68 protein-coding genes (1 of these 68 running past the window's edge) are annotated in these 57,230 nt (G+C 42.1%); 58 read left to right on the top strand and 10 right to left on the bottom strand.

Going from position 1 to position 57,230, the window contains the following annotated elements; translation table 11 throughout:
* From QVE09_RS28325 to QVE09_RS28305, 5 genes are all read left to right on the top strand, one after another.
* Positions 1–767 carry the 3' portion of a hypothetical protein gene (locus tag QVE09_RS28325; protein WP_315939508.1) on the top strand. Its footprint begins 106 nt before the window's first position, so only the last 767 of its 873 coding nucleotides appear in the window; its start codon lies off the left edge, out of view; the stop codon is at positions 765–767.
* Positions 768–1,003: 236 nt separating this feature from the next.
* Complete coding sequence (locus QVE09_RS28320; protein WP_315939507.1) at positions 1,004–2,080, top strand: hypothetical protein; 1,077 nt, start codon at positions 1,004–1,006, stop codon at positions 2,078–2,080.
* A gap of 340 nt (positions 2,081–2,420) precedes the next feature.
* Positions 2,421–3,980, top strand: a complete 1,560-nt coding sequence (locus QVE09_RS28315) for a hypothetical protein (RefSeq protein ID WP_315939506.1) — start codon at positions 2,421–2,423, stop codon at positions 3,978–3,980.
* A gap of 543 nt (positions 3,981–4,523) precedes the next feature.
* Entirely contained in the window at positions 4,524–5,465 is a 942-nt protein-coding gene (locus QVE09_RS28310) for a hypothetical protein (RefSeq protein WP_315939505.1), read from the top strand.
* A gap of 166 nt (positions 5,466–5,631) precedes the next feature.
* Positions 5,632–6,756, top strand: a complete 1,125-nt coding sequence (locus QVE09_RS28305) for an AbiJ-related protein (RefSeq protein WP_315939504.1) — start codon at positions 5,632–5,634, stop codon at positions 6,754–6,756.
* Between the two features lie 140 nt (positions 6,757–6,896).
* Here QVE09_RS28305 and QVE09_RS28300 read toward each other — a convergent pair whose 3' ends face one another.
* Positions 6,897–7,142, bottom strand: coding sequence for a helix-turn-helix domain-containing protein (locus QVE09_RS28300; protein WP_315939503.1), 246 nt, complete (start codon positions 7,140–7,142; stop codon positions 6,897–6,899).
* A gap of 164 nt (positions 7,143–7,306) precedes the next feature.
* Between QVE09_RS28300 and QVE09_RS28295 the strand changes: the two genes are divergently transcribed.
* Together QVE09_RS28295 and QVE09_RS28290 are read left to right on the top strand one after the other, a co-directional pair.
* Entirely contained in the window at positions 7,307–7,492 is a 186-nt protein-coding gene (locus QVE09_RS28295; RefSeq protein WP_315939502.1) for an aspartyl-phosphate phosphatase Spo0E family protein, read from the top strand.
* A gap of 33 nt (positions 7,493–7,525) precedes the next feature.
* Entirely contained in the window at positions 7,526–7,828 is a 303-nt protein-coding gene (locus QVE09_RS28290) for a hypothetical protein (protein WP_315939501.1), read from the top strand.
* Between the two features lie 124 nt (positions 7,829–7,952).
* Here the strand turns inward: QVE09_RS28290 and QVE09_RS28285 are convergent, their stop codons facing one another.
* From QVE09_RS28285 to QVE09_RS28275, 3 genes are all read right to left on the bottom strand, one after another.
* Positions 7,953–9,632, bottom strand: a complete 1,680-nt coding sequence (locus QVE09_RS28285; protein ID WP_210107484.1) for a type 2 periplasmic-binding domain-containing protein — start codon at positions 9,630–9,632, stop codon at positions 7,953–7,955.
* A gap of 318 nt (positions 9,633–9,950) precedes the next feature.
* Entirely contained in the window at positions 9,951–11,561 is a 1,611-nt protein-coding gene (locus tag QVE09_RS28280) for a response regulator transcription factor (RefSeq protein WP_315939500.1), read from the bottom strand.
* 270 nt (positions 11,562–11,831) lie between these two features.
* Entirely contained in the window at positions 11,832–13,637 is a 1,806-nt protein-coding gene (locus QVE09_RS28275) for a sensor histidine kinase (protein ID WP_315939499.1), read from the bottom strand.
* Positions 13,638–13,912: 275 nt separating this feature from the next.
* On the opposite strand from QVE09_RS28275, the gene QVE09_RS28270 reads away from it, so the two are divergent.
* The 6 genes from QVE09_RS28270 (at position 13,913) to QVE09_RS28245 (ending at position 19,695) form a co-directional block, all read left to right on the top strand.
* Entirely contained in the window at positions 13,913–14,770 is an 858-nt protein-coding gene (locus QVE09_RS28270; protein WP_315939548.1) for an ABC transporter permease, read from the top strand.
* 16 nt (positions 14,771–14,786) lie between these two features.
* Positions 14,787–15,659, top strand: coding sequence for a carbohydrate ABC transporter permease (locus tag QVE09_RS28265; protein WP_253432288.1), 873 nt, complete (start codon positions 14,787–14,789; stop codon positions 15,657–15,659).
* Between the two features lie 194 nt (positions 15,660–15,853).
* The gene (locus QVE09_RS28260; RefSeq protein WP_315939498.1) at positions 15,854–16,510 is read left to right on the top strand and encodes a hypothetical protein; all 657 of its coding nucleotides are present in this window, start codon (positions 15,854–15,856) and stop codon (positions 16,508–16,510) included.
* 43 nt (positions 16,511–16,553) lie between these two features.
* Entirely contained in the window at positions 16,554–17,021 is a 468-nt protein-coding gene (locus tag QVE09_RS28255; RefSeq protein WP_076252701.1) for a GNAT family N-acetyltransferase, read from the top strand.
* Between the two features lie 119 nt (positions 17,022–17,140).
* Positions 17,141–18,757: a xylulokinase gene (locus tag QVE09_RS28250; protein ID WP_315939547.1), complete on the top strand. Its 1,617-nt coding sequence runs from the start codon at positions 17,141–17,143 to the stop codon at positions 18,755–18,757.
* A gap of 296 nt (positions 18,758–19,053) precedes the next feature.
* On the top strand, positions 19,054–19,695 hold the full coding sequence (locus tag QVE09_RS28245; protein ID WP_315939497.1) for a FusB/FusC family EF-G-binding protein: 642 nt from the start codon (positions 19,054–19,056) through the stop codon (positions 19,693–19,695).
* 128 nt (positions 19,696–19,823) lie between these two features.
* Here QVE09_RS28245 and QVE09_RS28240 read toward each other — a convergent pair whose 3' ends face one another.
* Positions 19,824–20,411, bottom strand: a complete 588-nt coding sequence (locus QVE09_RS28240; protein ID WP_315939496.1) for an NAD(P)H oxidoreductase — start codon at positions 20,409–20,411, stop codon at positions 19,824–19,826.
* A gap of 245 nt (positions 20,412–20,656) precedes the next feature.
* Here QVE09_RS28240 and QVE09_RS28235 point away from each other — a divergent pair, with 245 nt between their 5' ends.
* The 5 genes from QVE09_RS28235 (at position 20,657) to QVE09_RS28215 (ending at position 22,987) form a co-directional block, all read left to right on the top strand.
* On the top strand, positions 20,657–21,055 hold the full coding sequence (locus QVE09_RS28235) for a winged helix-turn-helix transcriptional regulator (protein WP_315939495.1): 399 nt from the start codon (positions 20,657–20,659) through the stop codon (positions 21,053–21,055).
* The gene (locus QVE09_RS28230) at positions 21,052–21,357 is read left to right on the top strand and encodes an NUDIX domain-containing protein (RefSeq protein WP_315939494.1); all 306 of its coding nucleotides are present in this window, start codon (positions 21,052–21,054) and stop codon (positions 21,355–21,357) included. Before QVE09_RS28235 ends, QVE09_RS28230 begins: the two co-directional genes overlap by 4 nt.
* 5 nt (positions 21,358–21,362) lie before the next feature.
* Positions 21,363–21,545, top strand: coding sequence for a hypothetical protein (locus tag QVE09_RS28225; protein ID WP_315939493.1), 183 nt, complete (start codon positions 21,363–21,365; stop codon positions 21,543–21,545).
* A gap of 60 nt (positions 21,546–21,605) precedes the next feature.
* Complete coding sequence (locus tag QVE09_RS28220; protein ID WP_315939492.1) at positions 21,606–21,995, top strand: hypothetical protein; 390 nt, start codon at positions 21,606–21,608, stop codon at positions 21,993–21,995.
* 128 nt (positions 21,996–22,123) lie between these two features.
* Positions 22,124–22,987, top strand: coding sequence for a DUF4085 family protein (locus QVE09_RS28215; protein ID WP_315939491.1), 864 nt, complete (start codon positions 22,124–22,126; stop codon positions 22,985–22,987).
* A gap of 146 nt (positions 22,988–23,133) precedes the next feature.
* Here the strand turns inward: QVE09_RS28215 and QVE09_RS28210 are convergent, their stop codons facing one another.
* The gene (locus QVE09_RS28210) at positions 23,134–24,756 is read right to left on the bottom strand and encodes a helix-turn-helix domain-containing protein (RefSeq protein WP_315939490.1); all 1,623 of its coding nucleotides are present in this window, start codon (positions 24,754–24,756) and stop codon (positions 23,134–23,136) included.
* Positions 24,757–24,864: 108 nt separating this feature from the next.
* On the bottom strand, positions 24,865–25,875 hold the full coding sequence (locus QVE09_RS28205) for an ABC transporter substrate-binding protein (protein WP_315939489.1): 1,011 nt from the start codon (positions 25,873–25,875) through the stop codon (positions 24,865–24,867).
* 250 nt (positions 25,876–26,125) lie between these two features.
* Between QVE09_RS28205 and QVE09_RS28200 the strand changes: the two genes are divergently transcribed.
* The 7 genes from QVE09_RS28200 (at position 26,126) to QVE09_RS28170 (ending at position 30,869) form a co-directional block, all read left to right on the top strand.
* Entirely contained in the window at positions 26,126–26,341 is a 216-nt protein-coding gene (locus QVE09_RS28200) for a hypothetical protein (RefSeq protein ID WP_315939488.1), read from the top strand.
* 43 nt (positions 26,342–26,384) lie between these two features.
* Complete coding sequence (locus QVE09_RS28195; protein ID WP_315939487.1) at positions 26,385–26,933, top strand: HAD-IIIA family hydrolase; 549 nt, start codon at positions 26,385–26,387, stop codon at positions 26,931–26,933.
* 10 nt (positions 26,934–26,943) lie between these two features.
* Positions 26,944–27,807 carry a phosphotransferase gene (locus QVE09_RS28190; protein ID WP_315939486.1) on the top strand — a complete coding sequence of 288 codons (864 nt, stop codon included), beginning with the start codon at positions 26,944–26,946 and terminating at the stop codon, positions 27,805–27,807.
* Between the two features lie 69 nt (positions 27,808–27,876).
* Entirely contained in the window at positions 27,877–28,443 is a 567-nt protein-coding gene (locus tag QVE09_RS28185) for a MepB family protein (protein WP_315939485.1), read from the top strand.
* A gap of 15 nt (positions 28,444–28,458) precedes the next feature.
* A complete protein-coding gene (locus QVE09_RS28180) occupies positions 28,459–28,842 on the top strand; it encodes a hypothetical protein (protein ID WP_315939484.1) in 384 nt (127 codons plus the stop codon).
* A gap of 150 nt (positions 28,843–28,992) precedes the next feature.
* Entirely contained in the window at positions 28,993–29,847 is an 855-nt protein-coding gene (locus tag QVE09_RS28175; RefSeq protein WP_315939483.1) for an MBL fold metallo-hydrolase, read from the top strand.
* A gap of 164 nt (positions 29,848–30,011) precedes the next feature.
* Entirely contained in the window at positions 30,012–30,869 is an 858-nt protein-coding gene (locus QVE09_RS28170; RefSeq protein WP_315939482.1) for a hypothetical protein, read from the top strand.
* Between the two features lie 131 nt (positions 30,870–31,000).
* Here the strand turns inward: QVE09_RS28170 and QVE09_RS28165 are convergent, their stop codons facing one another.
* Complete coding sequence (locus tag QVE09_RS28165) at positions 31,001–31,984, bottom strand: cation diffusion facilitator family transporter (RefSeq protein WP_315939481.1); 984 nt, start codon at positions 31,982–31,984, stop codon at positions 31,001–31,003.
* Positions 31,985–32,274: 290 nt separating this feature from the next.
* Between QVE09_RS28165 and QVE09_RS28160 the strand changes: the two genes are divergently transcribed.
* From QVE09_RS28160 to QVE09_RS28125, 8 genes are all read left to right on the top strand, one after another.
* Positions 32,275–32,952: a response regulator transcription factor gene (locus tag QVE09_RS28160; RefSeq protein WP_076252748.1), complete on the top strand. Its 678-nt coding sequence runs from the start codon at positions 32,275–32,277 to the stop codon at positions 32,950–32,952.
* Positions 32,949–34,325, top strand: coding sequence for a sensor histidine kinase (locus QVE09_RS28155; RefSeq protein WP_315939480.1), 1,377 nt, complete (start codon positions 32,949–32,951; stop codon positions 34,323–34,325). The genes QVE09_RS28160 and QVE09_RS28155 overlap by 4 nt, the downstream gene beginning before the upstream one ends.
* A 67-nt stretch (positions 34,326–34,392) precedes the next feature.
* Entirely contained in the window at positions 34,393–35,523 is a 1,131-nt protein-coding gene (locus QVE09_RS28150; RefSeq protein WP_315939479.1) for an ABC transporter permease, read from the top strand.
* Entirely contained in the window at positions 35,520–36,197 is a 678-nt protein-coding gene (locus QVE09_RS28145) for an ABC transporter ATP-binding protein (RefSeq protein WP_315939478.1), read from the top strand. The genes QVE09_RS28150 and QVE09_RS28145 overlap by 4 nt, the downstream gene beginning before the upstream one ends.
* Before the next feature lie 163 nt (positions 36,198–36,360).
* Positions 36,361–36,924, top strand: coding sequence for an NUDIX hydrolase (locus QVE09_RS28140; protein ID WP_315939477.1), 564 nt, complete (start codon positions 36,361–36,363; stop codon positions 36,922–36,924).
* Between the two features lie 33 nt (positions 36,925–36,957).
* The gene (locus QVE09_RS28135; protein WP_315939476.1) at positions 36,958–37,290 is read left to right on the top strand and encodes a DUF4304 domain-containing protein; all 333 of its coding nucleotides are present in this window, start codon (positions 36,958–36,960) and stop codon (positions 37,288–37,290) included.
* A gap of 131 nt (positions 37,291–37,421) precedes the next feature.
* Positions 37,422–38,429, top strand: coding sequence for a phosphotransferase (locus tag QVE09_RS28130; RefSeq protein WP_315939475.1), 1,008 nt, complete (start codon positions 37,422–37,424; stop codon positions 38,427–38,429).
* 19 nt (positions 38,430–38,448) lie between these two features.
* Positions 38,449–38,742, top strand: coding sequence for an RNA polymerase alpha subunit C-terminal domain-containing protein (locus QVE09_RS28125; protein ID WP_315939474.1), 294 nt, complete (start codon positions 38,449–38,451; stop codon positions 38,740–38,742).
* A gap of 19 nt (positions 38,743–38,761) precedes the next feature.
* Here QVE09_RS28125 and QVE09_RS28120 read toward each other — a convergent pair whose 3' ends face one another.
* Positions 38,762–39,181: a hypothetical protein gene (locus QVE09_RS28120; RefSeq protein WP_315939473.1), complete on the bottom strand. Its 420-nt coding sequence runs from the start codon at positions 39,179–39,181 to the stop codon at positions 38,762–38,764.
* Between the two features lie 18 nt (positions 39,182–39,199).
* A complete protein-coding gene (locus tag QVE09_RS28115; RefSeq protein WP_315939472.1) occupies positions 39,200–39,706 on the bottom strand; it encodes a hypothetical protein in 507 nt (168 codons plus the stop codon).
* Between the two features lie 359 nt (positions 39,707–40,065).
* Here QVE09_RS28115 and QVE09_RS28110 point away from each other — a divergent pair, with 359 nt between their 5' ends.
* From QVE09_RS28110 to QVE09_RS27990, 25 genes are all read left to right on the top strand, one after another.
* Complete coding sequence (locus QVE09_RS28110) at positions 40,066–40,572, top strand: DUF2569 domain-containing protein (protein WP_315939471.1); 507 nt, start codon at positions 40,066–40,068, stop codon at positions 40,570–40,572.
* A 119-nt stretch (positions 40,573–40,691) separates the two neighbouring features.
* Positions 40,692–41,306: a histidine phosphatase family protein gene (locus tag QVE09_RS28105; RefSeq protein WP_315939470.1), complete on the top strand. Its 615-nt coding sequence runs from the start codon at positions 40,692–40,694 to the stop codon at positions 41,304–41,306.
* A gap of 140 nt (positions 41,307–41,446) precedes the next feature.
* Complete coding sequence (locus tag QVE09_RS28100; protein ID WP_315939469.1) at positions 41,447–42,103, top strand: pyridoxine/pyridoxamine 5'-phosphate oxidase; 657 nt, start codon at positions 41,447–41,449, stop codon at positions 42,101–42,103.
* Between the two features lie 81 nt (positions 42,104–42,184).
* Positions 42,185–42,760: a GNAT family N-acetyltransferase gene (locus tag QVE09_RS28095; protein ID WP_315939468.1), complete on the top strand. Its 576-nt coding sequence runs from the start codon at positions 42,185–42,187 to the stop codon at positions 42,758–42,760.
* A gap of 29 nt (positions 42,761–42,789) precedes the next feature.
* Complete coding sequence (locus QVE09_RS28090) at positions 42,790–43,422, top strand: hypothetical protein (protein WP_315939467.1); 633 nt, start codon at positions 42,790–42,792, stop codon at positions 43,420–43,422.
* A gap of 169 nt (positions 43,423–43,591) precedes the next feature.
* Positions 43,592–44,548, top strand: a complete 957-nt coding sequence (locus QVE09_RS28085; protein ID WP_315939466.1) for a radical SAM protein — start codon at positions 43,592–43,594, stop codon at positions 44,546–44,548.
* Between the two features lie 209 nt (positions 44,549–44,757).
* Positions 44,758–45,771, top strand: a complete 1,014-nt coding sequence (locus QVE09_RS28080; protein ID WP_315939465.1) for a phosphodiester glycosidase family protein — start codon at positions 44,758–44,760, stop codon at positions 45,769–45,771.
* Complete coding sequence (locus QVE09_RS28075) at positions 45,768–46,781, top strand: GtrA family protein (protein WP_315939464.1); 1,014 nt, start codon at positions 45,768–45,770, stop codon at positions 46,779–46,781. Before QVE09_RS28080 ends, QVE09_RS28075 begins: the two co-directional genes overlap by 4 nt.
* A gap of 123 nt (positions 46,782–46,904) precedes the next feature.
* Positions 46,905–47,615, top strand: coding sequence for an AAA family ATPase (locus QVE09_RS28070; protein ID WP_315939463.1), 711 nt, complete (start codon positions 46,905–46,907; stop codon positions 47,613–47,615).
* Positions 47,616–47,683: 68 nt separating this feature from the next.
* On the top strand, positions 47,684–48,178 hold the full coding sequence (locus tag QVE09_RS28065; protein ID WP_315939462.1) for a cysteine hydrolase family protein: 495 nt from the start codon (positions 47,684–47,686) through the stop codon (positions 48,176–48,178).
* A 493-nt stretch (positions 48,179–48,671) separates the two neighbouring features.
* Positions 48,672–49,193: a GNAT family N-acetyltransferase gene (locus QVE09_RS28060; protein ID WP_315939461.1), complete on the top strand. Its 522-nt coding sequence runs from the start codon at positions 48,672–48,674 to the stop codon at positions 49,191–49,193.
* A 417-nt stretch (positions 49,194–49,610) separates the two neighbouring features.
* Complete coding sequence (locus QVE09_RS28055; RefSeq protein ID WP_315939460.1) at positions 49,611–50,090, top strand: hypothetical protein; 480 nt, start codon at positions 49,611–49,613, stop codon at positions 50,088–50,090.
* A gap of 69 nt (positions 50,091–50,159) precedes the next feature.
* Positions 50,160–50,624: an NUDIX domain-containing protein gene (locus tag QVE09_RS28050; protein WP_315939459.1), complete on the top strand. Its 465-nt coding sequence runs from the start codon at positions 50,160–50,162 to the stop codon at positions 50,622–50,624.
* 42 nt (positions 50,625–50,666) lie between these two features.
* Positions 50,667–50,819 (top strand): hypothetical protein, encoded by a 153-nt coding sequence (locus tag QVE09_RS28045; protein WP_315939458.1) that lies wholly within the window; start codon positions 50,667–50,669, stop codon positions 50,817–50,819.
* Positions 50,820–51,195: 376 nt separating this feature from the next.
* Positions 51,196–51,741 (top strand): hypothetical protein, encoded by a 546-nt coding sequence (locus QVE09_RS28040; protein WP_315939457.1) that lies wholly within the window; start codon positions 51,196–51,198, stop codon positions 51,739–51,741.
* A complete protein-coding gene (locus QVE09_RS28035) occupies positions 51,698–52,180 on the top strand; it encodes a GNAT family N-acetyltransferase (protein WP_315939456.1) in 483 nt (160 codons plus the stop codon). The genes QVE09_RS28040 and QVE09_RS28035 overlap by 44 nt, the downstream gene beginning before the upstream one ends.
* A gap of 202 nt (positions 52,181–52,382) precedes the next feature.
* Positions 52,383–52,886 (top strand): DUF4188 domain-containing protein, encoded by a 504-nt coding sequence (locus QVE09_RS28030; protein WP_315939455.1) that lies wholly within the window; start codon positions 52,383–52,385, stop codon positions 52,884–52,886.
* Between the two features lie 25 nt (positions 52,887–52,911).
* Positions 52,912–53,412 (top strand): hypothetical protein, encoded by a 501-nt coding sequence (locus tag QVE09_RS28025; RefSeq protein WP_315939454.1) that lies wholly within the window; start codon positions 52,912–52,914, stop codon positions 53,410–53,412.
* 176 nt (positions 53,413–53,588) lie between these two features.
* Positions 53,589–53,987, top strand: coding sequence for a hypothetical protein (locus QVE09_RS28020; protein ID WP_315939453.1), 399 nt, complete (start codon positions 53,589–53,591; stop codon positions 53,985–53,987).
* 36 nt (positions 53,988–54,023) lie between these two features.
* On the top strand, positions 54,024–54,416 hold the full coding sequence (locus QVE09_RS28015; protein WP_315939452.1) for a hypothetical protein: 393 nt from the start codon (positions 54,024–54,026) through the stop codon (positions 54,414–54,416).
* Positions 54,417–54,421: 5 nt separating this feature from the next.
* Complete coding sequence (locus QVE09_RS28010) at positions 54,422–54,769, top strand: hypothetical protein (RefSeq protein WP_315939451.1); 348 nt, start codon at positions 54,422–54,424, stop codon at positions 54,767–54,769.
* 238 nt (positions 54,770–55,007) lie between these two features.
* Complete coding sequence (locus tag QVE09_RS28005; RefSeq protein ID WP_315939450.1) at positions 55,008–55,517, top strand: hypothetical protein; 510 nt, start codon at positions 55,008–55,010, stop codon at positions 55,515–55,517.
* Positions 55,518–55,583: 66 nt separating this feature from the next.
* Positions 55,584–56,423 carry a P-loop NTPase family protein gene (locus tag QVE09_RS28000; RefSeq protein ID WP_315939449.1) on the top strand — a complete coding sequence of 280 codons (840 nt, stop codon included), beginning with the start codon at positions 55,584–55,586 and terminating at the stop codon, positions 56,421–56,423.
* A 43-nt stretch (positions 56,424–56,466) separates the two neighbouring features.
* Positions 56,467–56,718, top strand: a complete 252-nt coding sequence (locus QVE09_RS27995) for a DUF7660 family protein (RefSeq protein ID WP_315939448.1) — start codon at positions 56,467–56,469, stop codon at positions 56,716–56,718.
* Positions 56,719–56,757: 39 nt separating this feature from the next.
* Positions 56,758–57,230 (top strand): YcxB family protein (locus QVE09_RS27990; protein WP_315939447.1); only part of this gene is annotated, 473 nt, incomplete at its 3' end.

Here is a 57,230-nt window from a genome sequence, read left to right as displayed (position 1 = left end):
GAGTTGAGGTAAGGGTTTGGAATGTGAAAACTGATAATGAAGGTTCTTGGTGGGTCGTTGAAGGTGATACAGTTCCAATGAACTTATATCCTCAAGATGCTTATTATTTTGGTACAGATGAAGCTTACTCTTTTCACATGGGGATAATGCAGCGTATGAAGGCATCTACTTATAAACCAGAAGACTATGTAAGTGCAATGACTATGGACAGTGATATAGCTCCACAATTATTCAGGAAGCTAAAGAAAATTGCTACATTAATTGATACAGCAGTAGAAGTTGAGGATTTTCAAGCAATCGGAGTTCAATGTAGAGAAGTATTGATTGAATTAGGTAATTTAATTTATTTCCCTGAAATGGCCGGAGAGAACGAACAGCCTCAAGCCTCAAATTTCAAGAAAAAAGCCGAACTTTTTGTCCAATACTATTTGGCTGGTTCAGATAATAGTGATTATCGAAGCATTATAAAAAAACTAACTGAATCGACTTGGGATTATTCAAATAAAATCACACATTCGCAGAATGCTACATTTTATGAAGCATCATCGTGCGTATCTTTGTGTACATCATTAGTAGGAGTGTACGAGAATGTTAGACAAAAAGCTACTGATCTACTGGCACAATACAAGTGTAAAAACTGTACAAGCAAGAAATTAGAAATTAATGATCACGAAGCAACTGAGAAAGGCATTGTTACAAAACTCTTTTTAGAATGTGAAGAATGTGGAGAAGTTACTGAAATAATATTTGAAAATACTGAAGAGTAAAAACATTAAAGCTATTGATTTGATTATGTAGCAAATTCGTGGGAAATGACTCCGTCGTATAACACAATATTCACGCTGCGGGTATACGCCCTTGGTCCGTCAGTCGCCGGACACTCGACATGCGTCGAGTCGTGAATACAGGAACGTTATCGGAACAGACTTGCAGACAATCAAAATAATATAATTAATTATTCAAAAGAAGTTGTTTATTTTAAATGGAGAGAGGAGATAAATAAGTGGATTCTAAAATTGCATTTGGAGTAGGGTGCTTTCATTTTGGCTTAAAAGCTGGGACTAATACAACTATGGGAGAATATTTTAACGAGCTTCAAAAAATGCTTGAATCAATATCGAATATAAGTGAAATAGATATTGAATTTTATGAAGAAGATTATGATCTCTCTGAAGATGTTTTCATTTCTCCTAATAATAGGGGCATATCAAATGGTGGAACTCTTGAACCATACATAGAAGATTTAAAAATTTCATTTGATATTTTCATACCTAAAAGAATTCAAGAAGATTTAGGTCACTCTCATAGCTTTTTTAAAACAGAAAGGTTCAGAGTTTTAATTAATTACACTTACTATTTTCCTGTGTCAATCATACAATTATTAGAGCCTTTGAATAATGATGTTTTACCATCTTCTGCCGTGATTCTTGTCCGGGAATTTTTAAGAAAAGAATTTTCTAAAGTGAAATCGTTTATTGATTTTCAAGTACTTGGACCCAGCCCTTTCCACGCAGATTTCTTTATAGAGAAAGGTGAACAAATTCAGAGGCCGTTTTCAATTTCAATTGCTCAAGCAAAAGGATATGACCAAGTGGTTATTTCGTATAATGACCATATCAACGCGGCAGAAGCTTTAGAAGAAATACTCTTTGAAACCCTCAGTGAATTCGGTTTTTTTTACCAACTAAACCATTCTAATTCCGTGACGCATAGAAAATGGATGGTGATTGAAAGCAATCTTGATACATTAGTAGAGATAAAGAAGAATAGGAAGCACTTCAAAAACTTCTTTGAAACTAACAAGATTATTAATGAATTATTTATTAACATTAGCTATTTTGAAAAAGATCAAATTATATATAAATCCTATATTCAAAAAAGCAAAAGGAGCATTACTCATTTTATTTTTTATATAGATAGAGAAATCGATGAGCGAATAAACTATCCTACTAAGCAAGTGACAGAATTCATCAAACTTTATGAAAACCAAAAATTGAATGTATACGTTATGTCAGCTACAGTAATAGCTGCGGTTTCCGGAGGATTGATAGGTGCTTTGATAACTACATTTTTTAACTAATGTTATGTAATGAAGAAATAAATTTTTGGAAATATAATTAAGAGAATAAATTTGTAGGGAAGGCAAGACCATCTGATAACATAATATTCACGCTGCGGCTCCTTCGGAGCCTTGGTCTCTAAGATGGATTTCGAAGAAGTACTTCGGCAGACAACCCTTTTGGGGTTCATGAATACAGGAACGTTAGGTGAAATAGGTATATGATTCTACTTCTTTAAAAGTTACTCAGAAATTAAAAATATAAAAAGTGCGCGAACTCAAGTTTTATTTTGACTCTTATCTGACTTAAATAGATTTATGGACAGATACTAAAATACTTTTTAGAAAGAAGTTGATATTGATGGATAGACAACAAGCATACTATGAAGGTTCTAGGCTTTATTCTCAAGCCCGTGATGGATATAAATATCTTTATGAGAACTTAGATCCTACGCAGATTCTAAATGATTTGCATAAAAAAGAAATAAGCGATTTTGAGAACAGTAATGAAATAAAACTAATTTTAGATAAGCTAAAGAAAGATACATCAACGTTAGCTGAAACGATTTCAGTGTATCATTCTTTGCCTATTTTAATTGAAACGGTAACACAATGTTACTATTCAGGTCCCAATAAGCTCAAAACAATGGGAATGGGGATAAAAATGGCTATTTCTCTTATATGGAAAAACGAAATTAATAATAATGTTTTCTCGGAATCTAAATCCTTAAAAGATATAAAAAAATTAGTTTCAAATTGTTTTCAAATTGAAAGGCTGGAGACCCTACTTCACGTTTACATGCTATATGAAGATACTAAAAGAGATGCGGAAGTAACAGATAGTAATATATATAAATTTATGGGAAATTTTAAAAAAAAATCTATAATGAAGTTTAGAACGGTAGGCTTTTCGGTAGAAGTTTTTTTGGAGAATTATTCAGAAGCTTTGTTTTCTGTAATGAGAGTTATCAATGGTGCTGAACCCAAAGATATTTCTCTGTTTTCAAATACTATTTTTTGTGAAATTCCTTCTAATAATATTAATTTTTGGAGTGGTTTATGGGCTAGATTGATGCTATTAGTTGTTAGTTCACAAGTGAGAGAACGAATTGGACTAGACAATATGGGAGTATGTATTTTTGGAGAAGTACCGATAAACACAAGTTTTTCAGCTAGAAAGAAAAAAATTATTGATAAAGAAATAGAAAATTGCTTCTGGACTAAATCTTGGTATGAAAAAAGTTCAGGTAGAGATTTATCAGGCTTAATAGTGGACCGTCCAGTTTTGAGAATATCAGATAAATTATTTATATCTTCATCAACTGCTATTGTTGATTCAATAAGTTGGTACATAGAAACAACGATAATGAACGAACAATATCCATATTCTCCAGGGAAAAAAATAATTGATAAAAATGGAAAGAAAATAGATTTATTTAAAAAATTCATTTCAGGAGCTTTTGAAAATGAAATTTCTGATATGCTAGATAAATTCGGATTTTTATCCGGCAATGTTAGTGACAAAGGATTATGGAAAACTCCGAAAGGAGATATTAAATTATATAACGATCATGCATCGTTGCCGGGAGAAATAGATGTGCTAGCTTACCATAAGGAGAAAAAACTTTTACTAGTAATAGAATGCAAAGTGTTGTCGTTTATTATGGATTATAATAGATTGAAAAATATGTTAAGTAAGACGGGAGCTTCTGATAGTGAGAAATTCCACCGTAAATTGAGCAAAAAAATAACTTGGGTGGAATCAACAAATTATTTTAAGTATGAAATACATAAGGAAGGTATTGTCGGCGTAATTTGTCTGGATCATGATTTCCCGTTATTAGGAGATGGAGAATTTATTGTTCTACATAAGGGAGTACTAGCTAAATTTCTAGAAGATTTTTTTTCTGATGATTATTAGAAATAAAAACGCAAGCTGGAATCAAGTAATTAGAAGACGATTAAAATTGAATGCTTATGCTATATGATGTGGCTCTTCACCACAAGTTATCCTTAAATTCAATTACCTGAATTGTATAGCTTTAACGTCTACAAGGTGAAGTTTCTTGAAAGTTTGTGCATTTTAGTTTAATAAATCGGGTGTATGTTTGCTATTCGAATTATCAAGGACACTTAGTGGTTAGGAGCCTATGATGTGTTGAAATGTCTTTCAGTTTAAAACGCTGGGACCTATTACACTTTTATTAAGTGTTTAAAGGATAAAGTATAAGGGATGAATACAGCTCGAAATTTGCTAGATCTTTTACATAGAGGTGGAACATAAAACATCCAACTTCACCTAACAAAATATTCACGCTGCGGACATTCGTTCTGGGTCTGGCATTCGCCAGACACCCGACATGCGTCGGGTCGTGAATACAGGAACTTTATGCGTGAGCTAGTCTGAAATATATTTATTGTCAAAGTATAATCATATCTAACAAATATACTAAGGAGTGTTGTAGTGAACAATAAGGATAAATTTACATTAAATAAATTGAAGGGGAATTTTGGTGAAAACATTGCAAAAACACATTTCGAGCTGTTAGGTTATTCAGTAAATTTAATAGGCATTGAAAATATAGCAGTTGAATATTGTATGAACGTAGAGTTTAGTAAGAAAGATTCTTTCAGCGATGCGGTACAATCTCAAATTCAAAATATGCCTGATCTGTTGGTGTCGAAAAATGAGAATAAGTTACTGAAATCATTCTTTGTAGAATGCAAAGTGTGTGGTACTTTCCCGAATTTAGAGGAGAAAGCTTATAGCTTGTATTGGAATTATAGAAACATGATATGGACGGATACAGTTCCAAATGATGTAATTAATCTTTTGCGTGATAATGAAGAGATGTATTATTCTGTATTATTCGATGGTATGAATCCAGATGAAGTTGATGATGATAGTAGAATTTTTGAATGTGTTTTTATTGAATGGAAAAGATACAAATTTGATTATGGCCCAAAATTAAAAAAAGCTGCTTTTGAGTGTTTCCTAAACCATTTCACATATTTTGATACGGATATTCTATCTTGGAATTACGTTAAGTTAGATTTTGGAATACCTATTAAGATACCGCTGATTTTCTATATGGTTATTTTGGATACCTCTACCTCAGCCACTAAAGATAATTTAAGAAGATATAAGGATTATTTGCAAGAGTTCAATAGTTTAATAGAGAAAGAGTTCAAAAAAAATATAATTAGTGAGTTAATAAAGGAATATGAAAATATGATAAATGGAAGTAAGGAGATTCCCAATGTTTTTTGCCATTATAATTTATTACCGTTTTGGATTCCTGGTAACAGTATTATTTTGAGTAAGTATCAGGATAGTTATTTTAAGGGTTTTGAGAATGCCTATAATGCTATTGGAAAAGATTTTTTTAAATATATAAACGATTAGTACAATATGAAGGATATGAAAACACACTAAACAACATATAACAGGCAGTTACCAAAATGGCTGAGAAGCGCCACTTCAGTAACTTCCAAAACGTTATCTGAAAGATCCGCTATAGATTTTAATATTGTAACAATACTCAGGGATATGCATTTTTCAGGGGGGAAATATGACTAATACAATTACTGAAATAACTAGACGAAATCTAATGGATGAACTACTTTTAATGCCCTTTAGTATTGAAGGACGGACTGATTTTATTGTCTTTTTAAAGAGAGTGTGGCCGTTAAATAAGATGAGTTCAACAGATAGTAGATTTAAGGATGCTGAAGGAGACATATGGCAACATATGATTAGGAATAGTGATTGGGAAATTGATTTTCTATATTTAGAATATCTTGATGTGTTGAATATACCAGATCCAATATTTGTGGAATTCTTAGAACAGATATTACATCCTATTATAAGAGCAGATAGAGACGAACAAGAGGTTTGTTTAGAAATAATAGATAAACATATTGCAAGAGATGGCTACAAAATGCAAGAAGTAGATCAAATGTCCGGCTACCCCGTATATGGTGCAGTAAATATAAAAAATGGTCCTAAAGGGAATATAAAAAACCTTATTTTTTCTGCTGATGGATATAAGCCTGAAATTGTAATAACAGACTCCTTAGAAAATAGTATTGAGATTATTAAAAATGGGGAGTTTTGTCTTGTTTATGATAGACCTATTCCTTCAAGTGGCTTGATGTGGAATGATCTTGTCAATTGGTGGGCCGTTCGAGAAGATGAAAGTGATCTTAAAAAAGCAGAAAGAAGTCTTTTTCTTAGATTAAGAAAGTCACTTGATTCAGAGCCAGAGAGATTATTGTTTAATGTATACTTTAAACAATTCTATAAAGAAGACCGTATTTTTCCTGCTCTAATTCCTCAAGTTTATCTTCATTATGCTCCATACACTATGAAACAATTAAAAGGAAAAGCACGAATTAATCGACAGCGTATGGATTTTTTGATGCTACTTCCGGCAAGTATACGTGTTGTATTAGAAGTTGATGGGAAACAGCATTATTCCGTAGGAGAGAAATCCAGTCCAAAATTATATTCAGAAATGGTTTCAGAGGACAGGAAATTGAAACTTAAAGGGTATGAGGTATACAGATTTGGAGGATATGAATTAAGTGTTGAATCTGGAGAAGAAACAATGGTTGAATTCTTTGAGCAGATGAAATCTTCGTATATATGCGTCCCAAAAGCATCGCCTGGGAATAAGACAATCAGTATTAAGTAGCCTGTTGAGTTTTAGACAGGCTTTTTTTATTGCATAAAACCATCGGAAAGATGGTAAAAGAGTTGATGTTTTCGCGTTTATAATCAAATGCATTCGTTCACAGGGAAATTAAGGTTTATAGACGGAAATTAAAAAATCAATTAATCTTCCCCAAGTAAATAACCCACAGAAACTTCTAAAGCTTTCGCAATCATCACCACTTCATAATCCTGAACAAGACGATATTGACCCTCTAGACGTGAGAGACTGGTCTGACTGATATCCAAACCCAATGTTTGTAATCGGGCTAAGAATTCTCTTTGTTTAATGCCTTTACTTTTACGGATAGTTACGACTCGGGAGCCTATGATGTTTTTGTCGCCAGGTGGTTCTTGTCTATGCTTCATTATGTACACCTCTCATTTCAACCAAATTGTATGAGAAATAATGGTTGTTTTAATGCGAATATCGAATTAAAATAAAATAAACCGATAATCGCATTAAAAATGACTGCTCATGTCTAGTCTTAACAAGGCATGCCGTAGTTTAGACCCATCAGAGAGGTGGATGTATGAGCCGGTTGCTTGACTTATTGGAAGAGGAACGGCGCAAGCTTAATCAGCTTGGAGAGGCATCCTTGAAGCAAGCGATTCCGTTATCAGAGAATCTCGAAGTGCAGGAACAGAGCCGTATTGTAGATGAACTTGTGGCTCGAGTGGGTGAAATGAAAGTGAGACATAATCGAGTTGTTCGATGATGAGAGTACATAATGCATAGGGGAGGAGAAGCAATGGATTTTCCACCGTGGTTGGAACAAGCGATTCAGGCAAGGCTGGAAGAGGTATCTGCCCAGGTTGAGCAAGATTCTGAATTGAGTCGTGTGCGTTGGGAAACAGACGAAGCATTTGCAACTTTGTTTGCAGATAAGGATGTTGAACAGACAGCGGAATATACCGAGTGGGAGAATCGCTACATTGTCAGCAAGGGCATAGAGAATGAACGGTTATATATGCAAGGACTGAGGGACGGAATTCAACTCACAGTATCCTTGCTAGGTGTGTCAATGCCGGAGGAGATTGATACGAAGGCTTGATCCACTAACGCGAATCCATAAGTCAGGGGAAGCGGCCCCGATCTTAACTTAAAAAACCAGCCGAAGCGGTAGATTACACGCTTCGGCTGGTTTTTTAACGATCTACTTTTCCAAAATCCAACTCTTACTTCGCACTCACAGACTTAAACCATTCATTCACTTCTTGCGTGATCTGATCACCGCCATTGGATTTCCAATTGGCTACGAATTGGTCAAAGGCATCAATTGGCAGATTGCCGTAGATGATTTTGTTGAAGGTTTCCATCTCGGACTGACGGAGCAGGTTCCATTTGGATACCATGGTTGGTGTTGCAGCGCCTGTAAAATAGTTTTGTTTACGGACGTCGATCTGGGACATAACGACTTTACCTGCATACCAGTTTTCCGGTTTACGGAATTCGGCCATTTGTTTCTCGTAAGGTGTTTCAGGCTTCTCGCCATTGGCCAACTTCACGAGGGTTTTCATGTACAGATCCGGGATACGTGCCGGGCCGGTCAGGAACGGGAATTCGTTGGAGAAGTCTTTGATCTTCTCTTTGTCACTGGTCGGTTGTCCGTCAATGATATCCCAGTCGTAACCTTTGGCGAAGCCGTATTCATACTCACTGCCCGCAGCCGGGTTAGCCAGGTTATCGAGCAAGTAGTTGTAGTACAGGAAGATGGCTTCTGGATGCTTCGCATCCTTGTTGATCATGATACTTGCGTTGACACCAGAGTTCTGCCACTTCGTACCGATCTTGCCGTCTGGGCCAGCTGGAACAGGGTAAGCTTTATACTTTGAGCCAGGTACGTTCTTCAGCAGGTCAGGTGCAGGCCAGTCCGGTACCCAGTTTGCGCCAGGCAGAATGCCTGCTTTGCCAGCTGTCCAGCTTTCAGCGGATTTACCTTCGTCCCACAGAGCGGAGTCAGCGTGGATATAACCTTTATCCATCCATTCAGCCAGCTTCGCAAGGGCTTGTTTGGCACCCGGGTTAACGGAGCCGTACTCGAGATTGCCGTTCGCGTCTTTGTTCCATTGCTCCTCAATAGTACCGTATGCACCGAACAACCAGTCAAGCTGACCCATCCAGGTGTTGGTGTTATTTTTCAGCGAGATCGCCAGAGGGAATACTTTGTCTGGAGACAGACCGTCCGGGTTCTCGTTCTTGAATTTGTCCATGATGTTCTCAAGGTCTGCAATGGTTTTTGGAGCTTCCAGGTTCAGCTTCTCCATCCAGTCCTCGCGGAGCCAGAGCAGTGTATCGTCGTTATCGGTGTACTCCATGATCGGCATGTTGTATTTCTTGCCGTCCTTGGTGAACGGATACCACAGTTCAGGATGTGCTGCTGCGTGATCTTTCAGAGTCTGACTCGCATACTTATCGAACAACTCATCGATGGCGATGAATTGACCGGAGTCGATCAGTTGATTGGTCAGTACCGCATTGGTGGGTACCGTTACGAAATCAGGCAGCTTTTCGCCAGAGGCGATAGCCAGTTGCAGTTTTTGTCTGTATTGATCGTCATTGGCCGGATACCAGGTATCTTTGTGCTTCATACCCAGCGTTTCGAGCATCCAGCGATCGTGCACGTTGTTTTCTTTGGTATCTCCTTGCACGTATTTCTTCGGCATTAATACCGAACTGAACTCGATGGGTGGGTCATATTTTCCTTTGGCAAAAGCAGCTTCTGCTTCCGCTGAGCCGACTGTTCCCGGCGTATTATCGCTACCATTGTCACTGGCTGTCTCGCCACTGCCGCACGCAGTGATCGTGATGAGCGCGATAACCATGAGCAGTGACCACCATGTTTTGAATTTGATCATTGTTCAATCCCCCTACGGTGTATGATCTTTATAAATGCGTGTTCAAAAAGGCCGGTTTTCAGTACCGAGAAGATGGGATGAAGCTAGAAATGGAGTAGCGGAGCGTAGATAGAGCTACGTGAGCAACGGACATTTCGGTTGAATCCCATATTCGATGCTGATAATGCCGCTAGGCATCCTTCGTAATCAAAAGCGGACTTTTTGAACAACCTCTACAATGTAACTGTACCAATTTGGGCGGGAGGGCATCTATATGAGTTTGTTAGTTTCGATAGGACTCTATTAGTGAATGTTCCAAAAGAACGGTTTTCAGTCATGTTATTTATGCTGGTCTCTGTATTCCTGCGGCGTAACGCCGAACTGGCGCTTGAACACTTTGATAAAATAAGCCGGGTCCATATAACCAATCTCCATGCTGATTTCATACACTTTTTTAGTGGTCGTGACCAGCTTGTGGCAGGCCCGATCCATACGCAGGCGCGAGATATAATCACTGATGCCTTCGCCGGTTTCTATCTTATAGATTTTGGACAAATGGGTCGGGTGCAGATTAACATGGTCGGCCAGTACACGCAAAGACACATCCAGATGCAGGTTCTTATCCGTAAAATCCTGAATCTTCTTCACATACTCGGAACGGATGTCCTTGATCTCGTTGGACGTGCCTTCCTTGAGTTTGCCCAGCACACTGAGCGACCATTTCCGCAATTTGCTGATGGTGGCGAAAACTTCCCCACTTTGCAAATCCTCGACATCATTGCCCATTAAAGTGGTCAGAGTCAGTTTGTTCCGGTGGGCAATATTGGTGAATGAAGCCGTAATAAGAAATCCTGCCTCCATGCAGTGCTCCCAGGATTCCGACCATTTCTCATCCAGCTCTGCGCAGACCGCGAGGATTTTCTCTTCCGCTGCATCCCACTGTCCGCTCTCTAGCAGACTAATGAAGGTGGGCGGGGTATACAGCACATCGAGTGGACCTTGCGCCGCAGGCGTCTCAACATCGCTGACACGCATGACAAATTCGCGTTCGTCGCCAACGATCTGCCGGAAATAGGCCGAAGCCTGACGGAAACGATCGTAAAGCTGATCCGGAAAGGTGAACCACTCGGTGATAACGATGGAGAGGGAGCCTTTCAGAAATTGTTTTACTTTGGATTGAAGCTGAATGGATAGCTTCTCCAAAATGGTTTCTTTGCCAAAATCGCCTTTCCGATCTTTCAACTGAAGTAAAAACACCAGATATCCGTGCTCCTCCTTCACGCCCCACACTTCCATAAACTCACCCATAATCTCTTCCGCCATATTGATGATCGCATATTCGATCAGGGTCTGATCATTGCTGTCATAGTGTCCGAATTCTTCTTCTAAACGAACCAACATTAACGCGGCATCCCCGGTATGAAAGGGCAGATTGTAATTGGCGAGCTTCCGATCCCATTCCGCAGCGGCGATTCGTTGTCCTTGCAACGCCCCTAGGAGCAGTCGTCCCCGCAAATGGGGGAGATTCTCTCGCAACGTAAACTGGGTTCGTGTCAGTGAACTGACGAGTTCCCATTCGTTATTTAATTGATCGATGGCCTTCTGAACAGCACCCATTAATTCATCGTCAGTTGGGGGCTTGAGCAGATAGTCTACAGCTTCGAACTGGATGGCTTTTTTGGCGTAATCAAATTCGGAATACCCGGATAACAGGATACATTTTATTTTTTTGTCACGGATGCGGATGCGTTCGATCAGTTCAATGCCTGTCATTTCGGGCATCTGAATGTCTGAGATCACGATATCGATGGGGTGAGTGTCGATCATTTGAAGTGCTTCGTGTGCCGAGTATGCCTTATGCACATGTTCGATCCCCAGCGTATGCCAAGGCTTGGTCATGGACAGGTTATCGACCCAGTGTGCTTCATCGTCTACGATCATCATTTGCATGTTTGTATTGTCTCCTTGGTGGTTGAACGCAGACATATGTACACTTGCCACTCCGATGACAGAATAACCTTCCGATCGCTGTTATCCCCAGATTTATTGAATGAATTTTATAAGGTTTAAATCTGGGGATAGCTTATGCTTCCGATGTAGCTTTCTTTCAGAAAGCTTTCAGGCGAGCACTTCGTTTCTTCAGGTTTTTTCTGTCCTCTGCGTTATCGTGTACATGATCTTGTTCAAAATTAAATCGTCAACTTATTGGTTGTATTAACTTTAACTCCTAGAAGAATCTCCTGGCTCCGTATCCTCTTTTGGTATCTCCCAGATGATTTCGGTTCGGAATCCGCCAAGTGGGGATGGGCCGAATAGGAGGTAGGAATGACTGCCAAACAGGTGCGTGATTCGTTGGTGCGTATTCCAAAGGCCACAGCCCATTTCTTCCTGTAATGGTTCTTGCATCTTCAAGTTCAGCGCTTCGTACTGTTCTGGGCTGAGGCCAGGACCATCGTCGTCGATGTATATTCTGCCAAAACCATTCAAGCGCTCCCCGGTAATTCGGATTTCCCCGGATGAATAGGACTTCGCCACGCCGTGAATGACGGAATTCTCGACCATCGGTTGAAGCATTAATCGTGGCACCGACTGGGAGAGCATATCCTCAGGGATATCAATGTGATACTCAATACGACCATTGCGCAGCTTCTGGATATCCAGATAGTTGATCAGCAGCTTGATCTCTTCTTGTAGCGACGACGTCTCCCGTTCCATACGGGTGGTGTAGCGATAATACGCACTTAGGTTATGTGCCATGGAGACGACGGCTTGCTCGTCCTTCATCTGGGCCATGTTGATGATATACCCAAGACAATTATATAGGAAATGCGGATTGATCTGCGCTTGTAATTGCTTCAGCGTAGCTTCCCTGGCTCTAATTTTCTCATGGAATACATTCTCGATCAGATCTTGAATCTGATGGGACATATCGTTGAATCGGCGGAACAGGAATGAGAACTCATTCTGGTTTTTGCTATGCAGTCTGACAGAATAATCCCCTTGCTCTACGCGGCGTAAGCCTTTGATCAGCTTTTTGATCGGATATTGAACATTCCGGTACAGCAAGATTGAAGCAGAGATGCCCACCACCAACAGTAAAACCATACAGGTGTAGAACAGATTCTGACTCAGCGAGATGGGTTTCAAAATCTGATACAGCGGGATCACGTCCACCAGATGCCAATCCAGATAAGTGGACTTCACAGAGCTAACCAGATAGTTCTTCCCGTTTAGCTTCACGACATCTTGTGTTGTGTCTTCTGGGGAATGCGTATCCAGATACTGAATGAGTTCTGCGGATAATTGCTTGTCCGCGCTGCGATTGAGAATGGGTGAATTCCCTTTGTGATATAAGAAAGGATCACCTTGTCCGCCTGCTTTATACGTATCCAGCATATTCTGAATATTCTCATAGCTGAAGCTGGCTTCAATCACCAGATTACTTCCCGTGAGCATCCCCGGCTGTGCCAAGGAATCGGTAAAGAACCAATAGAAGGATTGCAGCTTGTCTTTTGATTCCGCACCCTGGTCCCCATAGGTCCATTGTCCGCTCATATTTTTTTTCAAATACGCTTCATCATATCCTGTGGTTCGATTGTAGTTGGCGATGACATCCTTATTCTGCTGTGAATGCACTGCATATCGGGTGGGCCATATATCCGTAACGCCGGTTTGCAGCGTCATCTTCTCTTGTATCACATAACGGGTCTGCATCCGGTCATACCGATCATCCCACATGTTAAGGCCGTTGAATGCTCTGACATTAGGATCTCGGGAGAGAATCAGGCTGAAATCCATCATCTGATTGATGCGGGAGTCGATCTGACTGGACAGAAACGTGAGTTGTTTGGTGTTGGAGATCTGCAGTTCTTTGCTGACGACATCATAGGTGACGTTGTTCGAGTAGGTGTACATGATCAGAATGGGGATGAATAAGACCACAATTAATAAGTTTATTTTGGCAAACAGACTGAATCGGGATCGGGTCTTACCTTGAAAAAACATGAAGCGCTTCCATATATGCATAAAAAGTCTCCTTCTAATTCGTGTGTAAACAACTTCTTCCTAGGATGGCCCTAACAAAACACTATCAAGCCTAACAATGTTATATAGCAGACCTCAGTATGGCTTGATACTATTTATATCAGAGAACCCCATCACACACAAAAACTTTTTTTGGGAACAGGAGCAGTGCTATGGAGGCTAAATTGGAGGGTAAGCGGGTCCCGCAGGCAAACGTTGGGAACAAGCTGGAACAAAAGAGAAAAAAACGCTACAAACAGCCATGGATTCTGCACTTCATGGTGTTGCCGGCGGCCATTATGGTCTTTATATTTTCATACATTCCGATGTCCGGGATTTTGATGGCATTTCAGGATTATAAACCTGCACTTGGATTTTTCAATTCCGAATGGGTAGGACTGAAGCACTTCAGGTACATGTGGGAAAATGATTATTTCCTGCAAATTACGTGGAACACGCTATTTTTTGCCTGTACGAAGATCGTCATGAATCTGATCATTCCGTTTATCTTTGCCTTATTGCTTAACGAGGTACGGAAGATGGCACTGAAGAGAACGATTCAAACGCTCGTGTATCTTCCACACTTTCTGTCCTGGGTTACGTTATCAGGTATTCTGATCGACATTCTGGCCCAGACGGGTATTGTTAATCAGTTCTTGGTATCCGTATTTGGCATCAAGCCAATCTTCTTCCTGGGGGATGGCAACTGGTTCCGATTCACGATTATCGCGAGTGATGTCTGGAAAGAGTTTGGTTTCAACACAATTATCTTCCTCGCGGCACTGTCCGGCATTAACCCTGCACTATATGAAGCAGCTGAGGTGGATGGAGCAGGACGCTGGAAGCAAACGATGTATATTACCATCCCGGCACTGATTCCCATTGGGATCGTAATCGCAACGCTGGCACTGGGTAATGTGCTTAACGCCAACTTTGACCAGATATTTAACTTATATAGTCCGTTGATTTACCAACAAGGTGATATTATCGATACGTTTGTGTATAGAGAAGGTCTGTTAAGTGGACAGTTCAGTTTCGCTACCGCCGTGAATCTGTTCAAATCGGTCATTAGCCTGATCCTGATTGTGATCTCGTACCGACTGGCTTACCGATTCGCCGGATACCGAATTTTCTAGAAAGGAGGACGAACGAATGTATCATAAAACGATGCCTTACCGCATATTCAGCATATTCAACAATGTGTTACTGACCCTGCTTTCCCTGCTCTGCTTGCTGCCTTTGTATCACTTACTTATGGTATCTCTTAGCGCATCTGCACCTGCGAATGCTGGTCTCGTCACGTTCTGGCCGATCGGGTTTACACTGGAGGCGTATGCGAAAACATTCGCCAATACCAACTTCCTCTCCTCCTTGTGGGTATCTGTGGAGCGGACGGTACTCGGTACAGGACTTGCGTTAATTGTTAATACGCTTGCAGCCTATGCACTCTCCAAAGAGACGCGGGTGTTCCGCGCACGTAACATCTATCTGTGGTATTTTGTCATCACGATGCTGTTCAGCGGTGGCCTCATTCCGGGGTATATCCTGATTCTGAAGCTGGGACTGATGAACACATTGCTGGCCTTGATTCTGCCAGGATTGGTTGCGGTGTTTAACATCATTCTGTTGCTGAATTTCTTCCGTACCGTTCCGAAGGACCTGGAAGAAGCTGCATTTATCGATGGCGCAGGGCACTTGCAGACGTTTATCAAAATCTATCTGCCTGTCTCGGTACCTGTTATTGCAACCGTTTCGCTCTTCATGATGGTTGGGCATTGGAATGCGTATTTCGACGGGATCATCTACATTCGGGATGCGGAGAAGCTGCCACTCGCGACATTCATGCAGACGATCATCGTGCAGGCCGACATGTCGAAGCTTGATCCAGAAGCGGTGAAGAACCTGTCCCAACGGACCATTCGGGCTTCGCAGATCTTTATCAGCGCACTGCCGATCCTGCTTGTGTATCCATTCCTGCAACGTTATTTTGTAACGGGGATCGTAGTTGGTGCTGTTAAGGAGTAGTTGAATGTAGGGGTTAGAATAGGGTTGTAAAATGGAGTCACTGAACTGGGGAAGGCCAGGGAGGTGGCTTCTTTTTGGTGTATGGAAAAAGAACGTTGCACATATGTAGTGTATTACCTTTATTTGAATAAAATGGTACGATGGGAGCTAATTAAAAGTTCTCCTTATTATTCATATCGAAGGATGTGTACGAAGTGAAGAAGATGATATTCGTTACCTTGGTTTTGTCGTTATTAAGCGCTTCTCTTGCTTTTGCAGCGACTAGTGCACCACAGAAGATAAGTATAGTTTTGAATGGAAAAGAACTAAAGACCAGAGCAGGGACAGAAGTCAAAATAATTGACAATCATGCTTATATCCCGGCCAGTGTTCTTCGTGATGCAAGATTTGCGGTAGAGTATAAGAACTCCAAGCTTAATCTAGTGAATAGCTATTCTCATTACACCAAAAATTTAATAGAAATGTATCTTTCCAATCATGAATTTACAACCCAATTCAACAAGATCGAGCAAGAAGTGATTGATGTTCTTAGTAAAGTGATATTAGAAGAGCAAGTTGACATCTCCAGATTACAACAGTTAATAAAGGAAGCCGAATCCAATGTCGTGATCCGTCCAGAGGTATTTACTCCAGTACAAGACTATAATTCCTCTGATTTATCTGATGCGTTTTATAGTTTGGAGGCATATAAAAGAGCAAGTATCGAGCTAATAGCCTATGTTCATACCGAGGACAAGGAAAAATTAAAATCTTTCCACGAAGAGAGAAAAAAGGCGCTTGAGTATTACGATTCTTACACATATATGTATGATCGTATTTTTAAATTGAGCTATATTAGTGCAACAAAATAGAGAAGAAAATAGTAATGATAATAAGTGCAGGAGGGAATTCAAAATGGAATTTAGAAGAATAACTTGGGATAATTTTATCGAATGTATTGAACTTAAAGTCACTCCAGACCAACAAAGATTCATATCTTCGAACCAGCATGCACTTGCTGAAGCGTACGTTGCCTCAGATGAGGGGCAGATTATTATTACTTTTGCAGTCTATAAGGAAGACAATATGGTAGGTTTTATTTCGATGTACTATGATGACGGAGATGGCAATTTTGATTATAGCAGTTATGGCATTTTCAAGATGATGATTGACCAGCGTTACCAAGGTAAGGGATATGGTAAAGAAATGGTAGTAAAAGCAATTGAGTATGCGAGGACTTTTCCACGTGGAAAAGCCAAAGTTGTAGAACTCACCTACAAACCTGAAAATGTAGTTGCGAAGAAAATTTATGACTCTCTTGGTTTTATTCAAACCGGTGAAATTTTGGCATGTGGCGAAGTACAGGCGGTATTAACTTTGTAATTGTCCGTTACAGCTCCAATTCTGCTCTTTCTTCATGAAATTTACACCTTGATTTGGGCTATTCAAATCACCTATTCCCGAATCGAGCTAATTCAAATTCAGAGAGGATGAATACGATGATGGATCAAAACCTGAAACAAGCAATAGTCAGGGGAGAAACTTCGCTTGGCATTGAATTTGGGTCCACACGAATCAAAGCTGTACTCATGGATCACCATTTTAATACCATCTGTTCCAGCAGTTATGAGTGGGAAAATCGATTGATTGGCGGTTACTGGACTTACCATATGGATGAAATGATTCATGGGTTGCAACAAACCTATCATCAATTAAAGCAAGAGATTGAAACAAATTATGGTGTAACGATACAAAAAATTGGCTCAATCGGATGTTCTGCTATGATGCAGGGTTACATTGCACTTGATCAAACAGGGGAGTTATTGGTTCCGTTTCGTACATGGCGCAATGCCACAACGGGTAAGGCTGCATCAGAGCTAACCGAGAAATTCCAGTTTAAAATTCCAGAGCGTTGGAGCATCGCACATTTGTATCAAGCGATTTTGAACGGAGAAGAGCATGTTACGAACATCAATTATATTACGACACTATCAGGTTACATACATCGGCTGTTGACTGGCAGTAAAGCTATAGGTATAGGGGATGCCTCAGGTATGTTCCCAATTGATGAATCCACACTGGGATATCATGAAGAAATGGTGAAAAAGTTTGACGATTTAATTGCCGACAAAGGCTACCCGTGGCATCTTAAAGATATTTTACCTAAAGTGTATACTGCCGGTGAACATGCCGGATATCTTAGTGAAGCTGGTGCACGACTGTTAGATCCATCGGGTAACTTGGAATCCAATATTCCACTGTGCCCTCCGGAAGGCGATGCTGGAACAGGCATGGTCGCTACGAATAGTGTCCAAAAACGTACGGGTAACATTTCCGTAGGTACATCGATTTTTGCCATGATTGTATTAGATAAAAACCTATCTACGGTATACCCTGAGATTGACATCGTGACTACACCTGATGGTAATCCTGTGGCTATGGTTCTTGCGAATAACTGCTCCAGCGATATTAATGCCTGGGTAGACTTGTTCCGTGAGTTTTATGAGGCGATGGGACAGAAACCCGATATGAACCAGTTATTCAGTGTGTTGTTCAATGAAGCACTGAAAGCTGACGCTGATGGCGGTGGCTTACTGAGCTATGGCTACTATTCAGGCGAGAACATTACAGGAGTTGCAAAAGGTCGTCCGTTGTTTGTACGTTCTCCAGAGAGCCGTTTCAATCTGGCAAACTTTATGAGAGTCCATCTATTTGCTGCGTTCGCTGCACTAAGGCTCGGGCTGGATATTCTCACACAGAAGGAGCACGTAACGATTGAGCACATTTGGGCGCATGGGGGATTGTTCAAAACCCCACGAGTCGCTCAAAAAATATGCGCATCCGCACTGAATATTCCCGTGTCGGTCATGTCTACCGCTGGTGAAGGTGGCGCATGGGGAATGGCTATTTTGGCTTCCTACATGGTTAATAAGCAACAGCACGAGGGTTTGGCGGAGTACCTTACTACTAAGGTGTTTATTGATGCAGAAGGACAAGAGGTTTCTCCAAATAGCGAGGATGTGAATGGATTTGCCTTGTTCATGGAGCGTTACACGGAAGGACTGGCCATTGAGCAGTCAGCAGTAGATCATTTCGTGGAAAATGGGAAGAAAGCCTAAGATGTGATCATATTTCTTGAAAAGAGGAAATTGAAACGAAGCTCGTTGCCTACACTATGCTGCCCTGCTATAATTTCGATATATCTATCGTATTGGGGGTTATGACGTGGCAATATGGATGATGCCGGATTGCTCGTTCGCTAGAAAGCCTTACGCAAAGCCTGAATAGGGGCGGACTTTGTGTAGGGCGCGACAAAAATGAGATTGTTGCCCTGAAATCAATATCAACATAATGGTACATCCCGCAGGCTTTGCACCTTATTTGTTCTTCCAATAAAAATAAGGGGCTGAACGCCATGCAAACACCATTTATTCAGAATCATCAATTTAATTATATTCAAAAACAAGCTGATTTCCTGCTCAAAACGCTACGCTCGGTTGTGGATCCCAAAGTATTGGAAACCGTCCGTTATACCGTCAGCACGAATGCCGTTGGAATCTTCAATGATCTGACGCCGGGACAAAAGCAACTGCTGGAGCAGTTATCCACGTTTGAGACGACACATGAGTTGCAGACCTATCTGAACCAGCTGGAAGCATATCTGATTCCATATCCGCAAATATCAGCGAAGCAGATTCAGAAGCTGTTTCCAAAGGCCAAGAAGCTCAAAGTGCCCGATCTCGAATCCATCGATTACGCACGTACTACCTATCTGAGATGGACTGACATTGCGACGAGCCGTTTGTTCATCGTGTACCCGTACGAAGGCAGATTCCTCGGTATTGAGGGACGGATTACACCCGCGAACAAAAAAGGGTACTGCATGTTCTGTCATCGTCATCAGGAGCTTGGATTCTTCAATGTGAAGACCAAGGCTCATTCACCGGACAACTTTTCTTCCATTGCCCAGTACGTATGCATGGATAACACAGCTTGCAACCATAGCATCACTGATATAACTATGCTGGAGAAGTTTCTTCTCTCGACAGTAAAATAATGCAAGACACACAAGCAGGGTCGCTCTTTGGAGCGACCTTTTTGCGTGTTCAAGCGTTGTGATTCGATATTGAACGTACCACAAAACTTCAGAATACATATTCGGGTCATACCTTTTTTTTCATACGATCATGGAGTCGGAATATCGTTGGCATAATTCAGTCCCAGGTTATGCGCATGATTCAGTAATGCCTCATAATGCTCAGGCTTGGATTCCAACGTTTCATATAAAAACTCAACCCTCGATTGGGACACGCCGCAGTAATCGGCAATCCCCACATTGAGCAGGTTGGCGATCGATTGACCATAGTTGCGCTTGTGCATCTGTTCTTCCGTCACACCCGAAAGAGCGATCCACAATATCTGCTGATGAGGGAGCTTGTTAGCGCCATAGGCAAATCCGTTGTTCATGACACGATCCACATAACCTTTCAACATGGCTGGCAGATGCCACCACCAGAGAGGAAATACAAAAGCCACAGCATCGTGTTTCTTCAATCGCTTCATCTCGGTTTCAACCTCAGGTGAGAACACCTGATTTTCTTGGGTATAGTCTGGTTCATCCATCTCACGAAGAATCGGGTCGAATCCAATCTCATGCAAATCCAATATCTCATAACCGTGACCAGCTTCGGTAAGCCCCTGTGCAAAACGTTGAGCTACCTGAAAGGTCAAGGAGTCTTTTCTTGGGTGGGATACTACAACAAGTACGTTCATCTTATCTTTCACTACCTTTCTGGATTGCAGTATTGTAGCCATAAATCAGTGGCTGATGCTATTATAAACAGGTATGAAAACATCTGGAAGTACGCACTTTGATGTTCTATAGGAAGAATGAAGTGCTATAGGAACATTAAAGTACCCTAAATGGATGCCTCGAAATAGGCTCAAATAATAGAAAGAAGAGCACCAAAAAGATTATGATTCACCTTGATATAGCCTGATTATGGAGGGGTTCAAAAATGACGGAACATGGAGACACAAACGCTCCAAAGAAATATAAAGTTGGCGTGGAAGCGGCCTTGGAAGTGATGGGTGGGAAGTGGAAGCCTTTGATTATTTATCATTTGATGACCGGACGTAAACGCACGTCGGAGCTTCGAAGATTGATACCGGACATTACTCAGAAGATGCTGACAACACAGCTCAGAGGTCTGGAAAAGGACGAGATTGTGCAGCGCAAGGTATATTCGGAGGTTCCTCCCAAAGTGGAATATGAGTTAACGGACTACGGCTGGGGACTCAAGCCTGCCTTGGACCATTTATGTTATTGGGGAGAAGAGCATCTGGATAAAATCCACGGGGATAAGTTTAAAGTTTTGGAGGACTTCGATTCTGAAGAGAAGGGGGCGAGAAATTGAATGGTGCAGAGCACGTGAAACAGGTAGTCCCCATTCGTTGTGAAGGCGTGGCTGTAGTTCTGTTGAAGAAAAGCCTCGATCTATACCGTGTACTGATGTTAAAGCGGGCTGGTCGTATGTTGCATAATGAGTGGTGTTATGTTGGAGGCGGGATAGAAAAGGGCGAGAAGGCATGGGAAGCTGCACTCAGAGAAGTCCACGAGGAAACAGGTATTACGGAAGTCCGGTTATATTCTGCCAATCAATTCGAACAATTTTATTCACCCATGGGGGAGTATATCTATACCGCTCCCGTATCGTAGGATACGTGGATGAAGACCAGGCTGTCCGGTTAAATCATGAACATACCGAGTACCAATGGATGACGTTTGACGAAGCCAGAGAAAATGCGGCATTGCCCGGAATTGATAACATTTTGGATTTTATTGAAAAGCATTTTGCCAGAAAAGCCCCTTCCGAGTGGCTTCGGATTAATGGAGAGAATAATTAGGAGGTGGAACTCATCACATATAAGACGATTTATCCAAGAGCATGGTTGAGCCTACTATGTATGTTGGTCATTGAAGCTATACTTTTCAGGGATGGTATTTACGATAAAAATGGTTTTTTTAAGTACTCGCTGATCGTTATATTGACCTTTATTCTCGGTTATATCGTTTTCCTGATCTGGCGTTTGTTTTTCACTAAACCCAGTATTACGCTGGAAAGCGATCATGTGATTTCTATGAAACATCAGAGATATGATGCATCTCAGATTGAGTGTATTTATATGAATTACAGACGGATTGGCATCAAACTCTATGGTAAACGCTTAGTGCCGATGGATCTATGTTTTTATTTTCGACGAGGTCAGGAGTCTGAAGGCGTAGAAGCTGTGCATGAATGGGCGGCGCGAAACGACAAAGAAATAAAACACAAATTGTTTCAAACCGTGGGGTAGAACAGTGCTTTTGTGAATATAAGGAATCGTTGAGGAGGTGCAGCTTAATTCTTGTCACAAATTAAAAAGGTCTATGCTTCAATAGCAAAGTAGATTTAGATTTCTAAAAATTAGCAGGAGAGATGCCCATGAGATATCTAACGAAAGAATGGTATGAGCTTTGTCAGCAGACACATCTTCATTTTGGTTTAAGAGTACATAACAGAGCTTACGAGTTCGATGAGAATCTATTTTTAAGGCTGTATAAAAGAAAGGAAAAAGCACATGTGAAGCAGGAGCGAGAGTTATATAACTTGGACCCACGTTACATGCTGGAGCATGATGGACAGGTGCTTACTCGCGTAGACAAAGCTTTCAGTGGCGAAGAAGTGACAGAAGAGGATCAGATCGTTTATCACATGCCTCCGGAAGAACGAGCGCATATCGAGAAACGCATTGCAGAATATGATGTACGACCTCCTTTTGATGAGAAGAAATGCAAGGAAGAGTACAAAGAATCAATGGAGTGGAATATCCAATACAAGACGGAGAATTTGCCACAGGAAATCGTTGAACAAATTGCGGATATTCGTGTGTTTACTTTGGGATATTGCACGAGAGAAGTTATGCGCAAGTTGAAGAAACAGAGTGCGGAGAATAGAAGAGAGATGGAACGCGTATCAGATGAATATAGGGAAGATATTGTGGCACAGGATATTCCCTACGACATTTACAGCCAGATTCATTTTCATGATTGTACGGTAACGGAATTACTGACGGGAGATGAGGTGGTCATTCGTTTTGACACCCGTGGGGGCTTCACCAACATAAATAAACTTACACTGGTTGCACCCGAAATCATCAAGCATGAGGGTGAAATTGTAGGCAGTTACTGGCTGTATCAAGAGCTGTATCGAATCGAAAGTGGATATGAGCTTCATGTTTTATTTGGTGGAGCGAATATGCCTGAGCTGATTGTTCGCTGTGCTGATATTCTTGCAGAAGAGGAGTGAGATGCAGTAGTGCAAAGTAAGAGTCGTCAATTTGGTGAAATAAGTGTGCACCACGATCTTTACCAAAAAAGTGACGACTCTGATGAGAAAGGTAAATATACAATCCGGTGTATCTTGCAATCGTTTTGAAGCAGGTAGAACACGTATCATCGTTTGGCGAGTATATTAATCCCGTCATCCAATTGTCCTGATAACGAGAGAACATCATAATAGATCCATTTTTCCGAATCAATGGTTTGCACTTTACCTTGACGGACAGCGGACAACTGCTCCCACACGGGGTTCTGCTGCAGTTGCTTATACGTTGTGGCAGCTTCGGCCCCATAGACAATGACAAATAACCGGTCTGCTTCATATTGCCATAGCTGTTCGACTTCTACTTTTCTACCATACTGGTTAGGGTGCTCTACAAGCAAGTGTTGAACAAGTGGAGGTGGTTGCAAGCCGAAGGAACGGTACATAATCTCGCCCGCATTCCGGTCTCCCAGCACATATATTTCTGATCCTTCAATCAGGAGCAGCCCAACGGTCTCATCCTTACTTACATAATTTTTAATTCGCTGGTGTGCCACTTCACGCTTTAATTCGTAATCGTCAATCCAGCTCTTTGCTTGTTTCTCCATCCCAAGTACATCACCAATGGCTTGTAAATGTTCCGTGGCATGGAGATCCATCCAAGGGATCGTCACAATGGGAGCGATATGCTCCAGTTGTTGTTGCGTTTCAGGGTCTATCGTGTCACAACTGATAATAAGATCCGGTTTAAGGGCTCTCATTCTATCATAATAGAGGATCGATTTGTCTCCAATGTTCGTAATGTTGTCTCCTAGTCGCCCTGCATAATAACCCATATGATAGGCAGGTGCGCCAATCGGTTTGATGCCGAGTGCCAGAAGTGCACATACATAACTCATCGACATGATTTTGTACTGTCTCGTGTTCACATATACTCGCGGCGGGACGCCTGTGATCTGCTTAAAGCGACGGTTAAAATAATAACTGTCCCGATAACCGACTTGTTCTGCAATTTCAGCAAGCGGTTGTCTGGAAACGAGCAGCAGTTCCTTTGCCTTGCGTATTCGGAGCGTCGATATATATTCATGAGGCGTTACGCCTGTGATATGTTTGAACAAACGAATGTATTGCTTGATACTGATCCCGGTCTTTTCAGCCAGCTGCTTCGTGCTAATTTCTTCATTAAAGTGATCTTTCAAAAAGGAAACACTCTGTTCCACCGCTTGCATGGATGTGACGGTTTCAAATCCAACAGTAACTGTATTTTGTTTAAGTAATGTATGCATCCATTTCTGGAAGCGAAAATGGTAGCTCAGCTGTTCATCTTCACTCTCAGGATGCTTTAGGGCAGTTAGCTTATGCATCACAGTAAGTGTACGAACGAAAGGATTAATTATAATTTCGCTATTTGCGAAAGGAAGTGGCCGTTCATCAGGCAGAGCAGAAATGATGTCAAAGGTCACGCTAAAATAATGCAAGACCTCCTGTTCTTCAAGGGATGAAGAGATAACGAGCTTAGCGCCAGGAGAGACTGCATAACAATTTCCAGTGACGGCACGGTAACAACTGTCGTCTATATATATGCTGCCTGAACCTTCAGATACAACAATCAGCCTGTAACTCAGACTGACATCGGGGAGTAGCTTAGGCGTAGTGTTAATGGTTACAGATTCAATATCAACAAACCTAAAGAAATATGAATGAAATGCAGTAGGAGGGAGTGGGGAGTTCCTATGCGCAGTACGTATGTTCATGAAGTCACAGATTCCTCCTGCATACAATGAGAATTATTATCATTATATTAAATGACAAAGAAGAAGCTAGTCAACCATGAGGTGAACTAGCTTCTTCTTTGTCATTGGTTATTTGTCAGGAATGATCGCCTTCATGACATCTTGCATTTTTTTCTCATAAGCAAGTGGACCATTCGTGATCCATACATCACCGCGGACTTCATAGACATGACCTTGTTTAACCGCAGGGATCGTCTTCCATAACTTGCTTTCTTTAAGCTCGGTAGCCTGTTCTTCTCGTCCTTCATCTACAGCGAGAAAAATATAGTCCGCATCGATCTGTGGAATAGTTTCCATCGAGATGGTTTGGATATCCATATCCTCTCCCCATGCCAACTTGCGTACAATCGGGGCAGGCTCTAATCCAAAGTCGCCATATAATGCTGTGCCTACCTGACCTCCAGGACCTCCATATAATCGAAGTTCTTTACTGGCATGAATACGAATCATAGCGGCTGTTTTGCCTTTAGCGGCAACCTGTAATTGCTCTTTGGCGAGCTTCGTTTCTGCTTCACGCTTCTTGATTACGTCTTGTGCTTGTTCGGTCTTTCCGAGCAGATCAGCTACAATAAGCAAGTTCTTTTTCCAGTTCTCCGGGTATTGAATCTCGCTGCCTGTAAATACATAGGTGGGAGCGATTTTAGACAATTTCTCATACGTGCCGCCATCTGCCCAACCTTGGAAACCCAGAATAATGAGATCTGGCTGTGCCGCCATGATTGCTTCAAAGTTAAATGCAGCTGTGTCGAGCTTCGGTACATTTTTTAAATAGTCCTCAAGATAGGTCTGGTAATAGCTTCCGCTTGAGTATTGCATAATTGGTGTAACACCAAGTGCACTCATCTCGTCTTCGACGAATAATCCAAGAACGCGCTGAGGCTCGGCAGGTACTTGAATTTTTCCAAGGATATGCTCCACAGTACGCGGCTCTGTAGATTTATTTTCAGAAGATGTCGGTGTTTGTTCTGTCTGTACCGCCCGAGCCTCTTCCTCCACAGTTCCCCCGCCGCATGCAGTAAGTACGAAGATAAGCACCAAGATCATGCTAATTATAGAAAAGCCTTTTTTAGTAAATGTCATTCATCTGCCACTCCTTCTACTGATATCTATTCTCATTTAGGTGCTTTGCTTATCTTAAGTAGCAGGACTGATTAATTCAATGGACTTTTGAGTGAAAATGATCCTTTTTTGAATGATGTCTTAAATGTACATTTAACAAGAGACGGTTTGTTAATGAATTTAAAAAGCATATTTCCTTTATTTTAATTTCAATAAAATGGTACTATTAACCAATGAACGTTTTTAAGTCAGCAAGGAGTTGAACACCATTTTGGAATTTATCTGGGCTTTAGTGATATCAATTATAAGTTTAATTGTCGTTCTTATCTTTGCTGCAATTGTACGTTATGCGATAGATTCATCCAAAACATCGAAAAAGCTGGATGTACTAATTAAAGAAGTGCACTATCTGAAAACTGAAATTAAAAAACAGCAACACCATAAGCAGCAAGATGGCAGCAAGCATATTATCGATGAGAAAGTATAGATGAACGACACGACTTGAAATTTTTCTAAGAAGGGAACAGACCATGATGAAACCACAGGGAGACGTACAAGCTGTTTTTATAGACAGAGATGGAACAATCGGTGGTACAGGTCATTTTATTCATCCGAGAGATTTCAGATTATACCCCAATGCTCAAGAAGCAATTACGCTTTTGAAACGAGAAGGAATTATGGTGCTGGCTTTTACGAATCAATATCGAATCTCACGTGGAGAGGCAAGTGTTCAGGATTTTGAAGAGCAGTTTCGCGAGTACGGATTCGATCACTCCTATATATGTCCGCATGAGCAAGAATGCAGCTGCAGAAAGCCTAAACCCGGAATGTTATTACAGGCATCAGAGGAACACGGTCTGGATCTATCCAAATGCGTAGTAATTGGAGATGTAGGAGATACAGATATGCTTGCTGCCCATGCCGTAGGAGCGACCAAAATCATGGTGAGAACAGGCTGGGGGGAATCTTCATTAACCAAATTTAGAGACAAATGGACGGAGACCGAACCTGATTATATCGCAGAGGATATTTGGGATGCCGTACAATGGATCATTGATGGAAGGGAATTCAGATATTGAGGAGAACCATATGTTAATCAATCCAACGATAAATGAGATCAATAACTTATTCAAGATGCATCATATCAATGAAAACATATCTGAAATTCAAAGTTTGTCAGGTACCACAGCTGGACGTGTTTATCGGTTGAGTACGAGTCTAAATAAGCACTATATTTTGAAATCAGATGAACCCGAACAGATTCGCATTGCCCAGCAGTTTTTGGACACATATAAGAATTCTTCGTTATTGCCTGAAGTTTTGTTGACTGATCCGGATAATACTTATTTTATTTATACGTATATGGAAGGTACGACCCATTTCAATCGGGGACAGAAGAAAGACTGGTTAACTCATCTGGTGAAAGAGTTATTCAATACATATGTGCGTTCTTCAGATACGAAATCATGGGGCAGAATAGAGTTCCCGCAGAGGACATGGAAAGAATTCAATCAGATTAGTATTCATGAAGCAAAGATAAATATCGGAAGTATTTTAACGACAGATGATTATAATTTGGTTCAATCCAAAGTGGATCGCCTCTTTCATGAGGAAGAAGAGAAGTTTCTTTTACATGGCGATACGGGGGTTTATAATTTTGTATATGATCAAAATAAACTCATCGGCGTTATTGACCCATCTCCAATGGTTGGACCTATCCTCTATGATTTCTTGTATGCTTTTAGTTCTTCGCCGGATGATATCAACACCGAAACATTATTTGCTACATTCGAACTTCTAGAACAGGTGGAAATGGATAATTCCAGATTGATAGAGGAATCTCTGGTCCATCTATATTGCCGAATTGGGTTGAGTAACAAGCATCATCCGGATGATCTGCATGAATACTTGAAGGCATGGCAGGAATGGAAGCGATTATGTCAGGAACTTTGAACTAGCAAAGTTTTTACAGCTATCGTAAATGCCTTAGTTCAGACTATACAAGACAGGAGATATCACAAGTTGGATAACAAAAGTAGTTTGAATCGTCCGAATGCTTGGACGACCTCCGATATACTTCATGGCGACTTACTTGCCAGTAAAGAACTTATCTATGACAAGTGTGGCTTTGTTTGCTCACAACCACATGAAGAAGCACAAAATGCTGAATATGGGGCATATGTTTTCACCTTAAATTCTCTCTCCATTCGATTTCGCGACGCCAAAACAACGCCAACCAAGATTGGACAATTTGTTACCCTGTGGCAACGGAGTGAGGATGGATCGACACAGCCATATGATGTATCAGATCCAGCAGATATCTATGTCATTAGTACGCGCTCAGGCAGCCATTTTGGTCAATTTGTATTTCCGAAGCATGTATTGTTGCAGCGAGATATCATATCGGATCAAGGCAAAGGTGGCAAGCGTGCCATACGTGTATACCCGCCTTGGGACAAACCAACAAGTAACCAGGCTCTAAAAACGCAGCAATGGCAACTGGAATACTTCTTGGAAGTACCTTTTGCTGAACCATTGAATTATGATCAAGCCCGGATACTTATGATAAACCATTATAATCACCTATGATTTAGGAGTGTGGTCATGATCATATTAACGTCAGCAATAGCATTTACCATCCTGATCCTAATCGTGATTCTCTTTCAGGTTGCTTTAGCGGTAGGTGTGCCCTGGGGAGAGTACGCCATGGGTGGAAAGTTTCCCGGGAAATACCCCGGTTCCATGCGTTTTTCTTGCATATTTCAAATTGCAATTTTAGCATTCATGGGTATCATTGTTCTGAGTAAAGCAGGATTGCTTTGGCCTCAGTGGTCTGTTTTTGCAGAGACTGCGATCTGGTTTATCGTTGGATATTTAGTACTTGGGACGATTTTGAATCTGATTACGAGAAGTGTATGGGAACGAAGGATCTGGGCGCCCGTAACGTTGTTGATGCTGATAACGAGTATAACGGTTGCCATTACATAACATAGCGTTGAAATATTGATTACAGATTGAAAGAGGTGATTCCATTGGTAAATCCATAAACGGAGAAAAATCCATGTATTAGCTTGAATAAACATGAGGTTTTTCTCTGCCTATGATATGAAAATACTCATATAGAGGAGAAGAATTGACATGTTAAATCAATTAAGCGATTCCATTTATTATATGTCCAACGATAATGATAGAGAAAGACCGGTACTAGGCTTGGTGTGTGGGGAAAAACATAGTCTGGTGATTGATGGTGGAAATTCAGTTCAACATGCCAAAGACTTTATCAAGGAGATTCGATGCTTAGATGTGCCGCCCGTTCAGTATGTGGTTATTACGCATGCGCATTGGGATCATTTTTTGGGAATGAATGAATTCGGTGCGACGATCATCGTTAATCGTTTAACTAATAAGCGCTTGAATGAATGGAGAGATTATTCATTTGATGATGCTACACTATGTAAGTATGTAGAGGCCAAAAAGATTAGTGCACACTGTATGGCGGTTATACAGAATGAGATACCTGAAAGGGAGTCTTTTGTGTTGGGTAGATCGGGTATCGTCTTTGAACAATACCTCCAGATCGATCTAGGAAACAAGGTCTGCATGCTGGATCAGATTCGAAGTACGCATACGGACGATTCAACCATTGTATATATTCCGGATGAAAAGACAATTTTCCTTGGAGACAGTCCGTATTCTACAACGACTCGTTCGTTATTTCATTATAAGCAGGATTTGTTATTCCCGATGATACAGGATATCGAGCGATATGATGCGGAGCACTTCTTGTTAGGGCACGAGTCCATATGTGATTCTGAAGAGATGAAAATATTCTTCGAACAGCTAATCGCTTGCAGTAAATCAGTGAAAACTGCATCCTTGGAGGAGGCCATAAGTTTGTTTGAAAGAGAACAGCGGCGTGTTCCGGTGGGGGATGAGCTCTTTTTTCTAAAAGCAATGGTTAATGATCGAATCTTGCAGGTCCCAAAAGATTAGATAGTCCTTATATTGTTATCACAGTAATGGTTTAGGCAGGCAGCTGGCTATATAGTCAGCTGTTTTTTTATAATATAGGCGGCTCATCTTTGAAGAGCTAACGGACTTAATGAGGTAAACTATAGTGAATATGTATTGCTTTTATAAGGAGGAGAGATCTCTTAATGACAAATTCCTACGAGATACCCCATTTGCTGAAAGAAATCATCACATGGGAGGAAGAGATTAAACAGGAAGTTCCTTATTTGGAGACACCAACAGGTTATTTTCTGCAATTTGATCCACATGATAATGGCGGGTATATGAGTTCTCCAGTTGACGCAATCATGTTTGCACGTACCGGAATGGGTGGTATTCATTTCTCCTTCTTGACTGATTTTGGAAATGTTACTGATTTGAGTGTAGTGCCTATTGTTCGGGTTGATCCCATGGCTTTTGGAAGTTATGCGAGGATTGTAGCTAGAAATATTAGAGATTTTTTTGCCTTTGGATTCTCGGGACATGAGGGACTTCTGTTGAATGAATTTGAAACGAAACAACAATATTTGGACTACGTGAAGGAGCAAGAGGACAATACGAGCGAAAGTGAGTATTTTGACAAGAAAAAGTGGGACCGAGAACAAGAGAAGGTGAGAGATTTGGCTGTGCAACGTTTTGGATTTCAGCTTATCCATGACGGATACTCCTATAGTGAGGAAGTTCGGCAAACAAGGCGAAATGAAGTTATTTTAGATACCTTAGATGGTCTTGGTGTTGGAGTGGGAGATGCATTGGTGGATTACTCCAAGGGAGTAGTTCCTCATCCGTGGCATGAGAAGGAAATTTCGTATGATCAAGATGAACAGCTTATATCCTATATCTCCAGTGCAGAGCAGGTAGGACTGTTTAGTTTATTACGAGATGTTCAGGCACAAGGATTCGATAATAGTGATGTGTTTCGAGCGATCCACAACCGATTTGTTTCGCTTGGATTGTCTGTGGAGGAACAGATGCTGGCACGTTATTTACACAAGTTATATTGAATGTAAAATATAATTTTGGTGGCAGGCAGCCGGTTTGCAGAGAAGTACTTACTAAATAAATAACAGGGCAGAGTTCCATCTTACGGAGCTTTGCCCTGTTTTCGTTTGCACTATCAGTAACGTGGAATTAATTAATGGTGATGATGCGCATGAGCATCTGGTGCGTCACCTTTGACGGTACATAGTACCGAGGTATCATGCAGATGTTTTTCGGACTCGACTTGGAGCGTCACATGTTTGATTTCTTTATGCTCCAGCATATGTTCAATCTTCTGAACCAGGATCTCGGATGCATAGACATCCATCGTTCCATCCACCACGATATGTGCGGTCAGCGCATTCAGGTTACTGGTAATGGACCAGACATGCACATCGTGGACGCCTTTGACGCCATCGACTTGTTTAATGGTCTGCACCAGTTCATTCACATCGACATTGGCTGGAGTGCCTTCCATCAAAATATGCAGGGATGATTTGGTGACATAGAAACCACTTCGTAATACCAACGCCGCGACAATTACACTTGCAAGTGGATCGGCCCAACCCCAGCCAAAGAACATCATGAGCAGTGCCGCCGCAATGGCCCCAACCGATCCCAGCATGTCGCTGATGACATGGAGATAAGCCCCGCGCATATTCAGGTTTTTCTCCGTATCGCTACCACGCATCATGATCCAGGCAACAAGAATGTTCACGAGCAGTCCAATGACACTGATAATTAACATGCCTACGGTTGCGACTTCTGGAGGGTGGATAAAACGACCAATGGCTTCGTAGAAAATGTAGAGCGCGATGGCGATTAACGTGATTCCATTTAACATGGCAGCCAAAATCTCGAATCTTCTGTAGCCGTACGTTTTGCCGGTATTCACTGCTTTTTCACCAAAGGTGAACGCCAGCAAAGCGATCCCGAGCGCAATGGAATCGGACAACATATGACCTGCATCCGAGATAAGCGCGAGACTGTTGGTGATGAATCCACCAATGGCTTCAACGATCATATAGATGGTAATAATAATGAAGGAAAACAACAGGACTTTCTTGTTATTGGTGGTGTGAGCGTGGTCGTGTCCATGATCGTGCCCTTGGTTATGATTTTGATGATGTCCAGACATATAAATCCTCTCCTTTGGAGCGAAGCTCCGTTATGTAATATGATATCTACTGTGGCTATAAATGATCTTTAGCGATGGTTACTCACTAACAAATGAATATATGAGCGTCTGTTCATATGTTATAAATTTATTATAGTTCTGCCTCTTAGTAGTGTCAACCAGATTTAAGAAAATATAAACATGTCGAGTTTATCTCCATGCGTGTGCTGGCGAATGAGATTGCTTTTATGCTACCATCTGTGCAGGATCAAAGTGAGATGTACTTGTTACATAGAAAGGCGGACAACCATATGAAACATCTGCTGCTGGCAGACGATGATGCGAATATTCGAGCACTCCTGCGGCATGTCATGACCAAGGAAGGGTATCGGGTCCATGAAGCGCAGGATGGATTGGAAGCGGTCAAACTGATGCAAGAAACGCCGATCGATCTGGCGATCCTTGATGTCATGATGCCAGGCATGGACGGACTGGAGTTATGTGATTACATTCGGCAGCATTACGACATTCCAATCATGTTGCTGACGGCACGAGATCAGCTATCGGACAAGAGAGATGGTTATTTGAAAGGAACGGATGAATATGTGACCAAGCCGTTTGAACCTGAAGAACTGGTCTACCGGGTAAAGGCGTTATTTCGTCGGTACCATCGCACATCCAGCGATATCATCCGCATGAATCGAATCGTCATTGACCGCAACAATGTGGAGGTTACGGACGGGCAATCCATTCTCTTTTTGCCAATGAAAGAATTTGAATTACTCTCACAGCTTGCCCAGTTTCCGGGCCGTTTGTTCTCACGGGATGAGCTTATTCGGCTCGTGTGGGGAGCGGATTACGAAGGAGATGACCGTACCGTTGATGTGCACATCAAGCGGCTGCGTGATCGTTTTGCTGATTATACGGACGATTTCATCATCCAGACTGTGCGGGGCATTGGATACAAGATGGAGGTGAAAGCACCTTGAGGACCTTGTACGTCCGGGTATTCCTCATTACAGTTGCGGTGATTGTGGTCAGCGGCATGCTCGGTTTTCTTTTGTCGAATATCTACTATCATGCAAAGCTCAAGGATTTTAATGATGAGAAGCTGGTGGGCATCGCGACGCAAATGAAACAGTTTGTGGAGCAGCAACCCGACACAATGGAGCAGTATCTGAACAATGCTGCCGATCTTGGATACGAAATCTATGTGACGGATGGAAAAGGCAACGACCAATTCTACGGCCGCGAATACCGTGAGAAAGATCTGGACAAGCAAGCTGTAGAACTGGTACTGAATGGAGATGTATACCATGGCGTCGCCCAGTTTCCAAGTAAACCGTTCATTACCGGTTTCTTCGATAATCAATTAAGTAACACCGTGGGTGTTCATCTGCAACTGGGCAATACCAATTACGCTCTCTTTATGCGCCCGGATGTAATTCTGCAATTCGGTGAGTTGCGAATCTTTTTTGCGCTGATTGGAGCATTTACGGTGGGCATTAGTATTCTAATCTTTCTCATTAGCACTCGTTATCTGGTCACTCCGATTGAACGTCTGTCCGAGGCGACCAAACGGATTGCACAAGGAAAATATAATTTAAAATTACCTACCGCCCGGCGTGACGAGATTGGGCAATTGGCCCAGCATTTCATGACCATGAGTCGTGAATTGGAGAGGGTCGATCAGGCGCGGCAGCAGTTTGTATCCAACGTATCGCATGAGATTCAATCACCGCTGACCTCGATTCAGGGTTTTGCCCAATTGGTGGCGGATCGGGATCTGCCTGAACAGGAGCGGGAGCACTATGCATCGATCATTGAGGAAGAGAGTCGTCATCTCTCCTTGCTCAGTAAACAACTACTTCTCCTGTCTTCCCTTGAACAAGGCAACGAAGATCTGTCCAAAGTAAAGTTCTCTTTGCGAGATCAATTCCGGCAAGCGGTTCAGGTGCTGCAATGGCAACTCGAAGAAAAAGAACTACTGCTTCGGATATCGGTGCCCGAATCCATTCAGCTGGTCGGCAATGAAGTGCTGCTTATGCAGGTGTGGATGAATCTGCTGGGAAATGCAGTGAATCATCTGCCACAGGGAAGAAGCATTGAGATTCATGCCGAGCAGACGGATAACCAGTGTGTGATTCAGATTCGGGATACAGGGGACGGCATTGCTGCCGAGCATCTGCCTTTCCTGTTCGATCGATTCTATCGGGTGGACCGTGCACGGGAACGTTCTTCGGGACGAACCGGACTTGGACTTGCTATTGTGCAGAAAATTATTCGAATTCATGACGGTACAATCGAGGTTTCCAGTTCACCTGAGGGCACGGTCTTCACCGTGACACTTCCGCAGATGTAATCTGTTATTCATTTGCCGTTCATTTTCGCCTCCTATACTTGGGTTATCAAGAGGGAGGTCACAGAACATGTACTTGGCTATTCGGGAAATGAGGTATGCCAAAGGGCGGTATGCCTTAATTGCTACAATCATGGTGCTGGTTTCATTTCTGGTACTGTTTGTTACAGGTCTTGCACAGGGGCTGGCGTATGATAACGCAGCTTCGGTCAAAAATATGGCAGCAACCCACTTTGTACTGGAACAGGATTCGAATCATCGGTTTACTCGGTCACAAGTGGATCAGGATCAGCTTGATCAAGCTCGCTCCGTGGTGGGGCAAGAGAACGCAGAGCCACTCGGTGTGAAAATGACAACCGTCAGTCCAATGGGCGACACGAAAAAGATCGATGTCACGTTGTTCATGGTGAATCCGGAAGGCTGGCTTGCTCCAGCGGTTACCGAAGGATCTTCGATTACGGATCAGACCAAAGGTCAGGTTGTGGTGGACCATAAGTTGTCTGAATCTGGCGTCAAGATTGGCACCGTTCTGGTCGATCAAGCTTCGGGAATGGAGTGGACCGTTGGTGGATTTGTACAAAATGAGTCCTTCAGTCACTCCCCGGTGGTATTCCTGAATGAACAGGAATGGCTCGCACTCCAGGGAAGTTCACGAACTTCGCAAGGTTCAGCAGACACCAATGCCAATGCTCCGATGTACAATGCCATTGCTATCAAGGATGGGGGCGAGCAAGTAGACCGCTTGAGTACTGCAATGCCTAATACGGAAGTCATCACAAAGTCGGATGCCGTATCGGCTATTCCTGGATATAAGGAAGAGCAGGGATCGTTGCTTATGATGATCGCATTTCTATATGTCATCTCGGCGTTTGTGCTTGCGGTATTCTTCTACGTCATCACGATTCAGAAAACGAGTCAGTTCGGCATATTAAAAGCCATCGGAACGCGGAATGGTTATCTGGCGGGTAGCGTTTCGTTACAAGTCTTGGTCTTGTCAGTTGGTAGTCTGGTCATTAGCGTACTGTTGGTTCGACTGTTCGAGTCCATATTGCCAGCATCGATGCCGTTTCAATTAGGTTTATCCACCCTCGCACTGACCTGTGTATTATTCATACTCATGTCTATGGCGGGTTCATTGTTCTCGGTGTGGAAGGTTACCAAAATTGATGCACTTGATGCAATTGGGAGGACAGCAGCATGAGAAACCGATTGGTATTACAAGGAATTACACAGACCTTTGAAGATGGTGGCAATAAACGGACGATTCTGGACAAGTTGGACCTTGAGGTTGCTGAAGGGGAACTTGTAGCTGTGATGGGGCCTTCCGGCTCGGGCAAAAGTACATTCCTGTCTATTGCAGGCGCACTTCTTGAACCAACGGAAGGACAGGTTCTGCTGGACGGAACGAGTGTTATGGGCAAAAGCAAACAAGATATATCCGATGTACGGCTTCAGCAGCTTGGTTTTATTTTTCAAAGTGCCAACCTCATTCCGTATCTGAAAGTAGAAGAACAACTTATGGTGGTCGCGAAGCTCGCCGGAACAGATAAAAACAAGGCGGAGAAGCGAGTGGATGAGCTGCTGGATACGGTAGGTTTGACTCATCGGCGGAAGGCGTATGCGGAGAAGTTGTCTGGCGGTGAACGTCAGCGGGTCGCCATTGCACGGGCGTTGATGAACGATCCGGCTGTCCTGCTCGCGGATGAGCCAACAGCGAGCCTGGATGCGGAACGTGGACTGGATATTGTCGGCATGATTGCACGGCTCGTGAAAGAGCAGGGCAAGAGTGCAGTGATGGTTACACATGATGAGCGGATCTTGCCGCTCTGTAGCCGGGTTCTTTTTTTGGAAAATGGAAAACTGGTGCAGCATTAGAGGCAGCATGGTCTGAAAGTCTGGGGACAATATTGATCCAAGGCTTAAGGGCAGAGAGTGTAAGAAGAGGGTCACATATTCCCGGTGGGGAGGTGGCCTTCTTTCTATGTTTTCGACTATAATTGGAAGAATAGTGGTATTAGATAGAGAGGATCGGGTGCGGATGAGCAACTTGAATGCAGAACAATTCCCGGCGTTGAGTATGTCGATTCATTGGGGAATTATTGAGGCGGAGTTCAGATTAAACGACATCGTGGATGAAAAGCTGGTGAGTAATATTAGTATTATTCCATTTGTCGGGGATCAATGTGTTGTTTTCCAACTGGAAAATGGAGACTGGGAACTGCCTGGAGGGACGCTTGAAGCAGATGAACAGTATATGGATGGACTGAAGCGCGAACTGATGGAGGAACTTGGAGCAGAATTGCGGACCTATCAGATTTTTGGTCAATTCCACTGTACATCCAGTGCGTTGGAAGCGTATCGAGCGCATATCCCGCATCCCCATTTTGTACGAATCATCGGATATGGAGATGTTGAACTTGTTGCTGATCCGCTTAATCCAGAGGATGGCGAGCAGGTGGTTGCAGTTGAAGTGGTAGAGATTGATGAGGCGATCCGAAGATTCCAGGAACAGAACAGACATGACATTGCAGAAATGTACAAACTGGCTCATATGCTGCGAGAAGAAGCTAAACAGCATTTTTATAAAATGGAGAAGGCATGATTCTTAAAGCTTTGAATGGGGAGTGCATATCTAATGCAGGAACTTTTTAAGAAGATCATCAATACAGACGTCAAAGCCTTACTTGCCAAACACGGCTATTCCAAGAAAAATCTGAATTTCTACAGAGCGGATGGAAACCTCGCATACAAGTTCAACATTCAAAAAGCAAAGGTTAACACCAGTAGTCAAGTCCAGTTTTATGTTAATTGTGGTGTTCATTCCACCGAACTCGCGGAGTTGCAGTCCGTTGGATTGAATGGAGACATATTGGAGGACATATCTCATTTTACCTGCCGAATCAGAGAAATAGCCCCTTCCGCTTCCTGCTACAAACCGGTGATACGGAAGAAGCCAAGCATTATTTAGAGCAACTACATGCCAAATACGGAGCCGAAAAGCGCTGGACGATATTTGCAAAGAAATATGCAGCCGTTTTTGCCGAGTATGGATTGTAAGCCTTGCTCCAGACAAATAGCCAAAATGAAAGGGGATTACATATGAACGATACTCAATATAATTTAAATTTTGAAAAACTGTGTAATGAATTACAGCTTGGTGAATTGATCAGTTCACCCAAACCGATTTCAGGTGGACTTCTTCATCGGATGTACGCCATTGAAACCACGCAAGCTAATTATGCAGTTAAGGCATTGAATCCCCAGATCATGATAAGACCTGCTGCTGTGCAAAATTATATGGATTCAGAAAAAATCGCAAGCGTGGCAGCCGAACATATCCATGCTCAACCTGCAAAAAGGTTAAAGGGTTCTTCTATGCATAACATTGATAATCAATTCTATCTAATATTTGATTGGATTGAAGGTCAACGTTTGGAACAAGATGAAGTTACTATCAATAACAGTTCTCTGATGGGAACGATCCTTGCAGATATCCATAAAACGGATTTTAGACAACTAGAATTGGATAGTTTACAGGCGACTAATTCTAAAAAAATAGATTGGATGTTTTATCTGAACAAAGGAAAAAATGAGAATTCGGAATGGATTGAGATTTTGGATTCCAATATCGATAAGCTGTATGAGTGGAGCATGAAGGCTAAGAATTCATCTTCGATGCTAGCATCCAATAAAGTGATTAGTCACAGAGATCTGGAGCCTAAGAATGTGATGTGGAGACAAGGCATACCTATTATTATAGATTGGGAATCGGCAGGTTATATTAATCCGATGCATGATCTGGTAGAAACAGCTGTGTATTGGTCAGTAGATAGCTATGGAAGTATAAACAAGGAGAGGTTCTTGGCTTTTATAGCTGGATATGAGAAGAGAGTGGGTAGTCTAACAGCGAATTGGGAAGTGGTTCTGGATAATGGTTTTGCTGGAAAGTTGGACTGGCTCGAGTATAGTCTTAAACGGTCACTGTGGATTGAATGTACGGACATAGAGGAACAGTTAATAGGAACATCACAAGTCATTTGGACTTTAGAGGCTTTAAAACAATACGAAAATATGATTTCAGATATTAAGATCTGGTTGAATACTTAAATCCAGGAGTGATGCCCACATGGCAAACGATAAAGGAACACTCAAAACATGCGAACAAGGACATTCGTATTATAAAAAAAGTGATTGCCCAACTTGTCCAACGTGCGAAGCTGAACGTAAACCGACAGAGGGATTTTTAGCCTTGTTGTCAGCTCCTGCCAGACGTGCTTTGGAGAATGAAGGCATCACAACACTACTGCAACTTGCGGAGTACACGGAGAAAGAGATTTTGAAGCTGCATGGAATCGGGCCATCTGCCATGCCTAAACTGCGAAACGCATTGGAAGAAGAGGGATTGTCTTTTAAGAAATAACCCTCTTCATGTTGTTCCACTAATCCAAACCAGAAGCTGAAGTAATCTCCTCCATCGTTACCTGGTACAACAAGTTACCTTCACTGAGTAGCAGACGATGTTGGCGAAAATCTTGCCGTGCCTGCTTGAAGGGCTGATCTTCCTCATTTAACAAATTAATCTTCTGTCCTTTGCTCAATCTTCCGGGTTTCTCCATTTTTTTTAGCACAAACGTCCCATGTTTACCGTACCCGGCATCGAACAAGAAATGATAACCATCCGTAATGAAGCCAGAGGAACCGGAGATGTTTGGATTCATGAATGTAACGTCGGGTTCACTGGTTCCCCCTGAGATACAACCGAGTTCAAAATCGGTATAGAAGTAGAACCAGACTTGCTTCTCATTCACCACATTGAGTGCGTAACAATCTGCAATGTCAGCTGCGCGGTTTTCGTACACTTTATTACCGTGCTCATCCTAGGCCAACAGACCGTTTGATCCAATTGGATCGGCCCATCCGTAGTTACCAAAAACCCCTTCATCAAAGTAGCTGGTCCAGATCGTGCCCCTCTCTGTGACCTGTACACTTTGGATACCGTCTCCCAGCAGAAACTCGCGAATTGTATTTCCGTCTAAATCACACACTTTGGCGTTCAGATCAAACTGTTCGTTCCCATAATTCGCACACCGTGCTCCGACGAGCAGCAGATGATCATGTAATGGTTGTACGTAATGATAATTGAACGTCTGCCCCCAGATGACAACTTCCTCGATAGTTTGATCTGTCACAATAAGCACTTTGTACGTATAGCTTTGCTTCAATTTACTTTGGACGAACATACCTCGCTCTCTTTCGGGGATCTGATTCATCAACAGCACATAGACAAGGCCATCACCGCCCCACTGGGTGGAAACGATATCGAAGCCTTCGACATAATTTGAAATATCGGCAAAAGGCAGAAGTTTTACTTTGGGATTGGGCATATCCATATCCTCCTTCGTAGTCGAATGCAGAGTCACCACCTGCATCTGTATAAGAGCATTATGACGTACGTGTACTATGCTGAACATGGCGGAAGTATAGCGAAGGTCTTCTATGTTTTTTGCAGCGTATGAGTACGATCTTTTGAAATGGCTGTTTCGTACTTGACACTCGTAGTACAATAAGGAAGTTGTGTAAAATTCTATATAAAAGAAGGATGGAGAGGTACCCATAAGGAGAGTGTGAGAGTACATACAACGCACGTAAAGTAGGGTGAAAGATTTATCCGTAGATTCAATTGGCAATATTACAAGGAAGACTCATCTCAGAAAGACAAAACTGATTAAGGAAGTGTTACTAAGTGGAACCACATATTCAAGAGCAAAAGACAGACTACCGTCCATTAGGCGTATCGGGCTTAGGTGGTTGGCTGATTCTCACCCAGATTGGATTATTTCTTATGGTCATTTTCCTGGCGATCCAATTGGTTCTGTATTGTTTGCCCATGCTTACAACAGAGACTTGGGAGCTGCTAACTTCGGAGCAATCTGACTATTATCACCCGCTATGGGGACCGGTCGTTATTTTTGAAACAGTATATAACACGCTCTTTTTAGTGTTTGGCATCTATACGATCATTGCTTTTTATAGCAAAAAATCGATCTTTCCTCGTCTTATGATCATGTTTTATAGTGTCAGTCTAGCCGTTAGTATCATTGATTATTTATTGTTGCTTCAGATTCCGATGGCAAGAGAACTTGAGGATGGAAGCTCGTTAAGAGATATTGGCAAGTCGGTACTTACTTGTGCCATCTGGATTCCTTACTTTATCAAATCAGAGCGAGTTCATAATACATTTGTAAGATAAATGGTAAGCAGGAAATGCCCGATCTTGGATAGAAGCTATCTGAGGTCGGGTTTATTTGATACAAACGAAACCAGTTACATATATAGTTAACCTGTTCAATGTGAAAAGGAGGAGAGATCTTGAAAATTTATCTGGTAAGGCATGGGATGGACGAGGAAGGATATCGAGGCGGATGGAGTGAGCGTGGACTTACGGAACAGGGGATCAATCAATCCAGGAGACTGGGAGAGCATTTACATCATCATGCTGAGGAGTACAACATACATACGATCATTAGCAGTGATCTTCCTCGTGCAGTACAGACAACACGGGAAATTGAAAAAAAATTAAATATGCACGCTAGCTTAATGAAAGATTGGCGGGAGATGAATAACGGAGATTTGGCAGGCATGCTCCATAAGGATGCTGAAGAACATTACCCAGGGGTTTATTTCAATACTCTTGAGATGGACTCCCCGTTTCCGGGAGGAGAAAGCCCGAGGGATTTTTATAGCCGGATAAGCACAGCTTTCGAGAGTCTTTTGAAAGGTATGGAGGAGGAAACAGTAAAGTCCAATGTTCTATTAATTACTCATGGCGGAGTGATTAACATCCTGTATTATCTGCTTGAAAATAGGGAGTGGAGCAATAAGTCCAGCTTTTATCCCATGGGCAACACCAGTGTACATACCGTTGAAAAGGGAAGGCATGGTTGGAAACTTAGCACCACAAATGTGTTAAGTCATCTGGATTAGTTGTTTTACCTTGGAGGGAACTCGGATGGACATCAAACAAACTCTGCATCACGAGCTGATAAGTCGACTTAATCAGGAAGTACAGACTCATAGGTTCGAGTGTATTACAATGGTATAAAATAGAAGACGGAGGCGATGACATGAGTGATCAACCAATAGAACTGCTACAACATTTGAAGTCTTTATCCGGCCCATTTCCAATCTGGGATACGGGGCAGTTGCCGGAGCGGCCGGGGAAGCTATTTTTGGAGTGGTTGAGATTGGCGGTAGAAACCGAAGTGAAAGAACCTCATGCTATGACAATCTCCACCGTGGATCAAGACGGTTATCCTGATGCGAGAGTATTGATTTTGAAAAACGTAATCGACGAAACGTATTATTTTGCCTCCAGTTCGGAGAGTCGAAAAGGACAGCAGTTGAAGGAGAACCCTCATGTGGCTCTTACCTTCTACTGGCCTTCGCTTGGAAGACAGATTCGAATAAGGGGAATTGCCGAGGATCAGGGAGATCAAGCGGGCGCTGATGATTTCCGCAAACGTTCAACTGGAGCGAGAGCAGTTGCCATGACAGGTCATCAGAGTGAGGTTTTGGATAGTGAGGAAGTACTGGATCGTTCCATCGAAGCTCAGAAAGAAAAGATAAGTCATGATCCCGGTGTCGTTACACCTCATTGGCGTTTATATGCCGTGAATGCACAAGAGGTGGAATTTTGGCAGGGAGATTCGGAGCGCAAGCATGTACGAGTCCGATATGTGATGCAAGATGGGCAGTGGAATACACTCAGGTTGTGGCCTTAATTCTAGAACAGATGAGTCAGGCAATATGAAGCGAGCTGCTGTGTGTTTCTTTTTCCTAACAATCTGAGGGAGGATAAATCTATGAAAAGAATTGAAAGTTTCTTCGAACCATTTCCGGTGTTGGAAACCGAACGGACGTTACTCCGACCTCTTACCTCTGATGATCTGGATGATATGTATAGTTATTGCGTTGTACCTGCTGTATCGGAGTTCACTACCTGGGACGCGCATCAGAGCAAAGAAGACACCAAAGCTTTTTTAGATTTTGTCATGAGTCGCTATGAGACGGATCTAATAGGCCCGTGGGGGATTGAAGATAAACACACCAAGAGGCTGATCGGTAGTTGCAACTATCTAGGGTGTGATAGCGATAACAGGAGAGTTGAACTGGGATATGTGTTATCTGATCAATTTTGGAATCAAGGCTACATGACCGAGGTAGTGAAAAGAATTATCCAATTTGGATTTGACGAAGTGGGGCTTGAGCGAATCCAGGCCAGATGTTTAGTGGAAAACACAGGTTCTGCCAAGGTCATGGAGAAGGCAGGCATGCAATTCGAAGGTGTGCTGAGGAAATACATGAAGGTGAAAAATGAGCTTCAGGATCTGAAGATGTATGCTATCGTAAAAGAAGACTTCTATACTCGTATTAAATAAAGAACGTATTTTTGAAAGGGCGATCGAGGTTGAACAAAGGAATTCTGTATCTTATGTTATTCATGACTTTTTTAAGTAGCTCAGAAGTGACATACAATCGTAATGCCGTTTCAAAAGAACCTCCTGCATCTCATGCAACTAAGATATTTACTGAGGATGAATTCCAATTTAAGATTAAATCCAAAGATATTACGATTAAATTAGGAAGTACTCGTGAAGAGGTTGAGCAGCAACTTGGACTCCACGTGGATTATTACTACTACACGAATGTCTATCAGTACAAAGATATGAGAATTCATTACAAAGATGGAATTGTGGATGGCATTATGATTGATGGCCCGGCAAAGTTCAAAACGTATAAAACGCCAAGCGGGATAGGTTATGGAAGTACAGTCCAGGAGGTCTTCCAACAATACGGCAAAAAAGCTTTTATAGATACTAAAAAAGGAAAAGTAAAAAGTATTACATATGTCATGGAGAAAAATAAACAAGGAAATTACCATGTCATAACGTCCTTTGATCATGCAATATTGGAAGGAGGATTTGAGAACATGAAAGGATTGTCCATGAATTTTGATTCAAAAGGGCGTGTGTCATTTATCATGCTGGCGAGCCATGAGTTTGCCTATAATCCTGAGTTCAACATGGACGACATACAATAAAGGATTATGGGATTACTTTACATCACTCCCGATCAGTAAGGAAATGGGTTTTATTTTTGCTTTTCAGCAACAACGTACATAATGTCATATCGTGAACCTGATGCCTTCCGCTATAATCTTCAAGTTATCCAAACGTGGATTGAATGAAGGAACCAGGAGGTACAACGAATTGATAGCCAAAAACAAATATAAATCACTCGAACTGGAGGCACCCGGCGTATATGAGCTGGAAGGGCTTGAGGTGGGAGTGACATCGAACTGCAATTATAAATGCGACTATTGCTGCGCCTACAATCGGGATGATGGAGCGTGCATCAATAGTCAGGAAGTCATCCGTATTATTAGTGAGCTTCCTCGTCTCAAGAGAGTGCGATTGTCAGGGGGAGAAGTTACTCTGAAATTCCAGGATTGCCTGGAGATTGTGACGTATTGTGCGGCACATGGCATCGATACACAATTGAACAGTAATGCCAGTCTGCTGACAGAAGAACGGATTCTTGCGTTGCGTGATGCAGGCTTGTCTAACATTCATATCTCGTTCAATTATACGGATGCGGAGTCGTATGCTGCGTACTACCGTGTGCATCCTCGCATGTATGAGAGACTGGAGCAGAATATCCGTTTGTGTACGGAAGCCGGTCTGGAGACGGTATTGGAAACGTTACTGTTTGAAGGTAACCAAGCGAACATGCAGGCCATCAGCGATAAGGTGTATGACCTGGGTGTGCGCATCCATGAGATCCAGAACAGCATTAAGATGCCACATACCGATTGGAGCCAGATTGTATCCAAAGAGTCCCTTGTTCGATCTGTAACGGAATTAATCGAACATAAGAAGTCAGATACTTCGCTCTATTTTACCTGTATGGATCGGTTCGCTGAACAGTTGAATTTGCGTGAACAACCCGGTGTGCATTTCTCTAATTGTGTAGATGGCACGAAACAGCTGCACTTGCACGGTAACGGGGATATTCTCATCTGTGAGTTATGTCATCCTGTCGTGATTGGCAACATCTATACTGGAACGTCTTTGAAGGATATTTATGCGCAGCAGCCTCCAGCGTTAACGGAATTTTTGGAAAAGCGGCCTTGTCCCGCATACGATGCTCTTTTTGCAGATGCATAACAAGAAGACCTGATGAAATTATGTGATATGAATGTTGAACGAGATATGTACACGATAACAGTGACATTTAAGGTTATATAGACTGAAATCAAGGTGATCTGATTTCCTTACTAGGAAAACGGATGGCCTTTTTTGATATGGTTTCAGATTCATTTAAGTTACCCGGCCTAATATGGCCTTAAGAACTTAGATGAAGAGGTGAGCTTCACATGATGAAGATAGATGAAAAACCAACCCGGAAAGACCCACATAAACGACCGATCTCCCCAGCAAAGCGCAGATGGCTCATCATCACACTTGTCATCGTGCTTGCAGTAGGTGGAATCCTGTACAGTTTGGCTGACCGTTATCTGATCCGGCATGTGCAGGTGGTTGTGGCGGATGAGAACACGGCAACGGCAACAACAGGCAACGCCAATGATTCCAGCAGTACTACGACCACTACGACTGAAGTAAATGCAACGTCAGATGATTGGAATTATTCGAGTGATGATATGAAAGTCAATATTGAAAAGGTACAGACTGGTTCAGGCTCGGATCAAATTACGTATTATGTCGCCGATGTTCAGCTAACGGATGCAAGCAGCCTGCGAACTGCGCTGGCGGACAACAGTTTTGGAACGAACATTACCGAGAATACGTCAGAGATTGCCGCAGCCAACAATGCGATCTTTGCCATTAATGGTGACTATTACGGATTCCGTGATGATGGTGTCATTATTCGAAATGGAACGTTGTATCGGGACAGCCCCACGCGGGATGCACTTGCCCTGTTCAACGACGGAACGATGAAAACATATAACGAGAACGAAATTTCTTCCTCGGAACTGCTAGCCGAAGGCACCACCAATACACTATCCTTTGGGCCCATTCTGATCCAGGATGGGGAGATTGTCAGTGATTTTAGCAGTGTGAAAATCGATAACAACTTTGGCAACCGCTCCATCCAGGATGCGAATCCAAGAACTGCGATCGGCATGATTGCTCCGAATCATTACGTCTTCGTGGTGGTGGACGGACGGCAGGACGACAGCCGTGGCATGACCTTGGCAGAACTGGCCGATGTCATGAAAGGCCTCGGAGCAACCGAAGCCTACAACCTGGACGGCGGCGGTTCATCCACGATGTATTTTATGGGCAGGGTCGTCAATAATCCGCTGGGGCGTAACCAGGAACGTGGCGTAAGTGATATTTTATATCTGACGGAGGGACAAGGATCATGACGATATTAATTCCATCATATGAACCCGATGTGCGTTTACTGAATCTTGTTCTGCAATTGCAGACATTTAAACTTGGACCCATTGTGATTGTAGATGATGGCAGTGGACCCGGTTACCGTGGCATTTTTGAAACGGCAGAAGCCTATGGCTGTACGGTCCTGACACATCCCGTCAATCTCGGTAAAGGAAGGGCGTTGAAGACAGGTTTTCAGTATATTAAGGAGTACGGACATCAGGGCGGTGTAGTGTGCGCAGATAGTGACGGGCAGCATCTGCCACATGATATTAAGCGTATCTTCGAAGTATTGCTCGCACAAACGACACCGGGAATTGTACTTGGCAGCCGTCGGTTCAGCGGGAAAATTCCAGCACGTAGCCGTTTTGGCAACACCGTCACACGGGCAGTCTTTTCCCTCACAACAGGTACCAAAGTATATGACACACAGACGGGTCTACGCGGTTTTCCTTACTCCATGCTGGATTGGCTGAACCAGATTCCCGGGGATCGGTTTGAATACGAGATGAACATGTTGTTAACGGCACACAAGCAAGGGTATGAAATTACGGAGGAGTTTATTGATACAGTGTATCTGGATCACAATGAGTCCTCCCATTTCCGCCCGTTGGTTGATTCGTTCCGGATCTATATGCCAATCCTGATGTTCAGCACATCTTCGGTGTTGTCTGCTTTGATTGATTTTGGATTACTATTTGTTATTCAGTATTTCACACACAATCTGTTTCTGTCGGTTGTCGCAGCAAGACTATGCAGCTCCATCTTCAACTATACGATTAATCGGAAGTACGTATTCTCCGCTGGACGAACCTCGAAGGTGCGACAGTCTTTGCCCAAATATTTCTCACTTGTCCTGCTGGTGCTGTTACTAAACTACGGTTTACTGTATTTTTATAATGAAAAACTGATTATTCCGCTGCTCGCAGCCAAGTTATTGACTGAGGTGTCCATCTTTGTATTCAGCTACTGGGCTCAGCGCAGATTTGTCTATTAACCCTGAAGAGAGAGTAAGCCTATGGCTTGCTCTTTTTTGGTTGACACGGTTTCATATGACCCGTTAATAGGTTACGATGGCAAGGGAATGAATTTGAGCTAGAACACATAGGGGAGGACGATTATGTATCTTCGAAGTGTGGAACTCATGTCGGCCAAGATTGAGAATCGGAACCAATATCCTTTTGACATCCCCGCGATCCGGTCCTTGGAACGATTGGAATTCACGAATAACGTTACTTTTTTTGTAGGTGAAAATGGTTCAGGAAAATCTACACTGCTAGAAGGCATCGCTCATCAATGTGGATTCAATACCGCAGGGGGCGGCAGGAATAATACCTATGAGACACATGCTTCGGAATCCTCGCTCGGGAATTATCTCAGGCTGGCATGGTTGCCCAAAATAACGAATGGTTTCTTCATGCGCTCTGAATCCTTCTATCAATTCGCATCACATGTGGATGCGATGCCGGAGTCACTTCAATATTATGGTGGGCGTTCATTACATGAACAATCGCATGGGGAGTCTTTTCTCAACCTGTTTGTCAATCGGTTCAGTTCCAAAGGCATCTATCTGCTCGACGAGCCCGAAGCCGCTTTATCTCCAGCTAGACAGCTCTCTTTATTGCGTATCCTTCATGATCTGTCAGGCACTTCGCAATTCATTATTGCGACGCATTCACCCATTTTGCTGGGGTATCCGGGGGCAGAGATTTTAAGCTTTGACGATAGCCATATTCAAGAGGTAGCCTATGAGGATACCGATCACTATCAGATTACCCGCAGTTTTCTGGAGAACCGCGACCGGATGCTGAATGAATTATTTAAGGATTAAGTTCTCAGTTTAAACAAGGGAAGTTACTAAGCCATGGGGCGTAAAATTTATTTTTGAGGAGAGATTGAATGAAAGTAGGTTTGCTAATTGTTGATATGCAGGAGAGTATTGTGCGGAAAAAGATGGACCAGAGATCGATAGAACATGCTTGCGAGTATATTAACCATGTAGCTAACGTGCTGCGCTCGAATGATCATGTGGTCGTTCACGTGCAGGATGTGGAGGGCATGGAGGAGGCACCACCGGAGGAATATCGTATTATTCCCGAGGTAGATGTGAATGAGAAGGATCTCACCGTTACCAAGGAAGCTTCCAATGCCTTCTGGCAGACTGATCTGGAGCAGGTACTGAAGAGTCATGGGATTGAATTGGTGATCATCTCTGGTTTTGCCGCAGAGGAATGTGTTCTATTCACCTACAACGGTGCGATGGAGCGAGGATTCCGTCCGGTGATGTTGCAAAACGGAATTCTTAGCACACATCACGAAGCGGTGATTTCAACGTATAGAGATCGCAATGTGATCTCATATCCTGTGGTTGATTATCTATATAAGTTCAACTAAAGAGGTTTACACTGAGCACTCCAATGACAGAACAACCTTCCGATCACTGTTATCCCCAGATTTTTTTGATTCCTTTTTTAAAGGGGAAATCCGGTGATAAAGGCGAAGTGTATGCTTCCGAAGCAGCTTTCTTGCAGAAAGCTTTTAGCTCCGCTTCTTCAGGTTATTTCTGTCCTCTCCGTTGTTGTGTAAAAAGTTTAGTTGAACCTATATAATTCAATAATTATTAGCTAAGTGCTAATGGATAATTGGTGGAAAATAAAGATAAGATCAATAATTGGACTCTGTAGGGAGTCTTTTTTTTGTACATATGTGCATGTCGACCGTGAATGTATGGTTACTCTATGGTTACTCTATGGTTTAAACCAAACTTTGCCTATATCTGCTAGGGTTGAAACGATATATTGAGAACAGGGCGCAGCAAGCTCGTTGAGGATATCGGGAAAGTTGTGTATGGATCACTAACCAACTCATTAACTAAGGGAGATGTGGCATGAAGATGAATGTACAAATTACGCGTATTTTGGCAGAACAAAAGGAATTGTTTCTCAACCTGTACAACTTGTACTTATATGATCTGTCTGAATTTTCTGGCGAGGATTTACTTGAAGAGGGGAAATATGATCCAACGAACACCTATCTATATCTGGAACGCGATGAATTGCATCCGTTTTTGATTCAGTATGAAGGGAAGGTTGTTGGATTCGTACTGGTGTGCTCACCTCCATATGTGCCGCAAGATGTGGATTATACCGTGCAGGAGCTGTTCTTGGTCAAAAAATATCGGGGGCAGGGGCTGGCAGCACAAGCGGTTGACTTGGTTTTTGCTCAATTTGAGGGTACATTCAAAGTGGAGCAGCTTGCTAACAATGCAGCGGCAGTTTCGTTCTGGAAAAGATATTATGAGCAACATCAGATTGAATATACTGAGTCTGCATATAACATTGAAATTGACAACATCGCTGGTAGCCACCGGATTTTGTCCCAGACTTTTGTGCGTGAAAGAGAGAAATAATATTTAAATTAGAAGGTGAGCGTCAGGAATCTCCGTTTAGGTTCCTCAGTAAAGATGAAGTGATTTCACTTTTTGATCATACGGATATATCAGAGGACGAAGATGAGGTACACTTCAATATCTACATGATGGATTCAGATTATAGACCAAAGAAACCTGGAACAGATTATATGGGAATACTGAAGCATGATCATGTGACCAATGAATTTATAGAGATGTATCGAGAAGAAGGAACAGAATTTCTGAGTAGACGAAGGATTTTATGAATGTAAGGAAGTTTTATCACGGTCCTATTTTGCTTCTCCTGATATGGGAGGTAGATAGGACCTTTTTCAATTTCCATTTACCAATACATGGGTTATGATGAATTAAGAGGAGTCTATGGGAGTGACGCGTAAGGGGGGGGAGTACGTAGGAATGCCAGTGCATCATTTTGTAATCGAAAACAAATCGCAAGTAGACGGAAATATTCATACCTCCTACTCATGGGATTCACAAGGGAGAATACATGGAAGTGGATTAACCACAGAGAATCATGCCTTGGAAGACGAATTCATTGCGTACATCTATGATTCCCTTTGTTGGTTGGATACATGGAATCCATCTACCTGCATGAGATGTGGTGGGCTGAACAACTATGGAATAACCGTGATTGAAGAGCAGAGTGTTTTGTTGAAGTTTCATCAACTGATTCAGGCCTGGATTGATCTATTCAGCCATGCGACGGATCCGATTGTTCTAACAGGGAATTACGGTTTTGATGGAGAAGAACAGAAGGGCTGCTACGAGAAACTCGTGTACAACAAAGTTGAATTAATCAACGAATTACATAAGCTTGCGAACATGGCAAAGTATGCTGAGGTAAATGGGAAATGCATTGTGCATTTTGGTAAATAAATCATTAGGAAAGTTTCCTGATTAAAATTGTGAGCTGTTGAAGTAATCCAACAGAGAGGAGCAAGAATAATGACTAGTCGTATAGTAGTTACGGGTGGAGCTATTATTCGAGATCATATGGGGAGGGTTCTGCTGCAAAAGAGATCAGATTATGGAGATTGGGGATTACCCGGTGGTGGTATGGAGCCAGGTGAACGAATCGAAGAAACCATGATTAGAGAAGTAAAAGAGGAAACAGGGCTTGAGGTGAGTTCTTATAAATTGGCCTCCATCTACACGGGCGAGAGGATGCACTATACGTATCCGGATGGAAATGAAGTAGTATTTGTAATGTTTTTATTTGACGTTATTGCGGAGTTGGAAGGAAAACTCTGTGATGACCAGGTAACTCTTTTATTTGAAGATGAACAACAGGAGTCATTACAGCTTATTTTTAAAAGTCTGGATGAGATTGATATTGCCACAATTAACAATGTGCAGAAGCCTATATTTGTAGACTTGAAGCAAGAAGAGACTAAATTGCTACGCGAGTGAAAGTGTTGATAGAGTAGCTCAAAATGAATAGAGGTTAGATTGATGAAAAACATGGAATTAATTCAACCTTTTATTCCAGCATTTTCTGTTCAAAATTTGGAGTGGGTTGCTGGGTTGAATCTGTATATAAAACAAGACAAATATTATGAAAATATTTCAATAGCAGATATTACATTTTTGATAAACATTATCTAATGTTACATATGAATTATTTTTTAGATTCACTAATATTGAAAGTTTTCATTATAAACCTCATGGTGTTCTAGTTCAGATAAGTGGGTTTAATATTAAAGATCTGAAAGACCACGGATATCATCCGATGAAATATTACGTTGAAGACTATGAGGACGGAATATTAGGATTTTATTGTGAGGATATTGAATTGATACATGTACAAGAGAGTGAGCGCTTAGCTTTGTAAAGTATAGAACATCAAAGTTGAGCCTTTTAATAAAGAAAGGAGTTTTTACATTGCCTTGGCCGATGGTACATTTTGCAATTGCATCCGAGTTGATATCCGAGCCATCCCCTGAATTGTTATTGGGAAGCCTCGCTGTCAAAAACCCACCTCATGCCAGAGGCAGGAAGATTTGCAACAGACGAAGAACTTAAAGACTTTTTTGAAACCCAAAAGAAGTTAGCTTATAGTGATCCCAAATTCATGCAATATCTGTGCGGTTACATCGCCCATATCTATACGGACCGTGTTTGGACATTCGATATTTATCCTGCATATGAAGTTCATCCCAATGGAAGAAGCGTGTATACACAGGATGTCACAAAGCTGGAGTTTATGATTTTACGGAATCTGAACAGGGCCAACGATTGGTTAAATGAGCTGAAGATGGGAAGAGCATTTGATCTAGGCGGATTGCTGGAATCTGAGGTGTATCAGTATAGAGGAGAGAAACTGGAGTTTTTAGCTAACCCTGACAACGGACCTTTGGGTAATTTAAATATTTTATCCATGGAAGCTATGGAAGGGTTCATACATAAAACGGCGTTAGCGCTAAAAGAATTGTATACAAAATGGAATGTGTATACAGATTTACGTGAAAGGAGAGGGTCTGGAAATGGAAAACTCAATTCGGTTGGCTCTTTATCACGAGCAATATGACCAAGATTTGCATGATTTCGCTCTAAGAGGAGATCAGCTTCAGTTTACTGCAATGCCTGCGGATGTGATTGATGAAGCTATTCAAAATCCGGACAAAGACCCGATGGTTATCCTTCATGAAGAGAAACCTGTTGGATTCTTTATATTACATAAAAATTCTGAATACGTTGAAGATAAAGATGCATCTCATACCATACTGATACGCGCTCTATCCATTTCGATGGAACACCAAGGAAACGGGTATGCGAAAGCAGCAATGAAGGCATTGCCTGAATTCGTTCTCCAGCTCTATCGGGAGATTGATGAGATTATTTTGGCGGTAAATGAAAGAAATATTGCGGCACAGCAGTTATATCTGAAATTGGGTTTTCTCGACAGAGGCGTTCGAAAGAAGGGCATCCATGGTCAGCAATTAATCTTGCATAATAGAATCACATAAAGGAGGATGGCAATGGAGCCATGAAGATCGAAAAGAAGCGGATAAGCGTGCTAAGTCACTAGAATTAATGTGGACTAACGTCCGATTATTGGATAGTACGGGATAATTAAAGAGGGTGTGACGCCAAGCCAAGCTTTTAATATTGCTAGTAAGATCAAGTTTAACGAACGAAGGTACATGTTTGACGAGAAGGAGGGGTGACGTGCCGAACATATATAAGGGAAGATATTCAGCTAAGATTGAGGGAGAATTTGTTGTTTTTATCATTGGAATGAGGATCAATCGTCTGTGGGCTATACATAAATGGTTGCCTGTCTTTAAGTCCATGGGCCCGATGATTAAAGAACTCTATATGAATCCGGAAACCGGATTTCTGAGTACAGAGTATTTTATAAGCCGGCGTGGGGTGACACTACTCCAATACTGGCGCTCTTACGATGAATTGGAGAGATACGCACGGGGCGGATTACACTTGGAAGCTTGGAAAAAATTCAACCGATCCATTGGTACTGACGGAACAGTAGGGATCTATCATGAAACATACAAAGCGCAGTCAGGTTCCTTCGAGACCATATACGCCAACATGCCCAAATTCGGATTAGTTAAAGCGTCTGAACAGGTGCCTTCGACAGGGAAGATGGAGACATCCAGACGCAGAATGGGCGGAGAGAATGACCCGGCAGTGGAACCAGCAGAGAATCCTTAAAGTGGTGACAAGAAAGGAGCATGTTATGAAGGCTAAACTTCGACCAGAAGATATATATTCAAAGCAACTTAGCTGGCTGTGTATTGAACCGATGCTTGTTTCGGTACGGGGCAGAGATATGGCAACCAAAACAGAGATATACCGCAAGTTACACGAAGGGCAACAAGCTTTATTTCTGTTCTATTCCTATCATAATCACACGAAGAGTCTGGCAGAATTTTATTGGTTTTCGGCATATAACATCATTGAGATCAAGAGTTGGAATGGAATTAAAAATGGGATGCACTTTTTTCATTTAGATGAGATGGTAACTGTACTGGACAAAATTGAATACCTGATTACGGACAAAAACAGAGTGGGTGAAGAGTGGCGCGAGGTATTGGCAACGGATCTGGAAAAGGACCCGATCCTACTTCAGAGAACAGAAGCATTATATGCTACTTATCAGACCCTGGCGCAAGCAGCTATTGCACACATGAACGAGATGATCCTGCAAAATCAGGAGATGTATCTGGAGATTGAATAAGGCTAATATCAAAATAGATGCATAGAGGGCTACTCATGAGTGAGTAGTTCTTTTTATTATGTACGAGAAGAAAACTCGTGCTGCACATCATCGCTTTTTATTTTTATGCTAGAATAGATAGCAGGAAAAAAGCGGAAGAGTTAAATAACATTCTCAAGTAGGCAGGGAGTGCACGTATGCACGAGAAAGAACTATTGCAGCTGTACGGATTGGAACCTGATGGGGTAAACCGGGAGGCCATCCGACAGTTGCTTCGTCAAGAGATGGAGAATCGACAGTCAGAAGATAACGAAGTTCTGAAACGGTTGTGCATCATGTTGTTCTGTATCGGAAATGTAGAGGACACTGAATTGATCTGGCAGGCCAAACAGATGAATCAGGATACGAGCAGTTATATTGATGTGCAGTTATTATGTGGTGCAGGGTATGAGGAGACATTGTTTTACCTGGAAAAAATGGATGGGGAACAGGCGCACGAGGAGTTACTGTACCTTAGACGGTGCGAGCCGTATGATTTTGTTGATTTCTCCAAATTGGATTGGGTCTCCGACTATAAACGATATTACGGTGTTTGATATAAGAGCATACAGCTTACTGGAAGGAGGGGGACTATGCCAAGTTTGCATGACAACATCATATTAAGTTACGAAGTTGATTTAGAGAATGAATGGATCAGGATGCGAACTCGTTCAAGTCATGCTGTGCCGAAAAATATGGATGTCTTATTCTCTGGTGTAATGGCCCATGCGTTTGATACACCGCTGCATGGCAGCATTATTTTGGATCTGGATGAGTGGGATATAGTACATTTTATCCCTTCTAATCGAGAGTTGTTAGAGTCGGGGAAGGGCTACGGCTGGCCTGTCAGTTATGATTCCTATGACGAATTGTACACCCGGCTGATCGAGGAAAAATACAAGTACATGGTGATCTCATCCTCGTATGGATTGAGTGGTTGGGTTCTGGCAAAGAACGTAGAGATTTCTGTTCAAGAAATGGGGTGAATGGAATGAAGACTGAATACGCGCAACAGAGTAGCAAGAGAAAGCTAGGACTAAGAACGGCCATGGCTGTGTTGGTTGTGCTGTTCGTTGTTCTGGTCATGACCAATCCAAACGAAGAGGATTTTGTTGCCTGGCTCTCGAGTGAACATGGCATCCATGCTTCGTATGATGTGGATGAAGGCAGGACGTTTACGCAGACGATCGACGGTGACGAAAAGAGGCTTCACTACAAAGGTGGACACATACGCCATATGGGGATATTTTCAACATATAGTTATCTTTTCTCGGATCATGAAGAAAAAGAAATCCAGATTGAAGCGGTTGGCATAATGAAAATGCTATTTAATAGATAGTTAGATTCACTATGGACAGTTAAAAAGTTAGGAAAAAGTTCTGCTGATATCCACGCTCTATGCATGATATAACTTGTGCAGAGAAGCGTGTTTATGGCGTGAGATGCCTTATATGCAGAAATGGCTAATTTCGTTCGTTCGCAAATCCCACATTATGGGTTATGATGTACCTTGAGAGAAAATTTTACATAGATAGGAAGTCTTCTTATGTAGACGATTGCTGATTGGAGGACGGAATATGAAAAAGTTAACCCTAGTTTCATTATTGTTTCTACTTCTGGTTGCCTGTCAGAACAAGGGAAACACTGACGATGCACAGCAATTAATAGACTCCTCACCCTTAAATGTCACAGAAAAAGAGACACAACAGGATGAAGAAATATCGACATCCCAAGAGAAGGAAGATATCCCACCAGTGTATCTCGATGAAACAAACTATACCGGGGACCAATTGGAAATCGTTAAACTTATGAATGCCCGCATGCGTTATTTATACGAAAAGGATGAAAAAGCATATATGAGTCTGATTGATCCTGAATCTCCTATATTAGGCATGGGAAGATACACAGTTCTCAAGGTTACTTCCATGAGCGACATAACTATAGAGGAGCAAAGGAAGCTCTATCAGGCAGTGGTGATCGTTAACGAGTTAAAAGAGAACAACGAAGAGTATAACAATACGATGGTGTTTTGGAAAAAGAAAGAAGATGGTGATAACGCGCAATGGGTTATTGCAGATATTGATTAAGCACAGTAGAACATTGTCTTGATCATGGAGTTGAAAATTTTATACAAAATAAAGGGTGATGTAATGATGGCTAGGCGATTAATACTGATTGAAGGATTACCGGGTTCAGGCAAGTCAACGGTTGCCAAGATGGTATCCGAAATTTTGATAGGACAAGGCAAGGAGGTACAACTATTTCAAGAAGGGAACTTGAATCACCCTGCCGATTATGAAGGTGTTGCTTTTTATCATACTGGAGACTTCGGGACCCTATTAACCAAGCATGAAAAATACAGAGAGGTTCTGGAAAGCAATGCGATTGTCCATGATCAAGGTTTCCTGATTCCTTATCGTAAGATGAAAGAACAATGGGGAATAGAGCTTCCCGATCACCTTCTACAGGATATTTTCAGCCGAGATATTTACGAAATTCCTTTTGAGCAAAATGTTAAACTGATCACCGAGAAGTGGCAAGATTTCACCCAAAACGTGTTAAGCACGAATGATGACTGCATCACGATATTTGAGTGTTGTTTTATCCAGAATCCACTAACCATGGGTCTTGTAAAATGCAATCAATCCAAAGAGAAGAACGTGCAGTATGTATTGGAACTGGGGCGTATCATTCATGATCTGAATCCGCTTCTCATCTATATCGACCAGAAAGATATATCCTATACCTTTGATAAGGCAGTTAGTGAAAGACCAAAAGAATGGTCTGAAGGTTTTATTGACTACTATACGAATCAGGGTTTTGGGCAAGCACAGGGTTATAAGGGTATTGAAGGTACGGTACAGGTTTTGCAGGAAAGAAAGAATCTGGAGTCCGAAATCTACTACTTACTTCAGATGGATAAGGTATGGCTGGATAACTCGGATTATGACTTGGAGGTTTGTAGACGCAAACTGGAAAAAATTCTGGAGTAACCTTACGAAGCTAAGAGCATCGAGAGCAGGTGAACAAAAGAACATGAAAAAAACGTTATTTGAGCTTGTAAATGGAGTCGAAGATGAAGTGACCTTTATGGCCTTCCTGCAACAATTAAGCAAGGATCGGGAAGGTCATGCAGATGAATGGCAGAATGATTCAATAGCGTCATTTTTGGAAGCAGCAGCGGAGTGGGGGCAAGTCTCGGTAGATGGATTAACTCATTACGTGAAGCCGGATAACCCATGGATGAGATGTGCTCAGATTCTGTATATGGGCAAGATTTATGAGTAATATCAGACTAGATTATAACGAGTGGAGGAAGTTAGTAACATGATGCATATTCAGCTGACAGAAGAAGATTACTGGCAAATGAACAAATTTGCGATGTTTAAACTGTATGGGAAAGGTGTGCTGATCGCTGTATGTGTGCTGCCTGTGGCTATTGCCATCATATTTAGACAACTTGATTTTTCATGGATACAAGCTATTATTGCTGCACTGCTTTGCAGTATATTTGCCAATGGTATGACCTACATACGAACCAAAAAGAAAATTAAGAAATTGGCACGTGAGAGCAAGGGGATACTGGGTGATCATCAGCTTGAAATTACAGAGCAGGACATTCGCTGGAGCAACGATATGACTTCAGGTGCTACGCAGTGGAAAGGTCTGGAAAGCTTCAATGAGACAAAACAATATTTCTTTATTTTCATTAATAAGGCAAGTGCACATGTGATTCCGAAACGAACTTTTGAAACGGAGGCGGAAGCATTTCGGTTTGCAGAACAGGTCAGAACATATAT

The organism is Paenibacillus sp. ClWae2A (genome assembly GCF_032452295.1).
In the GTDB taxonomy this organism is placed as follows: Bacteria; Bacillota; Bacilli; order Paenibacillales; family Paenibacillaceae; genus Paenibacillus.
This window is presented reverse-complemented; position numbering and strand designations above follow the sequence as displayed.

What these genes read in the sequence shown, in the direction of transcription:
- QVE09_RS28315 (WP_315939506.1), top strand. Translation starts at nt 2,421, where the DNA reads ATGGATAGACAACAAGCATACTATGAAGGTTCTAGGCTTTATTCTCAA.
- QVE09_RS28305 (WP_315939504.1), top strand. Translation starts at nt 5,632, where the DNA reads ATGACTAATACAATTACTGAAATAACTAGACGAAATCTAATGGATGAA.
- QVE09_RS28300 (WP_315939503.1), bottom strand. Translation starts at nt 7,142, where the DNA reads ATGAAGCATAGACAAGAACCACCTGGCGACAAAAACATCATAGGCTCC.
- QVE09_RS28295 (WP_315939502.1), top strand. Translation starts at nt 7,307, where the DNA reads ATGAGCCGGTTGCTTGACTTATTGGAAGAGGAACGGCGCAAGCTTAAT.
- QVE09_RS28290 (WP_315939501.1), top strand. Translation starts at nt 7,526, where the DNA reads ATGGATTTTCCACCGTGGTTGGAACAAGCGATTCAGGCAAGGCTGGAA.
- QVE09_RS28285 (WP_210107484.1), bottom strand. Translation starts at nt 9,632, where the DNA reads ATGATCAAATTCAAAACATGGTGGTCACTGCTCATGGTTATCGCGCTC.
- QVE09_RS28280 (WP_315939500.1), bottom strand. Translation starts at nt 11,561, where the DNA reads ATGCAAATGATGATCGTAGACGATGAAGCACACTGGGTCGATAACCTG.
- QVE09_RS28275 (WP_315939499.1), bottom strand. Translation starts at nt 13,637, where the DNA reads ATGCATATATGGAAGCGCTTCATGTTTTTTCAAGGTAAGACCCGATCC.
- QVE09_RS28270 (WP_315939548.1), top strand. Translation starts at nt 13,913, where the DNA reads ATGGTGTTGCCGGCGGCCATTATGGTCTTTATATTTTCATACATTCCG.
- QVE09_RS28265 (WP_253432288.1), top strand. Translation starts at nt 14,787, where the DNA reads ATGTATCATAAAACGATGCCTTACCGCATATTCAGCATATTCAACAAT.
- QVE09_RS28255 (WP_076252701.1), top strand. Translation starts at nt 16,554, where the DNA reads ATGGAATTTAGAAGAATAACTTGGGATAATTTTATCGAATGTATTGAA.
- QVE09_RS28250 (WP_315939547.1), top strand. Translation starts at nt 17,141, where the DNA reads ATGGATCAAAACCTGAAACAAGCAATAGTCAGGGGAGAAACTTCGCTT.
- QVE09_RS28245 (WP_315939497.1), top strand. Translation starts at nt 19,054, where the DNA reads ATGCAAACACCATTTATTCAGAATCATCAATTTAATTATATTCAAAAA.
- QVE09_RS28240 (WP_315939496.1), bottom strand. Translation starts at nt 20,411, where the DNA reads ATGAACGTACTTGTTGTAGTATCCCACCCAAGAAAAGACTCCTTGACC.
- QVE09_RS28235 (WP_315939495.1), top strand. Translation starts at nt 20,657, where the DNA reads ATGACGGAACATGGAGACACAAACGCTCCAAAGAAATATAAAGTTGGC.
- QVE09_RS28220 (WP_315939492.1), top strand. Translation starts at nt 21,606, where the DNA reads ATGTTGGTCATTGAAGCTATACTTTTCAGGGATGGTATTTACGATAAA.
- QVE09_RS28215 (WP_315939491.1), top strand. Translation starts at nt 22,124, where the DNA reads ATGAGATATCTAACGAAAGAATGGTATGAGCTTTGTCAGCAGACACAT.
- QVE09_RS28210 (WP_315939490.1), bottom strand. Translation starts at nt 24,756, where the DNA reads ATGAACATACGTACTGCGCATAGGAACTCCCCACTCCCTCCTACTGCA.
- QVE09_RS28205 (WP_315939489.1), bottom strand. Translation starts at nt 25,875, where the DNA reads ATGACATTTACTAAAAAAGGCTTTTCTATAATTAGCATGATCTTGGTG.
- QVE09_RS28195 (WP_315939487.1), top strand. Translation starts at nt 26,385, where the DNA reads ATGATGAAACCACAGGGAGACGTACAAGCTGTTTTTATAGACAGAGAT.
- QVE09_RS28190 (WP_315939486.1), top strand. Translation starts at nt 26,944, where the DNA reads ATGTTAATCAATCCAACGATAAATGAGATCAATAACTTATTCAAGATG.
- QVE09_RS28180 (WP_315939484.1), top strand. Translation starts at nt 28,459, where the DNA reads ATGATCATATTAACGTCAGCAATAGCATTTACCATCCTGATCCTAATC.
- QVE09_RS28175 (WP_315939483.1), top strand. Translation starts at nt 28,993, where the DNA reads ATGTTAAATCAATTAAGCGATTCCATTTATTATATGTCCAACGATAAT.
- QVE09_RS28170 (WP_315939482.1), top strand. Translation starts at nt 30,012, where the DNA reads ATGACAAATTCCTACGAGATACCCCATTTGCTGAAAGAAATCATCACA.
- QVE09_RS28165 (WP_315939481.1), bottom strand. Translation starts at nt 31,984, where the DNA reads ATGTCTGGACATCATCAAAATCATAACCAAGGGCACGATCATGGACAC.
- QVE09_RS28160 (WP_076252748.1), top strand. Translation starts at nt 32,275, where the DNA reads ATGAAACATCTGCTGCTGGCAGACGATGATGCGAATATTCGAGCACTC.
- QVE09_RS28150 (WP_315939479.1), top strand. Translation starts at nt 34,393, where the DNA reads ATGTACTTGGCTATTCGGGAAATGAGGTATGCCAAAGGGCGGTATGCC.
- QVE09_RS28145 (WP_315939478.1), top strand. Translation starts at nt 35,520, where the DNA reads ATGAGAAACCGATTGGTATTACAAGGAATTACACAGACCTTTGAAGAT.
- QVE09_RS28140 (WP_315939477.1), top strand. Translation starts at nt 36,361, where the DNA reads ATGAGCAACTTGAATGCAGAACAATTCCCGGCGTTGAGTATGTCGATT.
- QVE09_RS28135 (WP_315939476.1), top strand. Translation starts at nt 36,958, where the DNA reads ATGCAGGAACTTTTTAAGAAGATCATCAATACAGACGTCAAAGCCTTA.
- QVE09_RS28130 (WP_315939475.1), top strand. Translation starts at nt 37,422, where the DNA reads ATGAACGATACTCAATATAATTTAAATTTTGAAAAACTGTGTAATGAA.
- QVE09_RS28125 (WP_315939474.1), top strand. Translation starts at nt 38,449, where the DNA reads ATGGCAAACGATAAAGGAACACTCAAAACATGCGAACAAGGACATTCG.
- QVE09_RS28115 (WP_315939472.1), bottom strand. Translation starts at nt 39,706, where the DNA reads ATGCCCAATCCCAAAGTAAAACTTCTGCCTTTTGCCGATATTTCAAAT.
- QVE09_RS28100 (WP_315939469.1), top strand. Translation starts at nt 41,447, where the DNA reads ATGAGTGATCAACCAATAGAACTGCTACAACATTTGAAGTCTTTATCC.
- QVE09_RS28095 (WP_315939468.1), top strand. Translation starts at nt 42,185, where the DNA reads ATGAAAAGAATTGAAAGTTTCTTCGAACCATTTCCGGTGTTGGAAACC.
- QVE09_RS28080 (WP_315939465.1), top strand. Translation starts at nt 44,758, where the DNA reads ATGATGAAGATAGATGAAAAACCAACCCGGAAAGACCCACATAAACGA.
- QVE09_RS28075 (WP_315939464.1), top strand. Translation starts at nt 45,768, where the DNA reads ATGACGATATTAATTCCATCATATGAACCCGATGTGCGTTTACTGAAT.
- QVE09_RS28070 (WP_315939463.1), top strand. Translation starts at nt 46,905, where the DNA reads ATGTATCTTCGAAGTGTGGAACTCATGTCGGCCAAGATTGAGAATCGG.
- QVE09_RS28065 (WP_315939462.1), top strand. Translation starts at nt 47,684, where the DNA reads ATGAAAGTAGGTTTGCTAATTGTTGATATGCAGGAGAGTATTGTGCGG.
- QVE09_RS28060 (WP_315939461.1), top strand. Translation starts at nt 48,672, where the DNA reads ATGAAGATGAATGTACAAATTACGCGTATTTTGGCAGAACAAAAGGAA.
- QVE09_RS28055 (WP_315939460.1), top strand. Translation starts at nt 49,611, where the DNA reads ATGCCAGTGCATCATTTTGTAATCGAAAACAAATCGCAAGTAGACGGA.
- QVE09_RS28050 (WP_315939459.1), top strand. Translation starts at nt 50,160, where the DNA reads ATGACTAGTCGTATAGTAGTTACGGGTGGAGCTATTATTCGAGATCAT.
- QVE09_RS28045 (WP_315939458.1), top strand. Translation starts at nt 50,667, where the DNA reads ATGAAAAACATGGAATTAATTCAACCTTTTATTCCAGCATTTTCTGTT.
- QVE09_RS28040 (WP_315939457.1), top strand. Translation starts at nt 51,196, where the DNA reads ATGCCAGAGGCAGGAAGATTTGCAACAGACGAAGAACTTAAAGACTTT.
- QVE09_RS28035 (WP_315939456.1), top strand. Translation starts at nt 51,698, where the DNA reads ATGGAAAACTCAATTCGGTTGGCTCTTTATCACGAGCAATATGACCAA.
- QVE09_RS28025 (WP_315939454.1), top strand. Translation starts at nt 52,912, where the DNA reads ATGAAGGCTAAACTTCGACCAGAAGATATATATTCAAAGCAACTTAGC.
- QVE09_RS28020 (WP_315939453.1), top strand. Translation starts at nt 53,589, where the DNA reads ATGCACGAGAAAGAACTATTGCAGCTGTACGGATTGGAACCTGATGGG.
- QVE09_RS28015 (WP_315939452.1), top strand. Translation starts at nt 54,024, where the DNA reads ATGCCAAGTTTGCATGACAACATCATATTAAGTTACGAAGTTGATTTA.
- QVE09_RS28010 (WP_315939451.1), top strand. Translation starts at nt 54,422, where the DNA reads ATGAAGACTGAATACGCGCAACAGAGTAGCAAGAGAAAGCTAGGACTA.
- QVE09_RS28005 (WP_315939450.1), top strand. Translation starts at nt 55,008, where the DNA reads ATGAAAAAGTTAACCCTAGTTTCATTATTGTTTCTACTTCTGGTTGCC.
- QVE09_RS28000 (WP_315939449.1), top strand. Translation starts at nt 55,584, where the DNA reads ATGGCTAGGCGATTAATACTGATTGAAGGATTACCGGGTTCAGGCAAG.
- QVE09_RS27995 (WP_315939448.1), top strand. Translation starts at nt 56,467, where the DNA reads ATGAAAAAAACGTTATTTGAGCTTGTAAATGGAGTCGAAGATGAAGTG.